We start from the raw sequence: 55,505 nt of genomic DNA on the forward strand, positions 1-55,505 counted from the left end.
CGAGCAACAGCTTCACCCGGACGCCGCGGGCGGCCGCCGCCGCGCAGGCGGTGAAGAACGGGTCGGTCGTCGCGTCCCACGCGACGATGTAGATCTCGATGTGCACGTAGTGCTCGGCCCGTTCGACCGACGCCGTCATGCGCGCGATCGACTCCGCGTAGTCGCTGCTCAGGCCGCGATTCACCGAGGTCACCGCAGGCAGCGCGGTGAGCCGCCGGTTGAGATGGATCAACGACTCGAGCTCCACCGGCACGTCCACCCCCGCGGGCACGTCGGGCAGGTGGTCGGTGCGCGCCGCCATGAGTTGGTTCGCCTCGCGCTGGATCTCATGGCGTCGCCCGTTGATGAACGGGCTGCCGAGCAGGAAGAACAACGGCAGGCCGACCGCGGGGAGGAGCAGGATCAGCAGCAGCCACGCGTTGGACGACGACGGCCGCCGATTCTCCGGGACGACGCCGATCGCCCAGATCTTGATGAGGTACTCGGCCACCAGGAACACGGTCGCGGCGATCGTCGGGCCATCCCACGTCTGCACAGGGTCCATCATGACGGGCGACGGGGCGCCGCGGGGCGGGCCTTCGCGGGGCGAGTGGCGGTCCGCAGCGTCCCCACGCCCCACAGCTCACCCGAAAGGGCGGATTTGGCGGCGCGTCTGCCCGCATCCGCGGGCAGACGGCCACCAAGGGTGCCATGCTCGCGCCACCGGACAACCGTCCGGGAAAGGGCAACAGGAAGGAGCGAACTGATGGTTTCGCTGGGCGTCATCCTGCTCATCATCGGTCTGTTGGTGGACACCGGATTCCCGTTGACCACGATCGGCATCATCCTCATCGTCGTGGGGTTGATCCTCAACCTGGTTCCGATCGGCGGCAACCGCATCCGGGTCTTCTAGCGACCCCGACCCTTTCCCCCAGCAACGAGCGAGGCCCTCCGGCCTCGCTCGTCTGCGTTGCGGGGGGGGTCAGCAGCCCGACAGCGTGGCGACCAGCACGGCCTTGATGGAGTGAAGCCGGTTCTCGGCCTGCTCGAACACCAGGGACGCCTCCGAGTTGAACACCTCGTCGGAGACCTCCAGCTCCCGCATCCCCGTCAGATCGTGCACGATGCGCGCCGTGGAGGTGTTGAGGTCGTGGAAGGCCGGCAGGCAGTGCATGAACTTGGCCTCCGGCTTGCCGGTGGCCTCCATCACCTGGCGGGTCACCCGGTAGGGCGCCAACATGCGGCACCGCTGCGCCCAGACGCCCTTCGGCTCCCCCATCGACACCCACACGTCCGTGTGGACGAAGTCGGCGCCCTCGACGCCGTGCGCCACATCGTCGGTCACGGTGACGCGTCCCCCGGTCATGGACGCGATCTCCCGCGCCCCCGACACCAACCGCGGGTCGGGCTGGAAGGCCGCGGGGGCGACGAGCCGGACGTCCATGCCCATCATCGCGCCCATCACCAGCATCGAGTTGCCCATGTTGAACCGGGCGTCGCCGAGGTAGGCGAAGGCGATGTCGCTCCCGGGGCGTCCGGCCGATTCCACCATCGTGAACGCGTCGCACAGCGACTGGGTGGGGTGCCACTCGTCGGTCAGGCCGTTCCACACCGGCACGGAGCTGAACTCGGCCAGCGTCTCCACCGTGTCCTGGCTGTTTCCCCGGAACTCGATGCCGTCGTACATGCGGCTGAGCACGCAGGCGGTGTCCGCCGCGGACTCCTTGGCGCCGATGTGGGACCCCGCGGGGTCGAGGTACGTCGTGAAGGCCCCCTGGTGCCGGGCCGCGACCTCGAACGCCGCCCGCGTGCGCGTGGAGGCCTTCTCGAAGATCAGCGCCAGGTTCTTGCCCGCCAACCGCTGCCGCTCGGTGCCGGAACGGCGCTCGGCCTTCAGCTGCCGCGTCAACGCGACGAGCTGGTTCCACTCGTCCGGGGTGAAATCCACCTCCTTGAGGAAGTGGCGTCCGGCCAGGTCGATCACGGCGGGGCCTCTCTGTGGTGCCGGGGGGTCATCGGGGGCACCGGGGCCTGCGCCCCGGAGCCGCCATTGTTGCGCACATGGGAGGATGGGGGCCGTGATCATTCGTTTCCTGGTCAGCGCCCTGTCGCTGGGCCTCGCCACCTGGGTGCTGGACGGCATCTGGCTCGACGTCACCGACCGGCCGGCCGACGCCGTGCTCACCATCCTCATCGTGGCTGCCATCTTCGGGCTCGTGAACGCGCTGGTGAAGCCGCTCTTCGTGTTCGTCACCTCCCCCCTGCTGCTGATCACGCTCGGGCTGTTCCTCCTCGTCATCAACGCCGCGCTGCTCATGCTGACGAGTTGGGTGTGCGCCCAGATCGGCGTCGGGTGGGGTGTCACCGGCTTCTGGTCGGCGTTCTGGGGCGCCGTGATCGTGTCGGTGGTGAGCTTCATCCTCAACTCGTTCGTCGGCAACCGCGGGGAGCGGCACACCTGATGGCCCGCGACATCGAGGTCGTCTTCGTCTGCTGGGGCAACATCTGCCGCTCACCCATGGCGGAGCGGATGGCGCAGACGGCGGCCCGCGCCGAGGGTCTCGAGGGCGTCCGCTTCACCTCGGCCGGTGTGAGCTCCGAGGAGCTGGGCAACCCCATCGACCCGCGCGCCCGCGCCGTGCTCACGCGCCACGGTCACGACGCCGAGGGCCACCGCGCCCACCGCATCACCGCCGAGGAGATCGCGGGGGCCGACCTCGTGATCGGCCTGGAGCAGATCCACCTCGACCGCATGCGCCGCATCGCCCCGGACGCCGACCAGCTCGCCCTGCTCACCGACTTCGACCCGGACGCCGAGCCCGGCTCCGGCGTCGACGACCCGTGGTACGGCGGGCCCGAGGGGTTCGACACCACCATGGCCGCCATCGAGGCGGCCCTGCCCGGCGTGCTTGCGAAGGTGCGCGAGCTCCAGCACCGTTAGGATGACGCCCATGCACATCCTCGTGGTGGATGACGACCAAGCCGTGCGGGATTCGCTGAAGCGATCCCTGCAGTACAGCGGCTACGAGGTCGCGTCCGCATCCGACGGGGTCGAGGCGCTGGCCCACCTCTCCACACACCGCGCCGATGCGGTGATCATGGACGTGATGATGCCGCGCCTCGACGGCCTCGAGACCACCCGGATGCTGCGCGGCCAGGGCAACGATGTGCCGATTCTCGTGCTGACGGCGCGCGACGCCGTCGGCGACCGCGTCGACGGCCTGGACGCCGGCGCCGACGACTACATGGCCAAGCCCTTCGCGCTCGACGAGCTGATGGCCCGCCTCCGCGCCCTCACGCGGCGCTCGCGTCCGGAGAACGAGGAGCCGGGCACGGCGCCGGCGTCCAGCCAGGTGCTGACGTTCGAGGACCTGCGGCTCGACCTGGGCAGCCGCGAGGTGACGCGCGGCGAGGCGCGCGTGTCCCTCACCCGCACGGAGTTCGCCCTGCTGCAGACGTTCCTCGAGCACCCTCGCCGCGTGCTCGAGCGCTCGTGGCTCCTCAACGAGGTGTGGGGCTACGACTTCCCGACCACCGCGAACTCGCTCGAGGTCTACATCGGCTACCTGCGGCGCAAGACCGAGGTGAACGGCGGTTCCCGGCTCATCCACACCGTCCGCGGCATCGGCTACGTGCTGCGCGAGACGGCGCCGTGAGCGCGGCCCCACCGTGATCCGGTTGCGCCGGCTCTTCAGCAACGCCCACCGCCCCCTGCAACAGCGCCTCGCCCTCCTCATCGCGTCCGCCGTGGCGGGGGCCGTGGCCACCACCGCCGTCGCCGCCTACTTCCTCACCCTCCTGACCGTCTACGACCAGCTCGACAACGAGCTCGTCGACGTCGCCTCGATCTTCTCCGGGCGTCTGGTGGAGGACCTGGAGAACATGGGCGGCATCGATCCGGCAGCCCTGCAGGCCGCGAACACCACCATCGTGCTCGTCCGTGCCGACAATCACGTCATCACCGGGCCCGGCGGGCAGACCACGCTGGAGCCCGGCGCCGACGAGCTGGCCATCGCCCGGACGGGCATGGGCTGGTCGTCGCGGACCGGGCCCAACACCGCCGGAGCGCCCATGCGGATCGTGGCCGTCCCCCTCGTGGACGCCGGCGTCCAGTACGCCCTCGTGCTCGGCCGCCCGCTCGACCCGACGCTGGCGATCCTGCGCACCACGGGGTTCGCGTTGGTGCTGTTCGGTGGGCTCGGCGCCACCGTGGCCGCACTCTCCGGTTACGGCATCGCCAAGTCCGGCATCCAGCCCATCCGCAAGTTGTCGGACGCCGTGGCCTCCATCGCCGCGACCAACAAGCTCACCCCCATCGAGATCCAGGGCGACGACGAGGTGGCCGATCTCGGCCGCTCGTTCAACCGGATGCTCAAGGCGCTCGACAGCTCGCGCGAGCGCCAGCGACGGCTCATCGCGGACGCCGGCCACGAACTCCGCACGCCCCTGACCTCGATGCGCACCAACGTCGAGCTGCTGGTGGCCGACGAGCGCCAGGGCATGCTCCCCGAGGGCGCCCGGGCTGACATCCTGCGCGACGTCGCCGGGCAGCTCGGGGAGTTCACCACGCTGGTGGGTGACCTCGTGCAGCTCTCTCGCGAGGAGACCGTGCAGGCCGCACCCGAACCCGTCGACCTGCGCGACGTGGTCGAGAACGCCCTCGAACGCGTCCGGCGCCGCGGGCCGGGCATCATGTGGGACGTCGAGCTCGACCCCCTCTACCTGATGGGCGAGCCCGACGCGCTCGAGCGGGCCGTGACCAACCTGCTCGACAACGCGGTGAAGTTCTCCCCGCCCGGAGGCACCATCCACGTTCACCTCGAGGGCGACCGCCTCCGCGTCTCCGACCAGGGCCCGGGCATCGCCGAGGAGGACCTGCCCCACGTGTTCGAGCGCTTCTACCGCTCCCAGCACGCCCGCACCACGCCCGGCTCGGGCCTCGGGTTGTCGATCGTCGCCCAGACCATCCAGGCGCACGGCGGCTGGGTGAAGGCCGGCCGCTCGGCCGAGGGTGGGGCGGAGTTCGTCGCCCGCTTCCCCGGCAGCCCCACACCGCCGGCGGTGGAGCCGGCCGAGGAGGCGGCGTCCGAGTAGTCGGGGTGACCGACGCTCAGCCGAGCAGGCCGTGGTGCCGCGCGGCCGCGACGGCGGCGGTGCGGGAATCGGCGTCGAGCTTGCCGAAGGCGTGGACGAGATGGGTCTTGACCGTGCCCTCGGAGATGAACAGGCGCCGGGCGATCTCCTTGTTCGCCAAGCCGTCGGCCACCAGGCGGAGCACGTCGATCTCCCGGGCACTCAGCTGCGGGACGCCGCGGGCCATCCGGTCGACGACGCGGCCCTCCAGTTCGGGGCTGAGCACGAGGCGTCCGGCGGCGGCGTCCGCGATGCCGCGCACGATGGCCGCGGGCTCGGCGTCCTTCAGCAGGTAGCCGGCAGCGCCGGCCAGCACGGCGCGCGCGATGTCGGAGTCGTTGTCGTAGGTGGTGAGGATCAGCACGGCCGGGCCCGGGCCGGGGCCCTTCCGCAGCGCCGCCGTCACCCCGACGCCGTCGAGTCCCGCGCCGAGGCGCAGGTCGCACAGGACGACATCGGGCGCGTGCGCGGCGACCAGCGCCAGCGCCTCCTCCCCGGACGCCGCCGCCCCCACCACGCTCAGGCCGGGTTCGGACGCGAGCAGCGCCTGCAGCCCGGAGCGCACCACCGGGTGGTCGTCGACCACGAGCACCCGGATCACGGCCGCGTCCCCTGTCCGGAGGGCAGGGCATCCCCCGGCAATGGCAGGTGCGCCGAGACGGCCGTGCCGCCGCCCGGCTCGCTCTCGATCGCCAGGCCACCGCCCAGCTCGACGAGGCGCTCGCGCAGCGCCCGGAGGCCGTAGCCCCCCTCGAGGGTGGCGGCACCCAGCCGGGTCGGGTCGAACCCGACGCCGTCGTCGACGACGTCGAGCCGGACGGTCTCGCCGCTGCGGCTCAGCTCGACGGCGACGCGTCCCGGGCGGGCGTGGGCGCGGACGTTGGCCAGCGCCCCCTGCGCCACGCGCAGGAGGGCGACCTCGGTGGCGGTGCCGAGGCGAGGCAGGTCGGGGTCGATGGTCACCGACGCGGTCGCGCCGACGGCGTCCGCCGCCTCGCCGGCCAGCCGACGCAAGGGGGCCGCCAGGCCACCCGCGCTCGTCTCCTCGGGGGCCAGGGCGTAGACGACGCGGCGGGCGTCGGCGAGGTTCTGCGACGCGGTGGCCTCGATGCGCTCGATCAGAGCGGCGGTGCGGGCGGCGTCCGGCTCCCGCCCGGCCGCGCGGGCCAGCAGGATCACCGAGCTGAACCCCTGGGCCAGGGTGTCGTGGATGTCGTGGGCGAGGCGCGCCCGCTCGGCCTGGACGCCGGCCTCGCGCTGCGCGGCCGCCGTCGCCTCCTGCGCCACGAGCACCTCACCGACGAGCCGGCGGTGCTCGGCGGCCTCGTGTTCGAAGCGCAGGACGCCGCGCGCGATGCCGAGCGCCACGAGGGCGCCGATGACCGGGCCGAGGACGGCGGCGGGCGCGTCGTTGCCGGCCATGGCCAACGCAGTGACGATGGCGGCGAGCGTCACGGCCGTGAGCAGGAGGGCGCCCAGCAGTGGCAGGACGGCCGCCGCCAGCAGCCACAGGGGGAACGCCACCCACAGGTACTCGGGGGCGTGCAGGATCAGCCAGGTAACGCCGGCGAACAGCACGGCCACCCACACGGCGCGGCCGCGGGCGCCAAGGCGCCCGTGCCCGGCGAAGCCGACCGCGAACACGGCCAGCACCGCGCCGGACGCGGCCACCACCGGCCAGCTGGCCCCGCGGCCGGCCGCCAACGCCGTGGCCAGCACGAGCAGGCCGACGAACAGCACGGCCTGGCCGAGCCGCAGCCACCACGCCGCCGACCAGGCCGGGGCGGCCGGGGCGGCGTCGGAGGAGGTGGGCCGGGTCACACGGCCACGGTAGCCGGGGCCTGCGTGCGCGCGCCGCCCTGCCGCGCGCAACCCTCCTTCGGTAGAGGTCCTACCCTTGGGCACCGTGCCCGATCCCGCCGCCCCGCCCCCACCGATGGGCACCCCCCGCGCCCATCGCCGCGAGGTGCTGGCCCTGGCCGTGCCGGCGTTCGCCACGCTGGTCGCCGAGCCGCTGCTGCTGCTGGCCGACACGGCCATCGTCGGCCACCTCGGCACCGCGGAGCTCGCCGGGCTCGGGATCGCCGGCAGCCTCATGGGATTGCTGACCGGGTTGTGCGTGTTCCTCGCCTACGCGACCACGGCGACCGTGGCCCGCCGGCTCGGCGCCGGCGACCACCGCGGGGCGCTGGCAGGCGGCATCGACGGCATGGCGCTCGCCGCGCTGATCGGCGCAGCGCTGACGCTGGCGCTCCAACTGGGCCTGGACGCCGTCGTCGGCCTCTACGGCGCCCCGCCCGCCGTGGCGCTGCAGGCGGTGGCCTACCTGCGCGTCGTGACCTTCGCGTTCCCGTTCCTGCTCATCATGCTGGCCGCCACCGGCGTGCTCCGCGGGCTGCAGGACACGCGGACGCCGCTGGTGGTGGTCGTCGCGCTCAACCTCACCAACGTGGCCCTCACGCTCACGTTCGTCCACGGCTTCGGGTTCGGCATCCGCGGTGCGGCGTGGGGCACCCTGCTCGCGCAGTCGGCGGCGTCGCTGCTGTTGGCGGGCGTGGTCGTTCGCGGCGCCCGGCGGTCGGGCGTCCCGCTGCAGGTGCGTGGGGCGGGCGTCCTGCGGGCGGCCCGGTCGGGAGGCTGGCTGGTGGTGCGGACGCTCGCGCTGCAGGCGTCCGTGACCGTGACGACCGTGATCGCCACCCGCATGGGCACGACCACGCTCGCCGCCCACCAGGTGGTGAATTCTCTGTGGGTGTTTCTCGCGTTTGCCCTCGACGCCATCGCGATTGCGGCCCAAGCCATCATCGGCCGGTGGCTCGGGGCCGGGGACGCCTCGGCCGTCCGCGTTCTCACCGCGATGATGGTGCGCTGGGGCGTCGGGTTCGGGGTGCTGCTGGGGTTGGCGCTGGCCGCGGCGAGCCCGTGGCTGGGGGTGCTTTTCAGCCCCGACCCCACCGTCGTGGCCCTCGTGGCCCGCACCGCGCTCGTGCTCGCGGCGCTGCTGCCGCTGGCGGGGCTGGTCTACGTGCTCGACGGCGTCCTGATCGGCGCCGGGGACACCCGCTACCTCGCGCTGGCCGGCCTGGCCGTCACGGTCGTGTACGTGCCCCTCGCCCTGGCGGTGGACGCCGCGGGCGCCGGCCTGGTGTGGCTGTGGGTGGCCTACGGAGTGTCGATGCTCGGCCGCGGTGTCGCGCTGGGCGTCCGGGCCCGGGGCGTCGCCTGGCAGCGGCTCGGCGTGTGAGGTGGCCGGCGACACGTGTGGCCCCAGGACGGCGGGGTCGAGTTGCCCGCCGAGTCCTGCGTCCGCTGGCCCGGGGTCGAGCGACGCGCTACGCTCCGCCTGAATCGTCACACCTCCGGGAGGCTTGCCATGGTTGAGCGCCGCGTCACCGTGAAGGACGTGGCCAAGCGCGCCGGGGTCTCCCAGGCCACGGTCAGCTACGTCCTCAACGAGACCGCCGGGCAGACCATCACCCCAGCCACGCAGGAGCGCGTCCGCGAAGCCGCCCGCGACCTCGGCTACACCCCGTCGCGCACCGCACGCGCCCTGCGCTCGGGCCGCTCCGATCTCGTCCTGCTTCTGCTGCCGGACGCCCCCGTCGGGGAGAACCTGGCCCGCATGACCGAGCGCTTCACCGACGCCATGGACGCCCACGGCTTCCTGGCTGTCTCGCGGCGCAAGCGCACCGGGCAGGACATGGGGCACCTCGTCGCCGAGATCGGCCCCGCCGCCGTGCTGTGCCTGGGCGAGCTCGGCCCGGAGGACGAGGGGTGGGCGTCGGCGCCGTCCCTGCCGATCGTGCTGCTCGGTGAGGGGCCCGGCGGGGCCCTGGGCGAAACCTCCTACGCGCACGACGCGATGGCGATGCGGCAGGTGGACCACCTGGCCGACGCGGGCCACCGGCGCATCGGCTTCGCCCGGCCCCGCTCGGCCCAGTTCACCGTGTACGCCGAGCCGCGCGCCGAGGGCGTCCGACGGCGCTGTGCCGAACGCGGGCTGGCCGAGCCCGTCGAGGTGGAGCTCGGGCTCACCGGTGAGGACGCCGTCGCGGCCGTCGCGGCGTTGCGCGGGGCGGGCGTCACGGGCGTGGCGGCCTACAACGACGAGTACGCGATCGCGGTGCTGGCGGGGCTGCGGTTGAGCGGGCTCACGGCCCCGACCGATCTCGCGGTGATCGGGATCGACAACATTCCCCTGGCGGCGCTCACCCATCCGCCGTTGACGAGTGTCGCGCTCGACCTCAACTCGGGGATCGACCGGGCCACCGCCGCCATCTTGACGGGGCTCGGCATCCCCACCGATCCGCCGCCGCCCAGCGATCCCTTCCGGGTCGTGGTGCGGGCCTCCGCCTGAGACGACCGGCCCGAAAATGCGGAACGCCGCGGCCCCACGGGCCGCGGCGTTCTTCTGAGGTCAGCTCAGAGGGGCGTGATGTTGCTGGCCTGAAGCCCCTTCGCACCCTGCTCGGTGTCGAACTCCACCTTGTCACCCTCGTTGAGCGAGCGGAAGCCGCGCGAGTTGATGGCGGTGAAGTGCGCGAAGACGTCGGCCGAGCCGTCGTCGGGGGAGATGAAGCCGTAGCCCTTGTCCGGGTTGAACCACTTCACGGTTCCGGTTGCCATGGATCCTGCTTTCGTTGTGTTGCGTGACTCCCCATGGGACAGGGGGTCCAGGATGAGCTCGACGCTGAAGCACACACGTGCGGCCAAACATCAACCTGCCAAGAGTCTACACCGCCGGGCACCCCGCTCCGTGCGATTTCGCGGCTAGCCAACGGCCAGTTCCACCCCTCCGGGCGGACGGGCCCCCGGCCGAACCCCCTCCCAGCCCGCCTCGGGATCCGAGGGCCGCGGAAGATTGAATTGCGTCCCCCTCGGGGGACTGGACTTCTGGGGCCCGGTGAGGGAAGCTTCGAGCAGCAGTTCCGTCCGGGGCCTTCCCCCCCGCCCGGCCTAGCCCAAGGAAGCCATGTCACGCGTTCACGCTCGCTCACGGCGAGAAGTGCCACCCCGGCGCGTCGCTGCTGTTCGCCCTGCTCTCGCCGTCTCCGTCATCGCCGCGTCCAGCCTTCTGCTGGCGCCCCTGGCCGCTGCGGCCACCGGGACCCCCTCGGTGGCGGCGCCGGCGCCGCGTCCGGTGGCTGAGCGTGCCACCCCCGGCACGTCGAGCACGCCGTTGCGGGCCAGCTACGCCGAGGTCGACTCCTACGCCGCACAGCTCCTGGCCTCCCAACGCGCCCTGCCGCTGACGGGTGGTTCGGGCGACCTGAGCATGGCCGACGGCTTCGTGGCCACGGGCGCGAGCGGGCTGCCGCGGCCCGCCGGGATGCTGCTGGGAGGCGTGCCGTCGCTGAGCGTGTTCGACCCGACGACCGGGACGCTGCTCACCGGTGATGCCGCCGCCCGGTACTTCGGTACCGCCAACCCGTTGGCCCTGGCCCGCTACATGTCCCCGGTGCCCGGGCCGATCACCTCGGCCTACGGCATGCGGTTCCACCCCATCCTGAAGTACTCCCGCATGCACAACGGCTCGGACATGACCGCCGCCTGCGGCACCCCCGTCGTCGCCATGGCCGACGGCACGGTGACGCGCTCGGCGTCCGCCGGCGGTTACGGCAACCTCGTCGAGATCGACCACGGCACGGTGGACGAGGACCGTCTCACCACGCGCTATGCCCACCTGTCGGTGCTCGGCGCCGCGGTGGGTGACCGCGTCACGCGCGGGCAGGTGATCGGCCTCTCTGGCACCACCGGGCTGTCCACCGCCTGCCACCTGCACTTCGAGGTGCTCATCAACGGGCACTTCGTCGACCCCGCCGGTGTGCTCGCGGGCGCCCCGCACGCGCAGCTGATGGGCATGGCGCGCCGCTCGGTGCCCACCACCGCCACCCTGACGCAGCTCCCGACCACGCGGGTCACCCCGCCGAGGGCGCCGTCCAGCTCGCTGCCCACGCCGGTCGTGACGCCGCAGCCGGCCGCCCCGGTGCCGGCCCCGGGAGCGGACGTGACGCCCGATCCCGCCACCCCCCCCCCCACGCCCGACCCGGGCGCGCCGGTGACGCCCAGCCCCACGCCGACGCCCACGCCCGATCCGGCGCAGCCGGGCGACCCATTGCCGCCATGCCCCCCGGAACCCACGCCCACCGATCCCGCGCCTCCGACCGATCCCGCCGACCCGGGTGCCCCCGGTGAGAACGTCCCGGCGCCGCAGCCCACCTGCACGCCGGTCCCGGATCCCTCCGGTGAGCCGACCCCGCCCACCGACGGCTCAACGCCGACGCCGGACCCGACTCCCGAGCCCACGCCGGAGCCGACGCCGGAGCCCAGCCCCGACCCGACCCCGACGCCCTCGGCGTCGCCGAGCTCGGACGCCTCCGCTGCTCCGGTGACTCCGACCGCCCTCGCACCGGCCTTGCGGAGTGCCTCCGCGAGCCCCTCTGCCACCGCCACCCCGTCCAACTCGGCGACCCCGACCGCGTCGGCCACGCCGACCGCCTCGGCCACCCCCACGCCGTAGCCGGGTCGACGGGGGCGCCCGGGCTAGGATTCGGGCATGCCCGAGACCCGCAAGCACCACCCGGTGGCGCGCGACGACCTGGATCGCGCGATCCAGGCTGCGCTCGGTGAGAACCCGCGCCCGTTCACGCCCGGTGAGGATCCCACGGCCCCGCCACCCGGCAGCGAGCCGGAGGCGTTCCGCCCGGGTCACCTGCCGCCGACGTCCGCGCTCGGCTCGTTCACGTTTGCCCCGCTCGAGTCGCCCACCGGGGCGGCGGCTGCCAAGGACGACCCGGCGACGTAACGGCCCTGTTGCAGGCCGCGGAACGGGCCGCGGCGGCGTCCGTGCCCTGCCAGACTTGCTCCATCGCACCCCAACGCGAGGAGACCCGGCATCATGGTCGTCGAATGGTGGAGCATCATCCCGTTCGCGCTGCTGCTCGCGGCCATCGCCATCCTGCCGCTGGTGCCGGCCACCGAGCACGTGTGGGAGCGCAACACGACGAAGCTGACGGTGGCGCTCGTGCTCGCCCTCCCCGTCGCCGCCTGGTTCGTGCTGGCCGGTCACGGCACCGAGATCGCCCACGCGCTGGTGGAGTACGTGCAGTTCATCACCCTGCTCCTCGCCCTGTTCGTCGTGTCGGGCGGCATCTTCCTGCTCGGCGACATCCGCGCCACCCCACGGAACAACACGACCTTCCTGGCGGTCGGCGCCGTGCTCGCGTCCTTCATCGGGACGACGGGGGCGGCGATGCTGCTGATCCGGCCGCTGCTGAACACGAACCGCGAGCGGGCCCACCGCATCCACACCGTCGTGTTCACCATTCTCATCGTGGCGAACTGCGGCGGGCTGTTGACGCCGCTCGGTGACCCGCCGCTGTTCCTGGGGTTCCTGCGCGGCGTCCCCTTCACCTGGACCCTCTCCCTGTTCCCCGAGTGGCTCTTCGTCAACGGACTGCTGCTGCTCACCTACTACGCCCTCGACCGCCGGGAGTACGCCCGCGAGACCCCCGAGGCCCTCGCGTGGGACGCCGGCGCGCAGCGTCCGCTGGGCATCGCCGGGGGCCTGAACTTCGCCTTCTTCGCCCTGATCATCGTGGCGGTGGCGTTCGTGCCGTCGGTCGACCTGCACGCCATCGAGGCCGGCCACGCTGCCTGGACGGCGTGGGTGCCGTGGCGCGAGTTGATGTTCCTGACAGCGGCGGCCCTCTCGTTCGCGCTCGGCGACTCCGACGTGCGGTTCCGGCTCAACCAGTTCACCTGGGGGCCCATCGGCGAGGTCGCCGCGTTGTTCGTCGGCATCTTCGTCACGATGGTGCCCGCCCTGATCTACCTCGCGCAGGTCGCGCCGTCGCTGCCGCTGAACCGGGTGACGTTCTTCGTGTTCTCCGGCGGGCTCTCGGCCGTGCTGGACAACGCGCCCACCTATGCCACCTTCTTCGAGATGGCGGCCCAGCTGCCTGGCGAGCCGCGCGTCGCCGACGTGCCCGAGGCCTACCTGGTCGCCATCTCGCTGGGCGCCGTGCTGTGCGGGGCGATCACCTACATCGGCAACGGCCCGAACTTCATGACGAAGTCCGTGGCGGACGCCGCCGGCGTCCGGATGCCGAGCTTCGCCGGCTACGTGCGCTGGACGTTCGTCTTCCTCGTCCCCACCCTGACCGCGCTCGTGTGCCTGTTCATCGCCGAGGGCCTCGTGTGGCGCATCGTCGGCGTGGTGCTGACCTTGGCGCTCGTGGCCCGGGCTGTCTGGGTGGCCCGGAGCCACCAGCCGCCCGAGGCCGTCGCGTCGCCTCAGCCCTGAGTGACGGAGCTGGCCCCGGATGTCTCTCCCGACGCCTCGGCCTCCCCGGGTGCGGTGGCGGCGGCAGCGGCGTCCCGGCGCGTCCGGCGGCGGCGTACGAACCAGACCACCGGCGCCGCGATGAGCAGCGCCACCACCGCGAACGGCAGCAGCGCGCCGACGACGACGAGCAGCAGCCGGGCGGAGGCGCCGAGGGCGTCCCAGCCACCGAGCAGGCCGGCCCACAGCGGGTTGGCCGACGCCGTGGCGGGGGCGGTGAGCGCCACGTCGACGCTGGCCCGCTGCGTGATCGACGCGTAGTACGCCTGCTGGGAGCGCAGCACCTCAAGCTCCGACTGGCGGCTGGCGAGCTCCTTCTCCACCGTCGCGATCTCCGCCACCGTGCCGGCCCGCTCCATCAGCGCCTCCACGCGGGCGATGGAGGCCTCGAGGCTCCGGATGCGGGCATCGACGTCGACGACCATGTCGGTCACGTCGGCGGCCAGGATCGATCGGTTCAGCAGGGTGCCGACCGTGGCGAGGTCGTCGAGGGTGGCGTCCAAGGCGTCGGCGGGCACCGACAGCGTCAGGTGGGCCTCACTCGGCCGCGTGCCGTCCTGCTGCATGCCGAGGTACTCACTGGCGATCCAGCCGGAGCGGTGGGCCGCGATGTCGCGGACGCGCTGCGCCGCGGCCGCCGCGTCCGGCGTCGCCACGGTGACGGACGCCGACCGCGCCACTTGCCGCTGGGCACGCTCGTCCCCGGCCCCGACGGGTGCCCCGCCGCTGCCCTCCTCGGCGCCGGACGCGTCGGCGGCGTCGCCGGGATACACCTCGCCGACACTCGGTAGCGCCGGCCGGGAGGCGGCGGTGTCGGTGCCTGCCGGGCTCGAACAACCGGCAAGCAGCATCAGGGCGGCGGCCAGGGCGCCGAGGGCCCGGGGCAGTGGCAAGGTGTCCATGACTGCCCCACGCGCCACCCGCCCGGTTCGTGGCGGCCGGTGCGGTCACGAATCGGTCACGAGTCGGGCACGGGCGCTGCCACGGGGTGGGTCAGGTGAGGTGGGGCCAGGCGTTCGGGAGGCAGCCGGCGAGGTCCTTCTCCTGCTCAGCCATCACCGGGGCGGGCTCGCCCGGCGTCGTGCAGAAGCCGACCGCCTGGCCCAGGAACAATCCGACCTGGTGATTGACGAGATAGGCGCGGTACTCGTCGAGGTTGTTGAAGGTCGGCACCATGTAGTGCCACCGGTCGCTGTTGAGCACGATGTGCTGGCCGACCGTGCAGCTCCACAGGCCCTCGGTCGCGGCATCCTCGCCGCACAGGGTGTCCGCGGTGGTCGGCGACGCGATCGTGACCACGAAGGCGAGGCCGGACGCCGCCGCGTCGCTCTGGGCGGTGGCGCCGGCCATCGGCGCCGACCCGAACGGCACGAGCCGGAAGTCGTTGCGGCCGAACCCGGCCCAGCCGCGCGGGTCGTCCAGCGCCGCCTGGACGGCGCGGGCCGCGGCGTCCGGGTCGATGTTCGTCCCGGTCTCGACCTGCAGGGCGTAGGCGTTCGTGGACTCCCCCGCCGTCACCGGGTCGATGGTGAGGCTCGCGCCCGCGAACTCACCGGTGGCCGTCACGTCGGAGCGGTACACCGTGGTGCGGGCCTCGTCGGGGATCGCGACGGGGGTGTAGGTCGGTGCCGGCGCCGGGGCGGGTGATACCGCGTCGGACGCCGCGCCACGCACCGCCTGGAGCCCGAACCCGGCCGCCACCAGCACTGCGGCCAACGCCGCCAGGCCCACCACGCGCTCGGTCGGCCCGATGACCGGGCCGCCGGCGTCGTGCGGACCTTCGTCCAGGGCCTCGACGTCGGGTTCGGGGGCGTCGGTCATGGCGTCAGGATAGGCGAACGCCGGCCGGATCCCGGGGATCCGACCGGCGTGCGCGGTGCGTTGCGTTGCTCGACGCCTCAGGCGGCGACGACCTTCACCGGCAGGTGCGCGGTGACGGCCTCGGTCAGCTTGACGCCGACCTTGTGCTCGCCGACCGTCTTGATCGGCTTGGCGATCTGCACGGCGCGCTTGGCGACGGCGGGGCCGCCGGCCTTCTTGATCGCGGCGGCCACGTCGGCGGCCGTGATCGCACCGAACAGCCGACCCTCGCCGGCGGCGCGGGCCGACAGCTCGACCGACAGGTCCTCGAGCTGACCGCGCAGCTCCAGGGCGTGGCTGTTGTCACGCACGGTGCGGGCCTCGCGGGCCCGGCTGATGCCCTCGATCTGCTTCTCGGCGCCGCGCGTCCAGCGGATCGCGTAGCCCCGGGGCAGGAGGTAGTTGCGGCCGTAGCCGTCCTTGACCTCGACGATGTCACCGGCGATGCCGAGGTGGTCGACGGCGGCAGTCAGGATGAGCTTCATGTCCGACGTCCTTTCTCAGCGAGCGGTCGACGCGTAGGGCAGCAGGGCCACCTCGCGCGCGTTCTTGATGGCGATGGCGACCTTGCGCTGCTCCTGCACGGAGAGGCCGGTCACGCGGCGGGCGCGGATCTTCCCGCGCTCGGAGATGAACTTCCGCAGGGTCGCGGTGTCCTTGTAGTCGACGTGTCCGATCTTGATCGACTTCGCCGGGGCGATCTTCTTCTTGTTCACAGGCTTACGCTGTGCAGCCATTGTGGTGCTCCTTCAAGCGAGCCCGGCACGGGGCCGGAATGACGTGGGTGTGGATGAACGGGTGGCCGACCGGACGCCGCGGCGTCCGAACCGCCGATCAGAACGGGGGCTCGTCGCTCTGCGCGCTGGCCCACGGGTCGTTCTGCGGCTGCTGGGGACGGTTGTTGCTGTAACCGCCGCCCCCGGAGCCACCCTGGCCCTGGTTGTTGTTGGACGACGACCAGGAGTCGCCGCCCCCACCGGAGCCGCCCTGGCTGTAGCCACCGCCGCCGCCACCGCTGGTGCGGTTGACCTTGGCCGTCGCGTAGCGCAGGGAGGGGCCGATCTCGTCGACGTCCACCTCGAACACCGTGCGGCGCTCGCCCTCGCGGGTCTCGTAGGAGCGGCTCTTCAGCCGGCCCTGCACGATCACCCGCATGCCCTTGGTGAGCGTCTCGGCCACGTTCTCGGCGGCCTGGCGCCACACAGCGCAGTTGAGGAACATGGCGTCGCCGTCCTTCCACTCGTTCGTCTGGCGATCGAACGTGCGGGGGGTGGACGCCACCGTGAAGTTGGCGACCGGAGCCCCGGACGGGGTGAAGCGCAGCTCAGGATCGGCGGTCAGATTGCCGACGAGCGTGATGGTGGTTTCGCCTGCCATGGATGTCTCCGAAATCGGTCGTGATGAGTGAGTTCTGGGTCAGTCTCGCAGGCCCCGCCGAGGCGGCGGTAGCGTCCGCGACCAACCCTGTGGAGAACTCGCGTCAGTGGTGCAGATCGGGGCGCAGCACCTTCGTGCGCATGATCTGCTCGTTCAGCGTGTACTGGCGATCGAGCTCCTTGACGACGTCCGGCTCGGCGGTCACGTTGATGACCGAGTAGACGCCTTCGGACTTCTTCTGGATGTCGTACGCCAGCCGGCGACGGCCCCAGTGCTCGATGTTGTCCACCGTGCCACCCGCGGCCTTCAGGCCTTCGAGCGGCTTCTCGACGACGCCGGCGACCTGGCGGTCATCGACGTCGGGGTGCACGATCACCATGATCTCGTAGGAACGCATACGTGTATCCCCACCTCCTCTGGTCTGGCGGCCACGGGGACTTCCCGGGGCAGGAGGGCATATGCCGGTGCCTCCCGAAGGACGCACCAACGGCCCATGCTACTCCACGCTCCGGAGGGCGGGCCAATCGGCGCCCCACCACGTGACGCCGCCCCGGGTTCACATGATCGCAACACCCCGCGCACCCCGATCTGGCTAGGGTGCCTTTCCGTGAGTTCCCCCACGACGCCGAGCACCCCGTCCGCCTTCTACTCCGAGCAGACCGCCCGGGAGACCGAGGATCGACGCTGCGCCGCCGGCCGGCTCACGTCCGACTTCGCCGGCGCCCCCGAGGACGCCCACGCCGCACTTGAGCGCGCCGTCGCCGACGTCCACCCGGCCGTGGCCGAGCTGGCCGCCGCCCTGCACGCCGACCCCGAGACCGCGTTCGCCGAGCACCGCAGCGTCGCCCGGATCGCCGACCTGCTCGAGCGCGAGGGCCAGGCGGCCAGCGTGGGCGTCCACGGCCTCGACACCGCACTGCGGGCCGAGTTCACCGCTGGCGAGGGCGGGCGGACCGTGGCGCTGCTCGCCGAGTACGACGCCCTGCCCGAGATCGGCCACGCCTGCGGCCACAACGTCATCGCCGGGGCGGCCGTGGGTGCGTTCCTGGCGCTGCGGCGGCTCGCCGAGGCCCACCCGGACGCCGTCCGTGGCCGCGTCGTGCTGCTCGGCACGCCGGCCGAGGAGGGCCACACCGGCAAGGAGTACCTCGCCCGCGAGGGCGCCTTCGACGGGCTCGACGCCGCGATCATGCTGCATCCCTACGGCTACGACCTGGCCGACCAGGCCTGGCTCGGACGCCGCACCGCCCGGCTCACGTTCACCGGGGTGACGGCCCACGCCTCCGCCGAGCCGTTCATGGGCCGCAACGCGCTGGACGCCGCCACGCTCTTCTACACCGGGCTCGGGTTGCTGCGGCAGCAGATGCTGCCGGTGGACCGCGTCCACGCCGTCATCACCGACGGTGGCACGCGGCCGTCCATCATCCCCGAGACGGCCTCGCTGCAGCTCTACGTTCGCTCCAAGTACACCGAGAGCCTCGTCGATCTGTCCGCCCGCGTCAACGACCTCGCGCACGGCGCAGCGCTCATGGCCGGCGTGGGCGTCCAGCTCGAATGGGACTCCCACCCGCCCTCGCTCCCCGTCCGCAGCAACGGCCCGCTCACCGGGCGGTGGGCCCAAGCCCAGGCGCGGCGCGGACGCCAGGCGCTGCCGTTCGGCGTCGTGCCCGAGACGCTCGCCGCGTCCACCGATTTCGGCAACGTCAGCCTGCGCGTCCCCGGCATCCACCCGCTGCTCAAGATCGCCGACTCCTCTGTCGCCCTCCACACCCGCGCGTTCGCCGACGCCGCCGGCTCGGACGCCGCGCAGGACGCCGTGGCCGACGGCGCCTACGGGCTCGCTGCGACCGCGCTGGACTTCCTCACCGACGACGCCCTGGCCGCCGCCGTGGCCGAGGACTTCGCCGCCGCCGGTGGCGTCGTCGACGTCGAGCACCTCTTCGACGACCTGACCTAGCCCCATCCGTCCCCCCTGATTCCCCACCGACCGAGGAGGCCCCCATGACCCACGGCACCGTCGAGAAGCGCACGCTCAGCGACCGCCTGCTCTCCGGGCTCGAGGCGGCAGGCAACAAGCTGCCGCAGCCCTTCAACCTGTTCCTGTGGCTGTTCGGCATCGTCGGCGTCGTCGGCACGATCGCGGCGTGGGCGGGTGTGAGCGTCCAGGTGCCCGGGGCCGAGGAGGTCACGCCCGTCCGCGGGCTGTTCACCGGCGAGGGGCTGGCGTGGTTCACGGCCAACCTCGGGCCGAACTACCTCGGCTTCCCGCCGCTCGTGACGGTGCTGCCGATCCTGCTCGCCATCGGCATCGCGGAGAAGACCGGCTTCCTCTCCGCGGCGATCCGGGCGGCCATCGGCTCGGCGCCGCGCTGGCTGCTGCCCTACATGGTCGGCTTCCTGGGCGTCGTCGGCTCGATCATGGCCGATTCGGTGTTCGTCATCCTGCCGCCGTTGGCCGCGCTGGCCTTCGCCGCGGTCGGACGCCACCCCGTCGCCGGGCTGCTCGGCGGGTTCGCGGCGGCCGGCGCCGGCTACTCGACGTCGATCTTCCCGACCTCGCTGGATGCCCTGTTCGCCGGCATCACCAACGCGGTGCTGCCGACCGTCCCGACCGTCGAGGCTGCCGCCGCCCCGGTGAACCCCGTGTCGAACTACTACTTCAACATCGTCGCCGCCCTGCTGCTCAGCCTCATCGCCGGGTTCATCATCGACAAGGTGATCGAGCCGCGCCTCGTCCGCACCGGCGTCCCCACCACGCCGCAGGCGTCCGACCCCGGCGCACCCACCACCCACACGATCGACGACGAGGGCAACGAGGTCGTCGTCGACACCGCGGCGGAGGTCAACCACGCCCTCACCGCCGACGAACGCCGCGGGCTGGTGATGGGCGGGCTCGCGGTCCTGGGCGTCGGCGTCGTGATGCTGGCCGCCACGCTGGTCCCGTTCTCCCCGTGGCGCAACGAGGCCGGCGGCTTCCTGCCGCGCTCGCCGCTGCTGAGCTCGATCGTGTTCATCGTGTTCACGCTCTTCGCCGTCGGCGGCTACGTCTACGGCCGCAGCGCGCGCACCATCGAGGGCTTCAACGACGTGCCGCGCCTGATGGGCCTGGCGCTGAAGGACATGATCCCGTTCCTGGTGCTCGCCTTCGTGATGGGCCAGTTCATCGCGCTGTTCAACTGGTCGGGCATCGGCTCGTGGATCGCCGTGGCTGGCGCGGACGGCCTCGAGGCCACCGGGCTCACCGGTTTCGGCGTCATCGTGCTGTTCATCCTGCTGTGCTCGCTGCTGAACCTGTTCATCATCTCCGGGTCGGCGATGTGGACAATCATGGCCGCGGTCTTCGTGCCCATGTTCGGGCTGGTGGGCTTCGAACCGGCGTTCGTGCAGGCCGCGTTCCGCATCGGCGACTCCGCCACCCAGGTCATCACACCCATGAACCCGTACATGATCGTGCTGCTCACCTACCTGCGGAGGTACTCCCCGCAGGCCGGGTTCGGTTCGCTGATGTCGGGCATGGTCCCGTTCGTCGTGCCGTTCTGGTTGGGCTGGCTGGCCCTGCTGTTCGTCTTCTACTCCCTCGGCCTGCCGCTCGGGCCGGGCAATGACATCTTCATCGAGGAGTTGCGTCGTTGACGCGACCGCCGGCGGGGGTGGGAATGGGGCGTCTGCCACCATGGACGCCGTGACGGCATCGTTCTACGACCGGGTCGGCGGCCACGCGACCTTCGTGGCCCTCGTCGACCGCTTCTATGCCGGGGTGGCCGACGACCCGCCGCTGCGCGCGCTCTACCCGGAGGAGGACCTGGGCCCGGCCGCCGCCCGGCTGCGCATGTTCCTCGAGCAGTACTGGGGCGGCCCGAAGACCTATGGCGAGACCCGGGGCCACCCCCGTTTGCGGCTGCGCCACGGCCCGTTCGCCGTGACGCCCACCCAGCGGGACCGCTGGCTGTTCCACATGCTGGCCGCCGTCGACAGCCTCGAACTGCCCGCGGCTGAGGACGCCGAACTCCGCGAATATTTGGTGCGCGCCGCGCACTTCCTGGTGAACACCCCGGACGACCCCGAGGCCTGAGCCACAGGCGTCCGGGGGCTGAGCCGCGGGCGTCCAAGGCTGCGCCGTAGGCGTCCTGGGCACGAGCCGTAGGCGTCCTGGGCACGGGCAGCGGGCGCGAGAGTCGTGAGCCGCCCACGTCCGGCGTACTTCGCTCTTGTTCCCTGGCCGGGCTCCCCGCACGGAGCCGCGCTCCTCGTCGTCCTGGGCCACTTCGCTCCCCGAACGTGGCGGTGCTCTCCGGACATAGCGCTGCTCTCATGCGCCAAGCACTCCGCTCCCCTGCCGTAGCAGGGCTCTTCGTGCACGAAGAGCCCCGCTACGGCCAAGGAGCGAAGTGATGTCCCCAGGGCGTGGGCCCCCGTGGGCGAGACCGGGCGCGGCGGACCAGTCGGGGCCGGGGTCAGGAGGAGGGGCAGCCGGGGGTGTCCATGGCGCGCAGGAGGGTGTCGGCGTCGTTGAAGCGGACGCCCACGGCGCAGCGCGGGTCGAAGCCCGGCACCTCGTGGATGGTCGCCCCGACGGGCAGGAATGTCGCGGTGCCGTCCGGCCAGGGGCCGGGCACCGTGCGCGTGCCGTCCTCGGAGATCTCGATGATCGAACACCGCACCTCACCCAGCACCGCCCCCAACCCGGCCACCGGCTCGTCCGCAGCCCACGCGTAGGTGCGCCCGTCCCAGTCCAGCACGGCAACGAAGTTGACGATGCCCCCCACCGGCGGCCCCGCCGTCGGGCAGGCGACGGGCTCGGAGGCCCCGGTGTCACCCGACGCGGTGACGTCGCCCTGCGATGCGTCCGCGGAATCCACCCCGGTGCCAGCGTTGTCGCTGGCCTCGGCGTCGTCCTGCGTCGGTGCACCCCCGCGGGCGACTGCGGATTCCGACCGTGCGGAGGCCGCCCCGGGCACCGCGCTGAAGCGGTCGCCCCCCTGCAGCAGGAACCCGGCGGGCACCACCAGCACGACGGCGGCGGCCGCGGCGGCGAGCAGGATGCGACGCCGGCGGCGGGCGCCCAGGTCGACCGGACGCACCGCTTGCGCCCGCAGGTCGTCCGGGTCGAGCGGAGCGGCGTCGACGTCGGCGGCCCGGGACGCCAACGCAGCGCGCAACGCCTCCTCGGCGCGGTCGGTCCCCCCGTCGCGGGCGTCGCCGACGAGCCGCAGGTGGTCAGGCATGGTCATCCTCCCCCAGGTGGGCGCGCAACCGGGCGAGCGCCCGGTGCACGTGTGAACGCGCGGTGGCCTCGGGGCAACCGAGGGCCGCGCCGATGTCGGCGAAGGTGGCGTCCGACCAATAGCGCAGCACCACGGCGGTGCGCTGGGCCGGCGGGAGTTCCCCGATGAGATCCCAGGCGACCTCGGCGTCGGTCACGGCCTCCTCCAGCGGACGCCCGTCGGCACGGACGTCCTCCGGCTCGGCGACCGGGACGAGGCGACGCCCCTTGCGCCACCGCGACACCGCGGCATTGGCGATCGAGCGGTGCACGTAGGCGTCCACCGAGCCCGCCGCCGCGACCTGCGCGTACCGCGGGAACAGCCCGACCAGTGCGTCCTGCACGGCGTCGCGGGCGTCCTCGGGGTGCCGCGTCACCAGGTAGGCGAAGCGCTGGAGCGCGACGGAGCGTTCCCGCACGTAGGCGTCGAACGTCTGCGGCTCAACCGCCCGCTCGTCGGGTTCCATGTCCCGGGCCACCTCCAGCGTCACACCCGTCCCACGCGTGCGGGCCACGCGGCGTTGCAGCGTGGTCGGGCGCGATCAGTCCTTCTTGCCCCGCACGTCCTGGACGCGGGCGTACATGTCCTCGATCAGCGCGGCGAAGCGCTCCTCGACCTGGCGGCGCTTCACCTTCAGGGTCGGGGTGAGCAGCCCGTTGTCCATCGTGAACTCGTCCCAGGCGACGCGCAGGTCCTTGATCTGCTCCTGCGAGGGCAGCCGCTCGGTGAGGACGGCGACGCGACGCTTGATCTCGGCGACGATCTCGGGCGCGTGAACGAGCTCGGCGGCGTCCGCGGCGGCGATCTGCAGCTGGGACGCCAGCTCCTCCAGCGCCGGCGGCGAGGGACGCACGAGCAGGGTGACGTAGGGCCGGTTGTTGCCCAGCACCACGGCGTGTTCGAACAACGGGTCGGCGAGGATCAGGCCCTCGATCGGAGCGGGGGCGATGTTCTTGCCGCCCGAGGTGACGATGATGTCCTTCAACCGGTCGGTGATGACGAGGTAACCGTCGGTGTCGACGTAGCCGACGTCGCCGGTGTGCAGCCAGCCCTCGTCGTCGACGGCCGCGGCGCTGGCGTCGGGGTTGTTCCAGTAGCCCCGCATGACGTTGGGGCCGCGGTACAGCACCTCGGACTCCTCACCGATGCGCACCTCCCCGCCGTCGATGATGCGCCCCACCGTGCCGAACTTGAACGCCGCCGGCGCGTTGAACGAGATCAGCGGGGAGGCCTCCGTGAGCCCGTAGCCCTGGCACAGCAGCATGCCGGCGGCACCGAAGAATTCCTCGATCTCCGGCCGCAGGGGGGCGCCGCCACAGGCCATGACCGTCTTGGGGCCGCCGAGGGCGTCGCGGATGGAGGTGAAGACCAGCTTGTCGGCGAGCCGCAGCTGGGCGCGCACCGAAGCCGAGGGGCGGCGTCCCTGCCGGAAGGCGTGCTGGGCGCGGACGCCCACGCCCATCGCCCACGCGAAGATCTTCTTCTTCGCCGGAGAGCCGGCCACCCGCTCGTGGACCGTCAGGAACACCTTCTCGTACAGGCGCGGCACCGAGACGAACATGGTGGGCCGGGCGATGACGAGCTGGTCGGCCACCGTGCGGGCATCCGCCACATAGGTGTTGAGGCACCCCGACATGAGCACCTTGAACGTCCAGGCCCGCTCCAGGGCGTGGGAGAGCGGCAGGAAGGCCAGCGAGCTGTCCTCGGCCGTGATGGTGAAGAACGAGTCGAGCGCATCGAGCTCGTAGGTGAAGCCGGTGTGCGTCAGCGTGGCGCCGCGCGGGTCGCCCGTCGTGCCCGAGGTGTAGATGATCGAGGCGACGTCGTCGCCGGACGCGTCGGCCAGCCGCTGCGCGACCTCACCCTCGGCCGTGTCGGACGCCGGCGCCGCGAGGATGTCGGCCAAGGTCGTGACGCGCTCGTCCTCACTGTCGGCGTCCTCCATCGTCCACACGCCGCGCAGGTCGGGCAGGTCGTCCCACACCTCGGCGAGCCGGCCGAGCAGGCCGTCGTTCTCGACGACGCCGAACACCGCGCCCGAGTCGGCCAGGATGTGGCGCACCTGGTCGGGCGTGCTCGTCGGGTAGAGCGGCACGACGACGGCGCGGACGGTCAGGAGCGCCAGGTCGACGATCGACCACTCCGGCCGGTTGGTGCTGAACAGCGCGACGCGGTCGCCGGGTTGGACGCCGGCGTCCACCAGGTGCCGGGCGAGGCTGCGGACGCGCCGCTCGACGTCGGCATACGTGAGGGTCTGCCAGTCGTCCCCGCGCAGGATGCGCATCGCGGGTCGGCGCCCGTGGCGGGCGTAGACCTCCGCCATGCGGACGGCAAGATGGGCCTGGTCCATGCGTGAACTCCCTTGTCGTGGCGCCGCGATCGCCCCCGCGGCCGCTCTCCCTGCCCGAGGTTACCGTTCCGTAGGTGCCGGGGTCATCCCGCGCGCTTGCGGCCCCGGGGAGGATGGCCCGGTGAGCACGCCGATCCCGGAGTCCTTCCGCGCCACCGTGGCCGGGCGCAAGCCGGACGCCCGCGGCGCCGGCCCCGGGGGCCCGGTGAGCGGGGACGCGTGGCTCGCCCGCCTGCCGTCGCTCCTGGCCGATCGGCTGGCGGCGTGGGAGCTGGCCCCCGACGGCGACGCGTGGCACGGCGAGTGTGCGCTGGTGGTGCCGGTGCGCCGTGCCTCCGGTGAGCGGGCCGCGCTGAAGCTCACCTGGCCGCACGCCGAGGCGGCGCTGGAGCACCTGGCGCTACGGCACTGGGACGGCGACGGTGCGGTGCGGCTGCTCGCCGCCGACCCCGCCTCCTGGGCCCTGCTGCTGGAGCGGCTCGACGGCGACCGCGACCTGCGCGGCGTCAGCGTGCTGGAGGCCTGCGAGGAGATCGGCACGCTGTTCACCCGGCTGGATCGACCGGCGGCGCCGCAATTCACCACCGCGGCCAGCCACACCGAGCGTTGGCGGCGTGACCTGCTGGCCGGGACTCCCCTGGTGCCCCGCCGGATGACGCAGCAGGCGGCGTCCGAGCTGGCCTCGTTGCTCGTTGACCCCCCAACGAACCGGCTCGTCCACACCGACCTGCACGACGCCAACGTGCTGGCCCCGCTGGACGCCGGCCGCGGTGCCTGGGTGGCCATCGATCCCAAGCCCCTGGCCACCGAGTGGGCCTTCGCGGTCGCGCCGATCGTGTGGAACCGCGCGGACGAGGCCGCCCGCGCCCACAGCCTGCGCGCCCACCTGCGGTTGCGCGCCGACATCGTCACCGACGTGGCCGGCCTCGACGAGGACCGCGTGCGCGCCTGGACCCACGTCCGCCTCGTCCTCAACGCCGTGGACGCCGCCGCCCACGCGCCGGCGTCCGACGCGTTCCGGGCCCGCATGATCGCGCTGGCCAAGGCGTTCGCGTCCTGACGGCCTCGCACCGCGGCCGGTCGCGGCTCGTAGACTCACCCCATGGCCGGCCTGACCAACCTCCACGAGATCCTCGGCGCGCTGCGACCGCGCGTCCGCCCGGGGAGCTACGTGTTCACGACCACGCCCACCCCGCCCGACGTGATCGCGCACGCGCGCATCACCGAGGACGAGGGCACGACATTGGTGGTGGACCGGGACGCGGCCGACGAGCTGGGCCTCGCCTACGACGCCGAGTTCGGCTGGATCACGCTGCAGGTGCACTCCTCGCTGGAGTCCGTGGGGCTGACCGCCGCGGTGACGAACGCGCTCGCCCGCGTCGGCATCTCGTGCAACGTGATCGCCGGCTACTACCACGACCACCTGCTCGTGCCGGTCGAGGACGTCGCGGCGGCCGTCGATGTGCTGGGCGGTCTGGAATGACGGGGGTTGGGTTGAACGGCGCTGTCGTGAATCTGGAGTTCGGCGCACACCTGGGCGCGGACGCGATCGCGAGGGCGTCCGCCCAGGGGCTCGACATCGTGCAGACGTTCCTGGGTGACCCGCAGGCGTTCAAGGGGCACGCCGTGCCGCACGCCGACGGCGCGGCCGGGTTCCGCGCGGAGGCGGAGGCCGCGGGCGTCGGGGTGTTCGTGCACGCGCCATACATCGTCAACGTGGCCACCACGAACAACCGCGTGCGCATCCCGAGCCGGCAGATCCTCGCCAAGCAGGTGCGGATGGCCACGGAGATCGGCGCGCGCGGCGTCATCGTGCACGGCGGCCACCTCGGCGCGAAGGACGACCCGGAGGTCGGCTTCGACAACTGGCGCAAGGCCGTCGAGGGGCTCGAGCTGACCGTGCCGATTCTCATCGAGAACACCGCGGGCGGCACCAACGCCATGGCCCGCCACCTGGAGCGCATCGCGCGGCTGTGGGAGGCCGTCCAGGCGGCCGACGGTGCGGAGAACGTCGGGTTCTGCCTCGACACGTGCCACGCGCACGCCGGCGGGCTCGACCTGGCGACGGTCGTCGCGGACGTCCGCGCCATCACCGGCCGCATCGACCTGGTGCACCTCAACGACTCCCGCGACCCGGCCGATTCGGGCGCCGACCGCCACGAGATCCTCGGCCGCGGCCAGATCGACCCGGACGCGCTGGCCGCCATCGCGCGGGACGCCGGCGCCCCGGTGATCCTCGAGACCTCCGACGCCGTCCCCCACCCCGCGCAGATCGCCTGGGTGCGCGAGCGCCTCTGAGCCGGCCCGCACCGGGGCGGGGGCGGACGCGATAGCCTGAAACGGTGACTCGGAGCATCTACGTGGTGGCCCCCGAAGGCCAGACCGGTAAGTCCATCGTCGCCCTGGGCGTCATCGACGCCCTCACCCGGAACCTCGGCTCGGTGGCCGTGTTCCGCCCGCTCGTGACGTCGGAGGGACGCGACGGCGTCGCCGAGGCGCTGCTCGCCCAGCCCGCCGTCGAGCTCTCCTACGCCGAAGCCGTCGGGGTGACCTACGCCGACGTCCGCGCCGACGCCGACGACGCGCTGGCGACGATCGTCCACAAGTACGGCGAGCTGTCGGAACGCCACGACACCGTCGTCATCGTCGGGTCGGACTACACCGACGTCATCGGCTCCACCGAGCTCACCTTCAACGCCCGCATCGCGGCCAACCTCAACGCACCGGTCGCCCTCGCCGTCTCGGGGCAGGAGCGGACGCCGGAGCAGGTCGTCCAGCTCGCGCAGACCTCGGTGGCCGAGTTCCGCCACCAGCACGCCGGCGTCATCGGCGTGTTCGCCACCCGCGTGCCGGTGGGCGAGGAGGACGCCTACGCCGCGGCCCTCGGCGAGGCGCTGCCGGGCCTGGTGGTCGGCGCGCTGCAGGGCCACCCGCTGCTGACGGCCCCGTCGTTCGACGACCAGGTGGCCGCGGTCGACGGTCGCGTGCTGCACGGGCGTCCGGAGAAGATCGAGCTGGAGAGCCAGAGCGTCCTCGTGTGCGGCATGACGCTGCCCAACGTGCTGGCGCGGCTCCAGCCGGATTCGACGGTGGTCGTGCCCAGCGACCGCTCCGAGCTGATCCCGGGCGTGCTGCTGGCGCACACCTCGGGGGCGTTCCCGCAGCTGACGGGCATGATCCTGGTGGGCGGCTACGAGATCCCCGCCACGGTCAGCGCGCTCATCGACACGGTGCACCACGAGCTGCCGATCGCGCTCACCGACCTCGGCACCTACACGACCGCCGAGCGGCTGTTCAACCTCGAGGGCACGATGACGAGTTCGCCCCGCAAGCTCGAGCTCGGGCGTCGGCTGTTCGACGAGAACGTGGACGCCGCCGCGCTCCTGGCCGCGATGGACGTCGCGCCGTCGAACATCCGGACGCCACTGATGTTCGAGTACCAGCTCACCGAGATGGCCCGCAAGGACAAGCGGAAGATCGTGCTGCCCGAGTCGGGCGACGACCGGATTCTGGAGGCGGCGTCCCTCGTGCTGCGCCGCGGCACGGCCGACATCGTGCTGCTCGGCGACGCCACCGAGATCAAGAACCGCGCGAGCGGGCTCGGGTTCTCCCTGGAGGGCGCCGAGATCGTGTCGCTGGGCTCCCCGGAGCTCGTGGAACGGTTCTCGCAGGAGTACGCGACGCTGCGCGCCAAGAAGGGCGTCACGGTGGAGCAGGCGCGGGAGAAGATGACCGACCCGAGCTACTTCGGCACGATGATGGTGCACCTGGGAATGGCCGACGGCATGGTGTCGGGCGCGGTGAACACCACGGCCAACACGATCCGGCCGTCGCTGGAGTTCATCAAGACGCGCCCCTCGGTGTCGGTGGTGAGTTCGTCGTTCCTCATGTGCATGGCCGACCGGGTGGACGTCTACGGCGACTGCGCCGTCAACCCCGACCCGAGCGCGGAGCAGCTCGCCGACATCGCGATCTCCTCGGCCGAGACGGCCGTCGCGTTCGGCATCACGCCGCGCGTGGCGATGCTGTCGTACTCCACCGGTGAGTCCGGCTCGGGCGCCGACGTCGACAAGGTGCGCGCGGCCACGGAGCTGGTGAAGCAGCGGGCGCCGGAGCTGAAGGTCGAGGGGCCGATCCAGTTCGACGCCGCCGTCGACCCGACCGTGGGCTCGAAGAAGATGCCGGGCTCGGAGGTGGCGGGGCAGGCGACGGTGTTCATCTTCCCCGACCTCAACACGGGCAACAACACGTACAAAGCGGTCCAGCGCTCCGCGGGAGCGCTGGCGGTCGGGCCCGTGCTGCAGGGGCTGAATAAGCCGGTCAACGACCTGTCGCGCGGTGCCCTGGTCGACGACATCGTCAACACCATCGCCATCACGGCCATCCAGGCCCAACACAGCTGACCCCCGACCTGCCGACCTGAGGAGAACTCGTGTCCACGCCCATCCTGCTGCTGAACGCCGGCTCCAGCTCCATCAAGTACCAGGTGATCGACGCCGACGACGAGCGCGTCCTGGCCACCGGCCTGATCGAGCGGATAGGCCAGGAGCTGAGCCGCATCAAGCACACCGTCGGTGACGAGACGTTCACCGAGGAGGAGTCGTACCCGAACCACACCGTAGCGCTCGCCGCCATGGTGACGATGTTCGAGGAGCACGGCCCCGCGCTCGACCAGGTGAAGGCCGTCGGCCACCGCACCGTGCACGGCGGGGACAAGCTCACCCACAGCACGGTCATCGACGACCACGTGATCGAGACGCTGGAGGAGTTGTCGCCGCTCGCCCCGCTGCACAACCCGCCCGGCATCGCCGGCATCCGCGGCGCGCGTCGGGCGCTGCCCAACGTGCCCCACGTGGCCGTCTTCGACACCGCCTTCTTCAGCTCGCTGCCGCCGGAGGCCTACACCTACGCGGTGCCGACCGGCATCGCCGAGCAGTACTCCGTGCGGCGGTACGGCTTCCACGGCACGTCGCACAACTACGTGTCGCACACGGTGGCCGAGACGCTGGGCGTCGACTATGAGTCGTTGAAGCAGATCGTCTGCCACCTGGGCAACGGGGCGTCGATCTCGGCGATCGACCACGGCGTGGCCGTCGACACCTCGATGGGCCTCACCCCGCTGCAGGGCCTGGTGATGGGGACGCGCTCCGGCGACGTCGATCCCGGGCTGATCTTCTACCTGCACCGCGAGGCCGGCTTCAGCGTCGATGCGATCGACAACCTGCTGAACAAGAAGGCGGGCATGATCGGGCTCGCCGGGGCCTCGGACTTCCGCGACATCTCGGCGAAGATCGAGGCCGGCGACGAGCGGGCGAAGATCGCGTTGGACGTCTACATCCACCGGCTGCTGCACTACATCGGCGCCTACATGGCCATCCTGGGCGGCGTCGACACGATCACGTTCACCGCCGGCGTCGGGGAGAACGACCCGGTGATCCGGGCCCGCGTCTGCGAACGCCTCGCTGGGCTGGGCGTGAAACTCGACCCGGAGCGCAACGCCGAGCGCAGCTCGCAGCCACGGGTGATCTCCACCGACGACTCGCCGGTGACCGTGCTCGTCGTGCCGACCAACGAGGAGCTCCAGATGGCCCGGGAGGTCTCCGCAGTCATCGCGGGCTGAGGTTTTCGGGGCTGTCCCGGTGAGCCGGTGACAGGGGCGTGTTTGTGACGCCTCCTCCGGGCGCTGGGATGGGTGTTCCAGCGGCCTGGGGTCACCTGGCGTTCCGCCCTTGTCAGAGGGCGCTCTCCCTCAGCGCACCAGATCTCTTGACGCACCACTTGGCGCACCGTGGTTCCACGTGGCGCACTGCGCTGTCTCTTGGCGCAGCTGAGCTCACGTGGCGGCCCGTCCAAGGCCCTCCACGTGAGCCGCGCTGCGCCACGTGAGGGGAAGGTGCGCCACGTGAAGGCTCAGTGCGCCACGTGAGGGCTCAGTGCGCCACGTGAGGTGAGGTGCCACTTGGAGGCCCAGTGCGCCACGTGAGGTGAGGTGCCACGTGAGGTGAAGTGCCACGTGAGGAGCGCGGCACCAAGGTGCACCGACCGCCCTCGGCCGCCCTCTCCGAGACATCGCGACGGTTTCATGACACTCGATTTTGATTGACCCTTCACTTCTCCAGTCCCACTGGGGTTTCTTGCAGCGCTCCGAAATCGAGTGTCACGAAACCGTCGCGGATCCCCGTGCCCGGCACGGGTGCGGCCGGTCCGATGCAGGACGTCGTCGGATCAGGCGGGGGAGGCGGCCGGAAACAGCAGCGGCCGGACCCCGGCCAGAGTGGTGACCGAATAGCGGGCGTCGTCGTCGACGGGCGCCTCGGGGGATTCCAGCATCACCGCATCGATCCCGGCGGCCTGGGCGGCGGTGGCGTCGAGCGGCCGGTCGCCCACGGCCAGGCACTCCCCCGTGTCGAGCCCGTGGCGCTCCACCAGCAGCCGGTACATCGTCGGATCGGGCTTGCGGGGGTGCCCGTCGGAGGTCGAGACCAGGTCGTCGACCTCGAGCCCCAGGCCCTTCAGCAGCGCGGTGGCGGAGGCGCGGTCGCGGTGGGTGACCACGAGGTTCAGCCCGCCGGCAGCGCGGATCTCGGCGAGCAGGTCGGCGGCCCCGGCCATGGCGGGCGGCGGCGTCCGCTCCCACGACTCCTTGAGCTCCGCATTCGCCCGCTCAAACGCCGCCGCGTCGATGCCGAAGCGGGCGGCCAACGCCTCGATCGCCTCGCCCGTCGAGCGCCGCGTCAACCGCGCCACCTCCGCGACCCCGACGTGACCGCCGCGCGCGGCCACCACCCCCGCGAGGGCCGCGTCGAGCGCTGGATAGGTGTCGACCAAGGTGCCGCCGAGATCCCAGAACACGTGCCGGTACATGAGTTTCTCCTATGTCAAGCGGCCATCGGGAGGTGAGTCCCGAGTGCCGCTTCGTGGTCGGTCTTGAGGGCTTGGTAGACGATGCGGGCGAGGCGTCGTTTCAGGCAGCGTAGGGCTTCGGATGTGGACATGCCCTCGGCCTTCTTCTTGTCGTAGTACGTCTTCCCGAGGCTGCCAGCCAACCGGATCTGGGTGACCGCGATCCGATGCAGAGCGGCGTTCAACTGCCGGTTCCCAGACCGAGTCAACCGAACCCGCCCTTCCGTCCTTCCCGACCACACCGGGATCGGCGCGATCCCAGCATGTCGAGCGAACTTGGCCTCGGTGACGAACCGACCGACACCGGCCGCCTCCCCGACCAGCTTGGCCGCGGTCAAAACTCCACACCCGGGCAACGCCACCAAGGACGGCGCCGCCACCACCACGATCGCAGCGATCCGGCGCTCCAACTCATTGACCCGACCCGTGAGCGCGACCACATCGTCGAGCTCGGCCAACGCAAGTTCGGCCACGACCCCCGACAGCCCCACCAACCAGTCCCGCAAAACCCGCTGGGTCACCTGACGATCCAACGATCGAGGCGCCGGCGCCCGTTCAGGGTCGAGCTCATGGATCCGCCACAACAAACTGTTGATGATCCGGGTCCGGGTCGACACCAACGATTCACGGTAGTCAACCAGCAGCTTCAACCGCCGCGACCCCTCATCATGAGACGCCACCGGCAGCTCGGGCTCCCGCAAGAACGCCCGCGCCACCGCCAACGCATCAATCGGATCAGACTTACCCCTCGTCCGCGCGACCCGACGCTGCTCAGCCATCATCTTCGGCGGCACCCGCACCACCCGCTGCCCAACCGTCAACAAATCCCGCTCCAAACGGGCCGACAAGTGCCGGCAATCCTCAATCGCCCACACCAACTCGCCCCCGAACTCCCGCGTCGCCCACGCCCACGCCTTCGCGTGCCCCTCGCTGGTGGCCCTCACCGTGAGTTGCCCCACCTGGCGGCCGACCTCGTCAACCGCGACGAACGTATGGGTCTGCTTGTGTACATCCGCACCAACGACAACCATGGTGGTTGCCTCCTTTCACCTGATCAGTGGAGGGACGGTCGGGACCGGTCGGCGGACACATCTCAGTGGGGGCGATGCCACGCTCCTATCAAGCCACGCCGGCCGGTTCCTTCCCACCAGTCGACGGCAAAACGCATGCACGCCACACCCCACCAACGGAGCTCCCGGCACCCAGCCTAAGAGCCAGCCGACTGATGATCAGGATCCAACCACCGCAACAGCGGTGCCATCACCCTGACACTGACCCCAGCCTAGGGACGGCGCCCGCTGGCCGAGGCGCGTCCCGGCTCATCGGGACGCAGGCTCCCCACGCGTCACCGCGCCCCACACAGCAACGCCGCGGACGCCAGCTGGGCAGCGCCCTCGTCCCCGTGGCCGAGCAGGCGCAGGAACAGCCCGGTCGTGACCCGCTCGACGAACGCCCAGGCCTCGATGCGGTCGGCCTCGACACCACTCTCCTCGGCCAACACGGCGGCGCAGTCGGCCACGAACCGGGCACCACCCACGTGCACCTCGGGCAGGAAGCTGCGCATCGTCACGCCCAGGTCGTAGGCGCGCTCGCCGACGAAGCCGTCCGGGTCCACGAGCGCAAACGAGCCGCCACCCCGCGCCAGCACGTTGCCGGAATGGGCGTCGCCGTGGCACACCACCTCGGCGCACTCGCCCACCGCCAGGTCCTCGGCCAGCCCCCGAGCGCGCTCCAGCACGTGCGGCACCTCCGCACCGAGCCCCGCGTGGGCATCCAGAATGCCCAGCAGCCCAGCAGCCTTCGAGCCGACGCGCTCCCCCACCGCCAGCGGCACCTCCCAGGCCCGCCGGAGCAGCCGCGCCTGGATGCGCAGCTGTTCCAGCGGGTCGGGCACCGCCGCGTGCAGCGGAGCACCCAAGCGTTCCAGCAGCACCGCCGCCTCGTCCACCGCCAGCACCCGCGCGTAGGCCCGGCCACCGTCGGCCACAAGCACCAGCGTCTGGGCCCGCAGATCGTCCGGCGGCGCCACCTTGAGGACGGCCTCGCCCGCCGGCCACGCGACCCGCACCACGGGGTGGCCGATCCCGGAGTCGTAGAGCTCCAGCGGCCGCAACTCCCACGCCCGCGCCAACCGGGTCAGGGTGGTCCGCAGGTCTCCGGCCCAGCCGAGCACGCCCCCGGACGCGGCGTACCGCCGCTCCGCCTGGGCCGCCACGTCGTCCCACGTCACCGACCTCTCCGCGCCCATGGCCGCACCCTACGACACGCCCCGGCCGGGCCCGCCGGGTAGGTTGGGCGGCATGTCCACTGCCCTCGTCACCGGCGCGACCGCCGGGATCGGTGCCGCGTTCGCCCGCCAGCTCGCCGCGCGCGGCGACGACCTCGTCCTCGTCGCCCGGGACGCCGACCGCCTGGCCACGATCGCCACCGAGCTGCAGGCCACCCACGGCGTCGCCGTCGAGACCCTGCAAGCCGATCTCAGCGACGCCGATGACCTCCACCGGGTCGCCGAGCGCGTCGCCAGCGCCGAGAAGCGCGTCGACCTGCTGGTGAACAATGCCGGGTTCGGCCCCACCGCGTCGCTCCTGGATGATCTCGGCGAGCACGACCGCGCCTGGGCCGTGATGGGCGAGGCGGTGGTCGTGCTGTCGAACGCGGCCGCGCGCGCCATGGTGACCCGCGGGCACGGCCGCGTGCTGAACGTGGCCTCCCTGTCGGCCTGGGTGACCCAGGGCGAGTACTCCGCCATCAAGAGCTTCGTGAAGCTCTACACCGAGGCGCTCGCCGGCGAGCTGCGCGGCACGGGCGTGACCGCCACGGCGCTGTGCCCGGGCTGGGTCACCACCGAGTTCCACGAGCGCGCGAGCATTCAGACCTCGGCCATCCCCACCGCGGTCTGGGTGGACGCCGACCGTTGCGTCCGCGAGGCGCTGGCCCACGCGGACGCCGGCCGCGTCGTCTCGCTGCCGACGAAGCGGTGGAAGGCCATGGCGATCGCGCTGCAGCTCGCGCCGCGTCCGCTGGTGCGCGCCCTCTCGGGCGCGATCGGTCGCGACCGTCGCCGGCGCACCCCGTGACGCGGTGCCCGCGCACCCGGCCCGGTGGTGCACAATGGGGCCGGTGACGAGGGGAGGGATCGATGCCTGAGGACGCCGACGACCTCGGCAAGTACTCGGCCACCCCCCAGGCCCTGGCCCGCCGGGTCGCGCAGCAGTTCGTGATGAAGCCGTACGTGTGGTCGGCGCTGAGCGTGAACGTGCACGGCGAGCGTCACCTGGACGACCTGCAGGCGCCGTTCATCATCGTGGCCAACCACTCCAGCCACGTCGACACCACGGTGATCTTCGGCTCGCTGCCGCGCCGCCTCTCGCGCAACCTGGCCGCCGGTGCCGCGGCCGACTACTTCTTCAAGCAGAAGATCAAGTCGCTGCCCACCCGGTTGTTCTTCAACGCCTACCCGATCGACCGCGGCGGCATGCGCGCGCACCAGGGCATGAGCGGCAAGCTGCTGGACGAGGGCGTGCCGCTGCTCATCTACCCCGAGGGCACCCGCAGCCGGACGGGCGCCATGGCGAAGTTCAAGAACGGCGTCGCGGCGCTGAGCATCCAACACGACGTGCCGGTTCTCCCCATCGCCCTCGTCGGGGCGTACGCCGCGATGCCCTATGGGCAGAACCTGCCGGTGCCCGGACGCCCACCCGTCCACATTGTGTTCGGCCACCCGCAGCGGGCGCTGCCCGGTGAGTCCGCCCCGCGCTACACCGAGCGGCTCTACAACAAGGTCGTGGAGCTGCACGACACCACGGCCCGCGCCTACGGCATGCCGACCCAGGCCGACTTCCAGCGCCAGGTCGCCCTGCGCGCGGCCGCGGCACGCAACGTCGAGCTGCCGCCGCTGCCTCCGCAGCCGCCCCTGCCGTTGCAGGATCCGCACCCCGGCGAGCCGGCCGGCGGCACGGACGCCCCGCCGGCCTGAGCCGGCCCCCCGCCGGCCCGCCCCTCAGGCGGCCAGCGCCGCCAGCGGCACGGTGCGCGTCCGGTGGACGGCGACCAGGGATCCGACGAAGGCGACGGCCGCCCAGCCGAGCAGCGTCATCGCCGCGATGACGGGGCTGGTGCCCACCCCGACGGAGCGGACGGCGTCCAGCGCCGGGGTCAGCGGGGAGAGCACGGCGGCGGCGTCCAGCACCCCGGGTGCCGCGGTGGAGGCGACGACGAGCGTCACCAGCGCCAGGGCGAGGCCGATCAACCGGCCGACGTTGCCGAGCAGGGACGCCAGCGCGTGGTTGACCAGCGCGAACGCCGCCCCGGCCACCAGCAACACCCCGACGAGCGCGGCGGACGCCCCCAGCGGCAGGCGGAGCACCACGGCTCCGACGACCCCCAGCAGCAACGCCTGCACCGCGACGACGGCCGCGCCGGGCACCAGGGAACCGGCCAGGAGCCGCACGTCGCTGGCCCGGGACGTGAGGGCCCGCGGCGTCAGGGCCGGCAGCGCCGCGAAGGTCGCCATCGCGCCGAGCCACAGGGCCAGCACGAGCAGCAGGCTCGCGTACGCCAGGCCCGGGCGGGCCAGCCCCGCCAGCGGATCGGCGTCCACCGGGGCGGCCACCACGGACGCCATGGTGGCCGCCTCGTCGTCGGTGTAGCTCGGGATCTGGTCGATGCCTGCGGCGACGCCGGTGGCGAGCTCGTCGGTGCCGTCGGCGAGTTGCTGCCCGCCCTCGGCGAGGGCGTCGAGGCCCCCGGCGAGCTGCTGGCTGCCCTCGTCGAGCCGCCCCAACCCGGACGCGAGTTCACCCGCGCCGGACGCCGCGGCGTCCACCCCGCCGGTGTAGGCGTTGACACCGCCAGCGAGCTGGCCGAGCCCGGAGGCGACCTGCCGCGTACCGCCGGCGAGGCTCCCCGCGCCGTCGGCGAGCTGGGTCGCCCCGCCCGCCAGGTCGCCTGCCCCGCCGGCCAGGGCGGCGCCGCTGCCCGCCAGCGCATCCGCGCCGTCGGCGAGCTCACCGGCCCCGCCGGCGAGCTGCTGCCCACCCGAGGTGAGCTGGTCGCCGGCGCTCACGAGCTGGTCGAGCACGGCCAGGGTGTCGTCCTTCGTCAGTGGCGTGCCGGCCGGAAGGGCGGCCTTGACCTCCGCGTAGGAGGCCTGCAGCTCACCGGCCCAGCCGGTCAGGCCGTCGACGGCCGTCTGCGACTCGTCCAGCGCCGCCAGGATCTGCGGGGCGAGCGCGGCGAGCCCGTCGAGCCCCTCGGCCAGGTCGGCGTCGTCGACCTCGGCCAACCCGTCGCGCACCTGCTCCGCGGCGGCGATCGCGCCCGCGGTGTAGGCGGCGCAGGCGTCGGCGTCCAGCTCGGTCGGGCAGGTCACCCCGCCGTTCGCGAGCCCATCGGCTGCGCCCCGGGCGGCGGTGAGGGCGTCCGCCACGCCGTCACCCTGCTCCGCGAGCCCGGCCACCCGCTGGACGAAGGCCCGCGTCTGGCTGATGAGGTCGGTGAGCGGGCCGGTGAGCGCCGCGGCCTCCTGCGGCGCCCGGGCGACCCAGGCGTCCGCCGCGGTGAGCCAGCCGCCCCACTCGGGCAGGGCCTCCAGGGCCGAGCGGGCGGGAGAGAGCACTTGGTTGATCCCACCGGCATAGGCGGCGACCCCGTCGGCGTAGGTGTCCACGCCGTCCGCGTACGTCGCCAGCCCGTCCGACAAGGACGCCACGCCCCCGGTGTACTGCCCGACGCCGTCGGCGTAGGCCCGCGCGCCGGCGGCCCAGGTCTGCGTGCCGTCGGCGAGCGTGCCCGCCCCGGTGGCCAGCTGCGCCGCGCCCGCGGCCGACTGCCCGGCCCCGTCGCGCAACGCGCCGGAGGCGGCGGACGCCTGCTCCAGCCCCGCGGCCAACTGGGCCGCGCCGTCGGCCGACAACGACATCCCGTCGGCCAACTGGCGCGCGCCGTCGGCGGAGGCGTCCGTGCCGTCGGCGAGCTGGGCGGCGCCGTCGGCGAGCTGCCGGGTGCCGTCGGCAAGCTCGAGCATCTGGGTGCGCTGCTCGCCGAAGCCGAGGTAGACGTTCGTCAGGTACTCGCGGGTGAGGAAGTTGTTGAGCGCGTTCACCGCGGCGTAGGCGACGGCCTGGCCGACGGCGGTTTCGCTCAGCGTCGCCACGGGCGAGGTGTCGACCGTGATCGTCGCCTGGACCGCCTCGTCGACGGGCTTGGCGAACGACGTCGCCGCCGCCGAGAACTCCTGCGGAATCGTGACGACCGCGGCGTATTCCCCGGTGGCCAGGCCCGCGCGGGCGTGCTCGGTGTCGGCGAGCACCCAGGTGACGTTCTGGGCGCGGTCGGAATCGACGATCTCGGCCGCGAGCTGGCGGCCAAGCGGCGTGGGCTGGCCGTCGATCTCGACCATCTCGTCGTTGTTGACGACGGCGGCCTGCACCTGACGGAGCCGGGCGTCGGAGTGCCAGGTGCCCCACAGGACGCCGCCGGCGACGAGGGCGGGCACGAGCAGCAGCACGAGCACGGTGCGCCAGCGTCCGGCGCTGAGGAAGGAACGGATGGTCATGCGGCACCTCCGAGGGTGACGGCGTCTGCGGTGCTGCGGACGCGGGTGGGGAGCAGGGCGCGGACGCCGTCGGCGTCCGCCGCCCCGAGGACGAGGGTGGGGGCGGGATCGCCGTCGTCGCCGGAGCGCGCCAGCAGCGCGGCGAGGGCCTCGCGAGCGGGCGAGGAGAGCCGGTCGGCGTCGTCGATCACGACGAGCTCGCCGACCGGATCGGTGAGCGCGCGGGCGGCGTCGTCGTCCGCGCCGTCCACGAACGTGGCGTCGCGGCGCAGGGCCCCGGCCTGCTGGGGCAGCACGTGGCCGAGCACCTTGAGATCGCCGCTGGTGAGGGTGAGGCGTCCGGCCAGCGCCAGCAGCAGGGCCCGTCGGGCGCGCGGCTCGCCGGTCAGGACGAGACTGTGGCCGGGCTGCACATCGAGGTCGACCCCGTCGAACAGGGTCGCGCGCGGCGTGGCCGCACCCAGGCCCTCCCCGTGGATCACCGCGGTCGACCCTTCCGGCCAGTCGGCCAGGGCCAGGGCGTGGGTGATGCCCTCACCCTCGGCGTCCAGCACGGGCAGCCGCCGGTCGAGCAAGCGCGGCAGCCACCAGGCGTGGTTGCCCAGCAGCTTCATGACGGCGGGGCCGAGGGTCATGCGGACGACGAACGCGTCGATCGCGACGCCGAGGGCCAGGCCGAACGCGATGGGCTTGAGCGTGACGTCACCCTCGGGGATGAAGAACGCGAAGACGCTCACCATGATGAGCGCGGCCGCCACGACGACCTTGGCCGAGTGCACGAAGCCCTGCTCGACGGCGTCGGTGTGGTTGCCGTGCACGTACTCCTCGCGCATGCGCATGGTGAGGAACACCTCGTAGTCCATCGCCAGGCCGAACAGGATGCCCATGAGGATGATGGGGAGGAACGAGATGATCGGCTGCGGCTCGGCCAGGTTGATGAGTTGGCGTCCGACGCCGTCGTTGAACACCAGCGTCGTGATGCCGAACGCCGCGCCCACGCTGAGCAGATAGCCCAGCGCCGCCTTCACCGGCACCCACACCGAGCGGAAGACGAGCGTGAGCAGGATCAGCGAGAGCCCCATGACGAAGACGCCGAACGGCAGCAGCGCGGCCCCCAACTGATCGGACACGTCGATGGCGACGGCGGTGTAACCGGTCACCGCCGTGGCGACGCCGAGATCGGCCTCCCACTGCGGCGCCAGCGCGCGGAGTTGCTGGACGAGTTCGGTGGTGGCCGGGTCGTCCGGGCCGGTGGTGGGGATGACCTGGATCATCATCGTGTCGACGTTCGGGTTGGGCACGGCGGCGGCGACGAGTTCGACACCGGGCAGCGCCTCGATGTCGTCGCGGATCGTGCCGATGACGCCCATCGGGTCGTCGGACTCCACGATCGAGCCGGTGACGACGAGCGGCCCGTTGAAGCCCACGCCGAACCGCTCGGCGATGACGTCGAACGTGACGCGGTCGGCCGCCGCCGGGTCGTTACGCCCGGAGTTCGGCAGCGCCAGGTGCAGGTGCTGCGCCGGCAGGGTCAGCGCCCCGAGCCCGAGCACGACGACGGCGATCGTGAGGGCGGGCACCTTGGTGACCACCCCCACCCACCACGCCGAGGCGTTGAACCGCGGCAGGCGGGCGAGCCAGCCCCGACGCGCGCGGGGTGCGGCCGGACGCAGGCGCTCGCCCGCGAAACCGAGCATGGCCGGCAGCAGCGTGACGGCGAGCGCGACCTCGAGGGCCACGGCCAGGGCGGCGAAGATGCCCATCGTGGTCAGGAAGGGGATGCCGGCGATGCCGAGCCCGATCAACGCGATGATCACGGTGACGCCCGCGAACAGCACCGCCGAGCCCGCGGTGGCCGTGGCCCGGGCGGCCGACTCCCGGGCGTCCATGCCCGTGGCCAGCTGGTCGCGATGGCGCGAGACGATGAGCAGGCTGTAGTCGATGCCCACGGCCAGCGCGAGCATGAGGGCGAGCATCAGCGTGGTCGAGTTGATGGTGAACACGTGCGAGGCCGCCATGATCAGCAGGGTCGACAGCCCGGCGCCCACGAGCGCGCTGGCCAGCGGCATGAGCGCCGCCACGAACGACCCCAGGGTGAGGAACAGCACGAGGATCGCGACGGCCACGCCGATGACCTCGACGACCGACAGGTGCGGCAGGGACGCGGAGAACAAGTCGCCGCCGACGTGGACCTCGCTGCCCGGCACCGCCGCCGCCAGCGCGTCCGCGGCGGCCACGAGCTCCTCCCGGTCGGCGTCGGTGATGGTGGAGCCCGTGATCCCGGGGGTGGCCCGGACGGTGATGAGGCCGGCCGTCCCGTCCTCGCTCAATAGGCCCTCGACGTACTCGCTGTAGGGCAGCTGCACCGTGTCCACCCAGGCGACCTGCTCGATGTCGGACGCCGCCGCCTCGAGCTCGGCACGGACGTCGGGGTCGGTGATTCGCTGGCCCTCCGGCGCGAGCACCACCACCGTGGCCGAGCTCATCGCCGCCTCGGGGAACGTCATGCGGAGCTGGTCGAGGGCCTCCTGCGACGCGGCCCCCGGGATGCGGAACTCGTTGTCGAACCGCGCGCCACTCAAGGCCACCAGGCCGCCGAGGACGACCAGCACGGCCAGCCAGGCCCCGATGACGCGCTTGCGCGCGGCCCAAGACGCCAGGGCCAACCGATGGATGAACGTGGACACCGCGCCTCCGATACAGATGTGTATTCGATGCACGAGTGTATTCGAAGCGTCAGGCACACCCAACCCCACAGGCCAACCGCTCGCCGGTTGCCGTCGGCGGATCCCCCGCGCGGGTGGGGGTCCGGACGGCTAGGGTGGTGGGGCATGATGCGGCCGCGGGCCACAGATGAAGACTTTCCCCCAGGAGGGCCATGAGTACCGAGGCGGTGAGCCCCCGTCGCGCCGTCACGCGCGAGAAGCTGTGCGTCGCCGCGATGGAGGTGATCGCCGAGAAGGGGGTGCTGGGCGCCAGCGTGGAGGCGATCTGCGACGCCGCCGGCTTCACCCGGGGTGCGTTCTACTCCAACTTTTCCTCCCGCGATGAATTGTGCGTGGCGATCATGGAGCGCCAGCTGCAGCGCAACCTCGCGGCGCTGGCCGGCACGGTGGCCCTGGCCGCCGGGGCGACGACCACCGACGAGCTGGTCGACGGGGCGGTGCGCACCTTCCTCGCCACCCAGCCGTCCGATCGCACCTCGGTGTTGGTCAGCCAGGAGCTGCAGCTCTACGCCGCCCGCGAGCCGGAGTTCGCGCCGGCGTACTCCGCGATGCACCGCCGGGGGCTGGACACGGTGGCCCGGGTGCTGACCGACGCGCTCGCCGGGCTCGCACACGAGCTGAGCACCTCCCCCACCCAGGCCATGGGAATCCTGTTCGCGGTGTTCACCCACGGCGAGGTGACGGCCCTGATCGACGGCGACCATCTCGACAACGCCCAGCGCACCGAACGGCTGACCCAGGTCGTGCGCTCGTTGGTGCGTCCGGTGAGCCGCGTCAGCTGCTCCACCGGCCGGTGAGGTAGAGCCACGCCCAGACGATCTGCGCGGCCCAGGCGACCAGCCCGGCGATCCACGCGGCGGCGACGCCGACACGGCCGGGACGCCGCTGGCTGAGGGCGTCGCCCAGCAGCCCCCACAGCGGGAACCACAGCAGCAGCGCCCGGGTGACGCTCATCAGCCAGTACGACAGCGCGAAGGCGAGCACCTGGACGCCCACCCAGGCGGCCTCGGCGACCCGCCGGCGCGCGAGGCAGACCACCGTCACGGCGAGGCCGACCAGCCACGCGACCATCTCGGCGCGGAACACCCACACCCACTCGGGGTGGTCGGGCGTCGGGCGCCACAGCACCTCCCAGTGGTTGGCCAACGCCTCCCACGGCCAGTGGAACCCGCGCTGCCAGCCGGCCTCCTGCGCGGAGAACCACGCCGTCCACGACCCGGTCAGGCCGTAGAGGTAGGTGATGTAGGCGGCGATGACGGCCGCCGGCAGCACGAGCCACGCCAGGCGGACGCCGAGCCCGCCCTCGCGGCGCGCGCGCGCCGAGGTGGCGCGCCGGGCGTCCCAGGCCTGGGCAAGCGCGAGAATCACCAACGCGCCGATGAGGAACAACCCCGAGACGCGCAACGTACAGGCCAGCGCGGCCAGCGCGGCCGCGGCACCCCACCGGCGCTGGGTGGCGCGCTCCCACGCCCAGAACGCCGCCGCGCAGAACAGCGCCTCCGTGTACGGCACGGCGGTGAAGATGGCGGTGGGGGCCAGCAGCCAGGCGATGGCGGCCCACTGACCGTAGAGCCGGCGCAGCGCGAAGGCGGCGACCAGGGAGCAGACCAGCGCCAGGACACACCCCGCCAGCACCGGTGACAGGCCGAGCTCGGCCGCCCCGCGCAGCAGCAGCGGCAGCCCGGGGAAGAACGCCATCTCCTGCGGGTTGGCGTACCCCTCGTTGGCAATGAGGAGGAAGTGCGCGACGTCCCACTGCACCACGACCGACTCGAGCGAGCGCCGCCCCTGCACCGCCAACCACACCGCGAGCAGGGCGAACGTCAGCCGCGTCGCGAGCCACACCTGCACCACGAGCACGGCGTCCCCGCGCCTCGCCCGGGTTCCGCGTGGTGCACGGGTCGCCCCGGCCCGGCTCATGGGCGCACCTGCGGTGTCGCGGGGGCGGGGCGCAGGGCGTCCACCACGACGGACGCGGCGAGCCAGGCCTGGACGCCCAGGCGGAGCAGGACAGCCGCCGCGTAGGGGCGGGCCGAGCCGTCCCCGGAGTAGAGCTGCCCATCGAGGTAGGCCCACACGGCCCACCAGTAGAGCAACTCGGCACCGGTGAAGGCCGCCAGCCGCAACCAGCCGGGCCGGGTGAGCAGCAACAGCGGCAGCAACCACACGACGTACTGCGGGCTGTAGACCACGTTCACCAGGCAGAACAGGGCCACGACCAGAAAGGCGAGGTCGGTGGCCCGCGGGCGTCTCGGCGCGGCGAGCGCGAGCGCCGCCACCCCGGCCAGCCCGAGCAGCAACAGCGTCCGCGAGAGGGTGGCGGCCGGCAGCGTCCACCCCGCCAGCTGCAGCACGTACCACAGCGATCCGAGGTCGGCCCCACGGCCGGCGTGGAACGTCCACTGGTGCCACCAACCGTCCGGGGCCAGCAGGTACACGGGCAAATTGACCGCCAGAAACGCACCCGCCGCCCCGGCGGCAAGGCGGGCCAGGGCCGGCCACGAGCGGTCCCGCAGGCACAGCGCGGCCAGCGGCACGAGCAGCAGCGCCGGGTAGAACTTGGCCGACAGCCCCAGCCCGATGAGGACGCCGGCGAGCCCCGGCCGGTTCCGCGTCCAGGCGAGCAGGGCGGCCGACGTGAGGAGGACGGCGAGGAGATCCCAGTTGATCAGCCCGGCGGCCAGCACCAGCGGGCTGCCGGCCAGCAGGGCCGCGCCGCGGGCGTCCAGCCGCAGGTGCACCGCGACGAGGCCGAGGAAGCAGGCGAACAGCGCCAACGCCGTGAGGCCGAAGAAGTTCGTGGCCAGGCCAGTGGAGGGCAGCCACCCGGCCAGGGCCCGCGTCGCTGCGATGAGGCCGCCGGTGAGGACGGGGTACTCCAGATCGGTCTGCAGGTAGGGCAGCAGGCCCCGGTCAATGCCGCGCGGGCCCCAGAGGGCCGCGATGTCGGAGTAGCACAGCGCCCGGTACTGCGCCGAGCCGTCCTCGACGCAGGGGGTGTGCCGCGCGACCAGCACCGCCCAGGTGAGCGTGGCCAGGGCCAGGACCCACCCGGCCCGGGGCGTCCAGCCGGCGGGCTCCGCATGACGCCCCAACGGGCCGCCGAGCACGGCGGTCAGCCCGGGTCCACGCATGGCGTCAGCCTACGCGGGCGCCGGGCCGGGGCGCCGCCCCGGTGCGCGGTTCAGCCGTTCCCGCCGGTGTCGTCGTCGGTGCCCTCGTCCGTGCCGGCGTCGGGCGCCTCGGTGGGCGGCGTCGTCGGCGCCGCGGTGGGCGGGGCGTCGGCAGGCGGCGCGTCGGTGGGGGCCGTCGTGGGATCGGTGGCCTCCGGTGTCGGCTCGGCGGTGGCAGTGGCGGTGGTCGGAGCCGGGGCGGGCGCGGACGTCGTCCGGGTCGGCTGCGGCACCGGGATCGCCGAGAAGTTCCCGCTCGCGCGCGTGCGGGTGGCGTCGGGGAACGTCAGACGCTCCTGGCCCTCCATCGCGGTGCGCATGTACTCCAGCCAGCCCTGGGCGGCGTACGTCGAGCCGTAGGTGTTGCGGCCCAGGTTCGACTGCCCCTCCGGCCCGGCGGTGAGCACGAAGGCGGTGGAGATCTGCTTGGTGGAACCGATGAACCACGTGGCACGCGTCTCCTGCAGCGCCGAGATGTAGTACGTGCCCGTCTTGCCGGCGACCTCGTAGCCCAGGGCGCGGACCGAACGTGCCGTGCCGTCGTTGACCACCCCGGTCAGCGCGGCGACGGCGTTGCGGGCCACCTCGGTCTCGACGGTCTGCTCCGGCGCGATCGTGGCGCGGTGGATGACGTCTCCGGTGGGATCGCTCACCTCGGCGACGATGTGTGGGGTCGTCCGCTGGCCCTCGTTGACGAGGGTGGCCAGCCCGCGGGCGGCGTCCACGGGGGACACCTCGCCGACGCCCAGCGCGATCGAGGGGTAGGGCTGCCAGCCGGGGTTGCGGATGCCGACGTCCTCGGCCGCCTGGATGACCTTCTGGGGGCCGTCCTCCATCTGCACGACGAGGTCGATGTAGGCGGAGTTGATCGACGACGTCGTCGCCTGCTGCAGTGTCACGGGGCCGTAGTTGCGCCCACCGGCGTTCGAGATGGGCTGCTTCTCACCGGGGAGGGTGAACTCGTTGCCGTTGAGGCGGGTCTGGAGCGTCGCCCCGTCCCGCAGGCCGGCGACGAGGGCCCAAGGCTTGAAGGTCGAGCCCGTGGGGCGGGCGGTGGTGGCCCAGTTGCGGCTGTCGGTGGTGGACGTGTAGTCCGGGCCGGCGTAGAGCGCCACGATGCCGCCGGTGGCGGTGTCGAGGGAGGCGATGGCCGGGTGGTAGTAGTCCTGCTGCTGCCCCTGGGCGGACGCGATGCGTCGCGCCTGGTTCTGCGCGGCCTCGATCGCCGCGGCCTGGGCGGCCGGGTTCACCGTGGTGACGATGCGCAGGCCGCCGCCGCTGATCTGGGAGTCCTCCAGGCCGGCGGCGGTGAGCTCGTCCTGCACCATCTTGAGCAGGAAGCCGTTCGGGCCGCCGAAACGGGAGTCCGAGGGCAGATCGGGGAACTCGGGCAGCGTCGTGTAGATCTCGTCGCGCTCGGCCTCGGTCATGTGACCCTCGACCACCATCTGGTTGATCGTGTACTGGTAGCGCTCGAGCAGGTCGGACGCCGCCTGCTCGCCGCGGTGGGGGTCGAGGTTGTTCGGCGAATTGATGATGGCGGTGAGCGCGATGGCCTGGGGCAGCGAGAGGTCCGCCGCCGAGACGCCGAAGTAGGACTGGGAGGCGGCCTCGATGCCGTAGGCGCCGCGTCCGAAGTACACGGTGTTGAGGTAGCCGGCCAGGATGTCCTCCTTGCTGACCTCCTGGCTCACCTTGAGCGCGATCACGATCTCGTTGAGCTTGCGGGCGATCGTCCGGTCCTGCGTTAGGTAGAGCACCTTGACGTACTGCTGGGTGATCGTCGACCCGCCGACCGTGGCCTCACCGGGCGTCAACGCCGTCTGCACCGCGCGCAGCATGCCGGGGATCGAGATGCCGGAGTCCTCCCAGAACGTCGCGTTCTCCGACGCCACCACGGCGTCCTTGGCGTGCTGGGAGATCTGGTCAAAGGCGACCGTCTCGCGGTTCTGGATCGCGAAGGTGCCCAACTCGGTCGTGCCGTCGGCGTAGTAGACGTGGCTGTTGTTGGTCTGGAAGTCGGCGTTCGGGTTGGGGATCGGCGTCATCGCGTAGAAGATGCCGAACGCGATGGCACCGGCCACGGCGAGGGCGGCGACGATGCCCACGACCCACGCCAGAATGCGGACGCCGAGCGGTCGCTTCGGCTTGCCGTTGCGCCGCAGGGCGCGTCCGGTGGCTGCGGTGGAGCCGCCGCGGCCCGAGGCGGCGGCGCGGCCGGGGGCGCCCGAAGCAGGGGGCACGGAGGTCTCCTCAGTAGTGGGGGCCGCGGGCTCCGGGGCGGGCTCGCGGAAGATGTCGTCGGGGGTGTCGGCGTCCTGCTGGGCGGCGAAATCCGCGTCAGCGGCCGCGTAGGGAGACGCGTCGGCGGCGGGGGGCGCGTCGGCGTCCGGCTGGGTGTGACCGCCCGGAAGGTCGTCGTCGGCGCCGGGGGCGCGGGTGGGCTCGTCAGCCATAGATGTCCTCAACAGTCTTCTGCCGGCGGGGCGGTTTGCGGGTGACGCCGTCTCCGAGCAGGTACGCCGCGATCATGTGGTTCCAGCGGCACGCGGGGCAGACCTCCACCACGCGCACCATGAATTCTCCGAACTCGCTCTGCATCGCGTCCAGCTCGGCGCGCGACTTCACGCGTCCGGCGTACTGGCCAAGCTGGTCGCCGAACACGTAGTGCAGCAGGACCATCTCATCACTGGAGCAGACCGGGCAGGCCTCGGGATGGGGTTCGCCGTGGTGGCGGGCGGTGCGCACGAGCAGCGGGTCCGCGTCACACGCGTCCAACCTCGCGAGCGCGCGCTGGCGTCCCTGCACGGCGCGGAGCACACTCCGGCGCTGCAGGGCGTAGTCGACCTCCTGGCGCTTGGACCACATCGGGATCCATGGTACGGGTGGCTCCTGTGGCACCGAAGCGGGTTGCCGTGGTTTTGGTTGAAGGGTCACCTAACCGGGGTGAGGCGTGGCGCGAGCAGCCCGTCGGGGCCGCTAGACTGGGCCGTTGCCGGGGCCCATGGCGCAATTGGTAGCGCACCTGCTTTGCAAGCAGGGGGTTAGGGGTTCGAGTCCCCTTGGGTCCACCCAACGCACAAGGCTCGAACCCTTGCCAACGGAAACGTTGGTCGAGGTTCGGGCCTTGTTCGCGTCTGCGGCCCAGGTCAGAGCGTTGGCGTTGACCTGCGGATCGAGGAGCATCTCGAAGGGCCGGTTGTGTTCGACTCGTAGCTCGTTGTCCTCGTCGATGAAGACCTTGGTGAAGAACGCCTGGTTGCACAGCCGCCGGTTGGTGTCGTCGCAGCGGGCGTAGATGTCGGCGCAGTTCGCGAGCAGGCCCAAGGCGTCGTCGAGGTGGGCGCGGGCGTCGGCGTAGTCACCGAAGTGGGCGTCGATGCGGCGGGTCACTTGGTCGAGCTCGGCGACGATGCGGTCCTGCTCGCGCTTGAGCACTGAGAGCGGGATCGCGTCGGCGTAATGCGCCTGCATGAGCCGGTCCTGCTCGCCTTCGAGCCGATCGCGGTTGGTGGTGAGACGTTCCAGTTCCTCGGTTTCGGCGGCCATCAGCCGGTCGAACTCGTGGTGCAGCATCCCTGCTAGTGCGTCCTGTTGGGCGGGCGTGATCTGGACACGGGTGTAGTAGTCCTCGACGAGCTTCTCGACGTCCTCGATGAGCATCGCCTGGCGCGTGCAGTCGGTGCGCTTGGAGTGCCGACCGGAGCACACGAAGTAGCAGTACACGTTCCCGTGGCGGTTCTTCGCGTTGGACACGATGAGCCGGGAGCCGCACTGGCCGCAGTGGATTGTGCCTTTGAGGTAGTGGCCGTGGACTTGGGTTGCCTCGACGGCGCACTGGTGCGCGGTGAGCACGGACTGGACCTGATACCAGACCTCGGCAGGCACGAGCGCTGGGTGGTTGCCCTTGTAGCGGGTGCCTCGGTAGATGACATCGCCCTTGTAGTACGGGTTTGTCAGGAGCCGATGGATGGTGGATACCGCCAGCGATTTCGCCGGCCGCTTCGGTGTGGGCAGACTGCGCAGCCCGCGCGAGGTGAGTTCATCGTGCAGTTGGCTGACGCTCCAGTTGCCCGAGGCGTAGGCCTTGAACGCCCACTCGATCATCGGTGCTCGCTCGGGATCGAGCTCGATGGTGCGGACTTCGCGGCCGAGCTCGTCGCGCTTGCGTACATTCAAGTACCCGATGGGCGCGCGCCCGTTCGTGCCACCGCCGATGGCCTTCTAGGTCATGCCCTTGGCGACCTCGGTGGCGAGGTTGCGGGAGTAGAACTCGGCGATCGTGGACATGATGCCGTGCAACAGCATCCCGGAGGGCGTCTCGTCGATGTTCTCCGACGCGGATACGAGCATGACCCCGCATTGTTGGAGTGCGAGGTGGATGCTCACGTCGTCGGCGCGGTTTCTGGCGAGCCGGTCGACCTTGTGGACGATGCAGTATGCGACCTTGTTGGCCTTGACGTACTGGATCATCCGCATCAGCTCGGGCCGGTCGGACGACTTGGCCGAGGCTCCCGCGTCGACGAACTCCTCGACGATGCCGGCGCCGAGCTGTTCGGCCTTGCGTCTGGTCGCTTCGCGCTGTGCGGGGATGGAGAATCCCTCGTCGGTCCCGCCCTTCTCTGCTTGCTCTCGGGTGGAGACCCGAAGGTAGGACACTGCGACGGCAGCAGTTCGGGGTGGGTCGATCAGGCTGGCCGTTGGATCATCGGCGACGGTGGTCATCGGGGGCTCACTCTCACGCGGTTCGACCCTCGCGCTCCCACTGCGGTGGGAGGGGCGTTGATCGTGAGAGCAGCCGGTGAAGGCTGTAGGGCGAGACCCGATGGTCTCGGTGCGTGTTGCCCGCCAGATGACGAGGTTTGGGCCACAACGCCCCGCGTTGCGAGGCTTGCAAGTTTCATTCTACCGGGCGGCCTCTGAGGCGGCTAGGTCATGGGGGGTCGCTCGGTAGGTGTCGGGCACCCGGACCGCTTCGCGGGCGGCTCGGCTCTCACCTGTCTCCTGCAACGTCAGCCGGATGAGGACTTCGGCGATCTTGTGCAGGTCGGCACGGTCGCGATGCACGGCCCGGACGGAGAACGACCGCTCCTCGTAGGGGCGACGGTCGGTCTTCTTGGCATAGCGGCTCATCGGTCTACGGACCCTCGTCGTCGGCGAGGCTGGCGTAGAACTCGTCTTCGGCTTCCTGGCGCTTGCGGACCTGGGCGATCACGAAGTCCACGAACTCTTCGTCCCTGTCGTCGAACTTCACCTCCTGGATCGCGGGGGCGGGCCCTTCGCCGGGCCATGCGGCCTGCCGGGTGGGACGGTCGCGGTCCCCGCGCGTGCTGCAGGCGGTGACCCAGTAGCGGAGGCGTTCTCGCGCGTCGGCGAAGTCGCGATGCCAACCGAGGGGTGCGGACGCGTTCTGTTCGGGGTCGTAGGCAGCCAGCCAGTGCAGGTGCAGTGCCGACAACTCCCAGACCATCTCCGGATGGTGGTGCCAGAACGGAGGGATCACCGAGACCTGAAGTCCGTAGGTGCGGCGCAGCCAGTCCACCCACCGGTTCAGCGCGAGCCATTCCTGCTCCAGCTCGTGAGCGGTGAGCAGGTTCCAGTTCACCGGGTGAGGCGGTTCGGGCATGTCGGCGTTGGTGACGCGGGGCGGTCCGTCGAACACGTCGGGCTCATCCACCTCGGACGGGCCGACGGGGACATCGGGTGCTGTGGGTTCTTGGTTTTGATCGTTCGTCCTCGCCGCGTGGCTCGATCACCGTGCCAAGCGCTGGCCCGAGACGAAGAACCCCTACCTGCTCGTCACCGTCCAGACCGCGCCTAGGCTCTCACCGCCCGGCCGGAACTTTGCCTGGAAGAAAGCCGGTGTCACTGCCCAGGCGCTGCGCACCGACCGGATCCTCTACGAAGTCGAACAGACCGGCGGCGATATCAGGCGCGTCTGCGACCTCTTCGGAATCGGCATCGAGACCGCGCTGCGCTACTCGGCCACGATCCTCGACCCGCCCAGCCCGTGACCCAGCGCACGCCCAGCCGCCACGCCACGATCCGCTCCCACCCACTCGACCCCCGACCCGACCGTGCTCGTCTCGTTGAACAGCAGATGAACATCCGCCCGCGAGACGCCTCCTGACTTGCCATCCTGTATCGATATCACTCAATATAGAAGCATGTCGATGCAAGTGGTGGAGTTGGTGATCGTCGGGTCTGGCCCTGCGGGATACACGGCGGCGATCTATGCCGCCCGTGCGGGGCTTGCCCCGGTCGTGGTGGCGGGGTCGGTGACCGCTGGCGGGGCGTTGATGACGACGACGGAGGTGGAGAACTTTCCCGGTTTCATCGATGGTGTGCAGGGGCCGGAGCTGTTGGAATCGATGCGGGCGCAGGCGGAACGGTTCGGCGCCGAGATCGTCTCCGACGACGCGACCCGTCTCGACCTCGCCGGCGATCTGAAGGTCATCGAGACCGGCGCCGGTGTCACGTATCGGGCGCGAGCGGTGATCCTGACGATGGGCTCCGCGTACCGCAAGCTCGGCCTCCCCGAAGAGGAGCGCCTGTCCGGCCACGGGGTGTCGTGGTGCGCGACCTGCGACGGGTTCTTCTTCCGCAATCAGCACATCGCCGTGGTCGGCGGTGGGGATTCCGCGATGGAGGAGGCCCTGTTCTTGACGCGGTTCGCGGCGAAGGTCACGCTCGTGCACCGTCGCGATGAGTTCCGGGCCTCTCGGATCATGGCCGAGCGGGTGCGGGCCGATCCGAAGATCGAGATCGCCTGGAACAGTGAGGTCGCCCAGATCCTCGGCGACGACCGGGTGGCCGGGCTGCGGCTGCGCGACACCCTCACCGGCGCCTTGCGCACCCTGGACGTGACCGGGGTGTTCGTCGCGATCGGGCATGACCCGCGCTCCGAACTCGTCACCGGGCAGGTCGACACCGACCCGGACGGGTATGTGCGGGTCGCGCATCCATCGACGGCCACGAACGTGCCGGGCGTGTTCGCGGCCGGCGATCTGGTCGATCACACGTACCGGCAGGCGATCACCGCCGCGGGCACCGGCTGCGCCGCAGCCCAGGACGCCCAGCACTATCTCTCCCATCTCGCCCCCGCCGCCCAGCCGGCTCCCGTTCTGGAGGTCTCCGCATGAACACCGTCACCCCCGTCACCGACGCGACCTTCCAGAGCGAGGTGATCGAAGCCGAGCTGCCCGTCGTGGTCGATATCTGGGCGGCCTGGTGCGGGCCGTGCAAGGTGATCGCCCCGATCCTCGACCAACTCAGTGAGGAGTATGCGGGCCGGGTGAAGATCGTGAAGGTCGACGCCGATGCGAATCCGGAGGCCGTGACCGCGGCCGGGGTGACGTCGATCCCGACGCTCGGGTTCTACCGGGCCGGAGAACGGGTGGACGTGCTGATCGGCGCGCACCCGAAGCCCGTGTACGCGGCGAAGATCGAGGAGCTGCTCGCATGACCCAGACGAACACCGCCCCTACCACGGCGACCCCGAAGCGGCTGTCCACGCTGGACAAGTGGTTGCCGCTGTGGATCGGCCTCGCGATGGTCACGGGCCTCCTGCTGGGACGTTTCGTTCCCGCGCTCTCCGACGCGCTGTCCGCGATGGAGGTCGGCGGGATCTCGGTGCCGATCGGGCTGGGCCTGCTGGTGATGATGTACCCGGTGCTCGCGAAAGTGCGGTACGACAAGGTCGCCGCCGTCACCGGCGACAAGCGCCTCCTCGTCTCCTCGCTCGTGCTGAACTGGCTGGTCGGTCCCGCGGTGATGTTTGCCCTCGCCTGGCTGTTCCTCCCCGACCTGCCCGAGTACCGCACGGGGCTGATCATCGTGGGTCTCGCCCGGTGTATCGCGATGGTCGTGATCTGGAACGACCTCGCCTGCGGCGACCGCGAGGCCACCGCGGTGCTTGTCGCGATCAACTCCGTCTTCCAGGTCGTGATGTTCTCGGTGCTCGGCTGGTTCTACCTCGCCGTGCTGCCCGGCTGGCTGGGGTGGGATACGCAGGGGCTGGAGGTGTCGGTGTGGCAGATCGCGCTGAACGTGCTCGTGTTCCTCGGCGTCCCGCTGATCGCCGGGTTCGCCTCCCGGTTCATCGGCGAACGCCGCAAGGGCCGCGAATGGTACGAGGAGACGTTCCTTCCCCGGGTCGGGCCGTGGGCGCTGTACGGGCTGCTGTTCACCATCGTGCTGCTATTCGCGCTGCAGGGAGAGGCGGTCACCCAGAACCCCCTCGACGTCGCCCGGATCGCGCTGCCGCTGCTGGTCTACTTCGGCCTCATGTGGTTCGCCGGGCTCCTGCTCGGCAAAGGCCTCGGTATGACCTACGCCCGGTCCACGACGCTGGCATTCACCGCGGCGGGCAACAACTTCGAGCTCGCGATCGCGGTCGCCATCGGCACCTTCGGCGCCGCCTCCGGGCAGGCCCTCGCCGGCGTGGTCGGCCCGCTCATCGAGGTGCCCGTGCTCGTCGGCCTCGTCTACGTCTCCCTCTGGGCGGCGAAGGCCTGGTTCCACACCGACCCCTACGCGACGGAAGCCGTCACCGAATCGAGGACGTCATGACCGACACGACCGTCCTCCCCGACGCCGAGGCGTGCGCACCGTCCTCGACGCACGCGATCGGACAGGATGCTGCCACGACCGTGGCCGGCGCACTCAAATCGCTCGCCGACCCGCTCCGGTTACGGATGCTGTCCGCGATCGCCACCGACCCGCGCGGCGAGTCGTGCGTGTGCGACCTCGCCGAGCTCGCCGAGGTGTCCCAGCCCACCGTCTCCCACCACTTGAAAGTCCTCAAAGACACCGGGATACTCGCCTCGGAACGGCGCGGCACCTGGGTCTGGTACCGGATCACCCCGGCCCGGCAGCGCGCCGTCGCCGCACTCCTGGACGCGTTCGCCCCAGCCGCGGTCTCAGACGAACCCGAGCAGGCCGAGGCCCGTGCTGAGGCGCTGCGCGACATGGACGCCCGCGTCACCCGCCTCGCCGAGGAACTCGCCGACGAACTCAGTGATCTCAACCGGGATCTCGTGATCGCGATCGTGCGCGAGTCCTACGCGGGCCTGGTGCGGTCGGCGAAAGTGACCCAGCACCTAATCCCGCTGACCGAGCGGTTCGCGAGGCAACGCCTGGCCGATCTCACCCGGAACCGGGAAGCCGGGGTGCCGCAGGTGCTGTTCGTGTGCGTGCAGAACGCCGGCCGCTCCCAGCTCGCCGCCGCCCTCCTCAACCAGCTCTCAGGCGGCACCGTCATCGCACGCTCGGCCGGGTCGACCCCGGCGTCCGACGTGCACCCGCACGTGCGCTCTCTGCTGACCGAGATCGCAGGCGACCAGGACGCGGAGACGGCGTTCCCGAAGCCGCTCACCGACGACGCCGTCCGCGCCGCCGACGTCGTGATCACGATGGGATGCGGGGACGTGTGCCCGATCATCCCGGGCGTCCGCTACGAGGACTGGGCCGCGGGCGACCCTGCCCTCGCCTCCCCGGAAGGGGTCGCGGCGATCCGCGACGACATCGAAACCCGCGTCCGCGCACTCCTCACCAGCCTCACCAACTGAAAGAAGACACGTTCATGACCGTTCACAAGCCCTCCGTGCTGTTCGTCTGCGTCCACAACGCCGGCCGCTCCCAGATGGCCGCCGGCTACCTCCGCCACCTCGCCGCCGGCCGGGTCGAGGTGCGCTCGGCAGGTTCCATGCCCGCCGAGCAGATCAACCCGGTCGCCGTCGAGGCCATGCGCGAGGACGGCATCGACATCACCGCCGAGCAGCCCAAGATCCTCACGACCGAGGCCGTGCAGGACTCCGACGTCGTGATCACGATGGGCTGCGGGGACGCGTGCCCGTTCTTCCCCGGCAAGCGGTACGAGGACTGGAAGCTCGACGACCCCGCCGGGCAAGGCATCGACGCGGTGCGCCCGATCCGCGACGACATCAAGACCCGCATCCAAGCGCTGATCGACAGCCTGCTCACCCCCGCAACGCCGTAACCGGGACGGGTCGGCCGGTGCGGGTGCTGATGATGAGGAGCACGGTGCCCGCCCCCGCCAGCCCGGCGAAGATCAGGAACGCGGCCTGGTAGCTTCCGGCCGCCTCGGCGAAGACGGCACCGGCCCAGGGGGCTGCGGCTGCGGCCAGCAGGACTGGTAGGCCGAGCAGACCCGAGAGGTGCCCGTAGGCGCGCGGCCCCCACCGGTCGGTGATCGCCGTCGCCTGCAAGAGCGTCGCGATGCCACGCCCCACCCCGGCGAACATCGACACGCCGATCAACAACGCCACCGGCCCTTGTACGACGGCCAGAACAGCGGTGCTGATCGTGACGAGTCCGAACACGACCGTCGTACGCAGCACCAACGAGGCGCGGTGCGCGAGGGCGGTGTAGACGAGACGGCCGGCGACCTGACCGAGGCCACCGAGGCCGAGCACCCATGCCGCGGTCTGGGTGGCGACGCCGCGTTCGAGCATCAGCGGCACCATCGCGAGCAGTCCCGCGTACATCGCCAGCGACACGATCGTCAGCCCGGACGTGAGCAGCCAGAACCGGCCACTCTGCACTACAGTCGCCGCATACGCCCGCGCAGCGACCGGCTCCGCGGCACTGGGGTGGTGCCGGGCGGGCCAGGGACGGCGCAGCACAACCCCGTGTGCCGGGATCGTGAGGACGGCGAGTACGACGGCCGCCCACAGATACGTCTCTCGCCACCCCAACGAGTTGCTGGCGGTCGCGGTCAGCGGGGCGAACACGGTACTCGCCAACCCGGCGATCAGCGTCAGCGTCGCCAGGGCTCCGAGGCGGCGCGTGGTGAACCAGCCGGTGATCGCGGCAAACGCCGGCGGGTAGAGCACCCCGGCCATCGCCGCCCCCGCCAGCACCCACCCGGCGACAAACGCGAGCAGGCTCGGCGCGTTCGCGACCACGACCAGAGGGATCACCCCGAGCACGGAGCCGACGGTCATGATCAGGCGTGGCCCGTGCCGGTCGATGATGCGCCCGACCGGCACCCCGGCCAGCGCGGAGACCACCAGCGCGGCCGAGAACGCCGCCGACACCGCGACCGAGGACCAGCCGGTGTCGGCGGTGATGGCCGGGGCGAGCACGGGGAACGTGTAGTAGAGCAGCCCCCAGGAGACGATCTCGGTCACGCACAACGCCGCCAGCACCACGCCCAGGCCCGGACGCACCCGGACGGCGGTTGTCTCAGCCACCGCGGGCCCGCCGCGTCTGGCTGGTGAGGGCGGTGATGAGGTGGGCGGCGTCGCGGTGCACGCCGCGCAGCGTGTTCGACGAGAACGACCGCTGAAACTCCAACCCCAGAAATCCCAGCCCCGGAAGCATGGTCGAGACACCGTTTCGATGCGGCGGTATCCCGGCGTCATCGATCGCACGCAGCGAGGCGAGGTAGGGCAGGTCCGGGCGGTACCCGGTTGCGAAGATCACCGCATCGACCCGTTCCCTCGCGCCATCCGCCCAGACGACCCCGTCCTCGGTGAACGCGGTGAACATGCGCCGTTGCGGGAGCGTCCCGGTCTCCAGTGCGGCGCGGTAGGTGCCGGCGTCGATGACCGGGGTGCCGGTGATGACCCGGTTCAGGATCGCCGGGGGCAGCAGGTCGGCGCGCGTGCGCGTCAGCCACCAGTGCAGATCCCGCCCCGCGATCACCTGGGGTGCGAACCGAACCCGATCCTGCACCACCACGGACACGTCCGCGGTCTCGGTGAGTTCGTAGGCGACCTGGATCGCGGAGTTGCCCGCCCCGACCACCAGCACTCGCTGCCCGGTGAAGGCCTCCGGTGACCGGTAGTCGGCGACATGCAGCACCCGCCCGCCGA

The 55,505-nt window shown here is 71.8% G+C and carries 55 protein-coding genes, 1 tRNA gene and 1 pseudogene (2 of these 57 cut by a window edge); 28 read left to right on the top strand and 29 right to left on the bottom strand.

Going from position 1 to position 55,505, the window contains the following annotated elements:
* A protein-coding gene (gene cls, locus PCC79_RS15530; protein ID WP_232547167.1) for a cardiolipin synthase crosses the window boundary here: on the bottom strand, positions 1-535 show its start. The gene continues 932 nt to the left of window position 1, outside the view; 535 of the gene's 1,467 nt are visible here — the first part of the coding sequence; the start codon lies at positions 533-535; its stop codon lies beyond the left edge, outside the window.
* A 210-nt stretch (positions 536-745) separates the two neighbouring features.
* On the opposite strand from cls, the gene PCC79_RS15535 reads away from it, so the two are divergent.
* Entirely contained in the window at positions 746-892 is a 147-nt protein-coding gene (locus tag PCC79_RS15535; RefSeq protein WP_232547166.1) for a hypothetical protein, read from the top strand.
* Positions 893-961: 69 nt separating this feature from the next.
* On the opposite strand, the gene argF is transcribed toward PCC79_RS15535, so the two are convergent.
* Positions 962-1,963 (bottom strand): ornithine carbamoyltransferase, encoded by a 1,002-nt coding sequence (gene argF, locus PCC79_RS15540; protein ID WP_342372368.1) that lies wholly within the window; start codon positions 1,961-1,963, stop codon positions 962-964.
* A gap of 94 nt (positions 1,964-2,057) precedes the next feature.
* Here argF and PCC79_RS15545 point away from each other — a divergent pair, with 94 nt between their 5' ends.
* The 4 genes from PCC79_RS15545 to PCC79_RS15560 are packed head-to-tail and all read left to right on the top strand — an operon-like array spanning position 2,058 to position 5,073.
* Positions 2,058-2,441, top strand: a complete 384-nt coding sequence (locus tag PCC79_RS15545) for a phage holin family protein (protein ID WP_416046537.1) — start codon at positions 2,058-2,060, stop codon at positions 2,439-2,441.
* Complete coding sequence (locus tag PCC79_RS15550) at positions 2,441-2,920, top strand: low molecular weight protein-tyrosine-phosphatase (protein WP_269778957.1); 480 nt, start codon at positions 2,441-2,443, stop codon at positions 2,918-2,920. Before PCC79_RS15545 ends, PCC79_RS15550 begins: the two co-directional genes overlap by 1 nt.
* A 10-nt stretch (positions 2,921-2,930) precedes the next feature.
* On the top strand, positions 2,931-3,635 hold the full coding sequence (locus PCC79_RS15555; RefSeq protein WP_232547163.1) for a response regulator transcription factor: 705 nt from the start codon (positions 2,931-2,933) through the stop codon (positions 3,633-3,635).
* A 22-nt stretch (positions 3,636-3,657) separates the two neighbouring features.
* On the top strand, positions 3,658-5,073 hold the full coding sequence (locus PCC79_RS15560; RefSeq protein ID WP_342372369.1) for a HAMP domain-containing sensor histidine kinase: 1,416 nt from the start codon (positions 3,658-3,660) through the stop codon (positions 5,071-5,073).
* A gap of 16 nt (positions 5,074-5,089) precedes the next feature.
* Here PCC79_RS15560 and PCC79_RS15565 read toward each other — a convergent pair whose 3' ends face one another.
* Positions 5,090-5,713, bottom strand: a complete 624-nt coding sequence (locus PCC79_RS15565) for a response regulator transcription factor (RefSeq protein WP_342372370.1) — start codon at positions 5,711-5,713, stop codon at positions 5,090-5,092.
* Positions 5,710-6,933 (bottom strand): sensor histidine kinase, encoded by a 1,224-nt coding sequence (locus tag PCC79_RS15570; RefSeq protein ID WP_232547160.1) that lies wholly within the window; start codon positions 6,931-6,933, stop codon positions 5,710-5,712. Before PCC79_RS15570 ends, PCC79_RS15565 begins: the two co-directional genes overlap by 4 nt.
* A gap of 85 nt (positions 6,934-7,018) precedes the next feature.
* Between PCC79_RS15570 and PCC79_RS15575 the strand changes: the two genes are divergently transcribed.
* On the top strand, positions 7,019-8,356 hold the full coding sequence (locus tag PCC79_RS15575; protein WP_232547159.1) for an MATE family efflux transporter: 1,338 nt from the start codon (positions 7,019-7,021) through the stop codon (positions 8,354-8,356).
* Positions 8,357-8,485: 129 nt separating this feature from the next.
* Positions 8,486-9,469, top strand: coding sequence for a LacI family DNA-binding transcriptional regulator (locus PCC79_RS15580; protein WP_232547158.1), 984 nt, complete (start codon positions 8,486-8,488; stop codon positions 9,467-9,469).
* A gap of 65 nt (positions 9,470-9,534) precedes the next feature.
* Here the strand turns inward: PCC79_RS15580 and PCC79_RS15585 are convergent, their stop codons facing one another.
* On the bottom strand, positions 9,535-9,738 hold the full coding sequence (locus PCC79_RS15585) for a cold-shock protein (RefSeq protein WP_232547157.1): 204 nt from the start codon (positions 9,736-9,738) through the stop codon (positions 9,535-9,537).
* A 346-nt stretch (positions 9,739-10,084) separates the two neighbouring features.
* Here PCC79_RS15585 and PCC79_RS15590 point away from each other — a divergent pair, with 346 nt between their 5' ends.
* The 3 genes from PCC79_RS15590 (at position 10,085) to PCC79_RS15600 (ending at position 13,417) form a co-directional block, all read left to right on the top strand.
* Positions 10,085-11,632 (top strand): M23 family metallopeptidase, encoded by a 1,548-nt coding sequence (locus PCC79_RS15590; protein ID WP_342372371.1) that lies wholly within the window; start codon positions 10,085-10,087, stop codon positions 11,630-11,632.
* Between the two features lie 36 nt (positions 11,633-11,668).
* Positions 11,669-11,917, top strand: coding sequence for a hypothetical protein (locus PCC79_RS15595; RefSeq protein ID WP_232547155.1), 249 nt, complete (start codon positions 11,669-11,671; stop codon positions 11,915-11,917).
* A gap of 93 nt (positions 11,918-12,010) precedes the next feature.
* On the top strand, positions 12,011-13,417 hold the full coding sequence (locus PCC79_RS15600) for a sodium:proton antiporter (RefSeq protein WP_342372372.1): 1,407 nt from the start codon (positions 12,011-12,013) through the stop codon (positions 13,415-13,417).
* On the opposite strand, the gene PCC79_RS15605 is transcribed toward PCC79_RS15600, so the two are convergent.
* From PCC79_RS15605 to rpsF, 6 genes are all read right to left on the bottom strand, one after another.
* Positions 13,408-14,358 (bottom strand): DUF4349 domain-containing protein, encoded by a 951-nt coding sequence (locus PCC79_RS15605; RefSeq protein ID WP_342372373.1) that lies wholly within the window; start codon positions 14,356-14,358, stop codon positions 13,408-13,410. The two genes, PCC79_RS15600 and PCC79_RS15605, sit on opposite strands and share 10 nt — an antisense overlap.
* 91 nt (positions 14,359-14,449) lie before the next feature.
* The gene (locus PCC79_RS15610) at positions 14,450-15,277 is read right to left on the bottom strand and encodes a DUF3152 domain-containing protein (protein ID WP_232547152.1); all 828 of its coding nucleotides are present in this window, start codon (positions 15,275-15,277) and stop codon (positions 14,450-14,452) included.
* Between the two features lie 77 nt (positions 15,278-15,354).
* Positions 15,355-15,801, bottom strand: coding sequence for a 50S ribosomal protein L9 (gene rplI, locus PCC79_RS15615; protein WP_342372374.1), 447 nt, complete (start codon positions 15,799-15,801; stop codon positions 15,355-15,357).
* A gap of 15 nt (positions 15,802-15,816) precedes the next feature.
* Complete coding sequence (gene rpsR, locus PCC79_RS15620) at positions 15,817-16,053, bottom strand: 30S ribosomal protein S18 (RefSeq protein WP_232547150.1); 237 nt, start codon at positions 16,051-16,053, stop codon at positions 15,817-15,819.
* A 97-nt stretch (positions 16,054-16,150) separates the two neighbouring features.
* On the bottom strand, positions 16,151-16,693 hold the full coding sequence (locus PCC79_RS15625; protein WP_342372375.1) for a single-stranded DNA-binding protein: 543 nt from the start codon (positions 16,691-16,693) through the stop codon (positions 16,151-16,153).
* Positions 16,694-16,796: 103 nt separating this feature from the next.
* Entirely contained in the window at positions 16,797-17,090 is a 294-nt protein-coding gene (gene rpsF / locus PCC79_RS15630) for a 30S ribosomal protein S6 (protein ID WP_232547148.1), read from the bottom strand.
* 210 nt (positions 17,091-17,300) lie between these two features.
* Between rpsF and PCC79_RS15635 the strand changes: the two genes are divergently transcribed.
* The 3 genes from PCC79_RS15635 to PCC79_RS15645 are packed head-to-tail and all read left to right on the top strand — an operon-like array spanning position 17,301 to position 20,765.
* Positions 17,301-18,650, top strand: coding sequence for a M20 family metallopeptidase (locus PCC79_RS15635; protein WP_232547147.1), 1,350 nt, complete (start codon positions 17,301-17,303; stop codon positions 18,648-18,650).
* Between the two features lie 44 nt (positions 18,651-18,694).
* A complete protein-coding gene (locus tag PCC79_RS15640) occupies positions 18,695-20,326 on the top strand; it encodes an AbgT family transporter (RefSeq protein WP_342372376.1) in 1,632 nt (543 codons plus the stop codon).
* Positions 20,327-20,366: 40 nt separating this feature from the next.
* Positions 20,367-20,765, top strand: a complete 399-nt coding sequence (locus PCC79_RS15645) for a globin (RefSeq protein ID WP_269778955.1) — start codon at positions 20,367-20,369, stop codon at positions 20,763-20,765.
* A 382-nt stretch (positions 20,766-21,147) separates the two neighbouring features.
* Here the strand turns inward: PCC79_RS15645 and PCC79_RS15650 are convergent, their stop codons facing one another.
* The 3 genes from PCC79_RS15650 to PCC79_RS15660 are packed head-to-tail and all read right to left on the bottom strand — an operon-like array spanning position 21,148 to position 24,307.
* On the bottom strand, positions 21,148-21,918 hold the full coding sequence (locus PCC79_RS15650; RefSeq protein ID WP_342372377.1) for a hypothetical protein: 771 nt from the start codon (positions 21,916-21,918) through the stop codon (positions 21,148-21,150).
* Positions 21,911-22,471, bottom strand: a complete 561-nt coding sequence (locus PCC79_RS15655; protein ID WP_342372378.1) for an RNA polymerase sigma factor — start codon at positions 22,469-22,471, stop codon at positions 21,911-21,913. The genes PCC79_RS15650 and PCC79_RS15655 overlap by 8 nt, the downstream gene beginning before the upstream one ends.
* Positions 22,472-22,498: 27 nt before the next feature.
* Entirely contained in the window at positions 22,499-24,307 is a 1,809-nt protein-coding gene (locus tag PCC79_RS15660) for a long-chain fatty acid--CoA ligase (protein ID WP_342372379.1), read from the bottom strand.
* Between the two features lie 121 nt (positions 24,308-24,428).
* Here PCC79_RS15660 and PCC79_RS15665 point away from each other — a divergent pair, with 121 nt between their 5' ends.
* The 5 genes from PCC79_RS15665 to PCC79_RS15685 are packed head-to-tail and all read left to right on the top strand — an operon-like array spanning position 24,429 to position 29,927.
* Positions 24,429-25,367: an aminoglycoside phosphotransferase family protein gene (locus PCC79_RS15665; RefSeq protein ID WP_342372380.1), complete on the top strand. Its 939-nt coding sequence runs from the start codon at positions 24,429-24,431 to the stop codon at positions 25,365-25,367.
* A gap of 42 nt (positions 25,368-25,409) precedes the next feature.
* Positions 25,410-25,790, top strand: coding sequence for an ACT domain-containing protein (locus PCC79_RS15670; protein WP_232547140.1), 381 nt, complete (start codon positions 25,410-25,412; stop codon positions 25,788-25,790).
* Positions 25,787-26,605 carry a deoxyribonuclease IV gene (locus PCC79_RS15675; protein WP_342372381.1) on the top strand — a complete coding sequence of 273 codons (819 nt, stop codon included), beginning with the start codon at positions 25,787-25,789 and terminating at the stop codon, positions 26,603-26,605. The genes PCC79_RS15670 and PCC79_RS15675 overlap by 4 nt, the downstream gene beginning before the upstream one ends.
* 44 nt (positions 26,606-26,649) lie before the next feature.
* Positions 26,650-28,710: a phosphate acetyltransferase gene (pta, locus tag PCC79_RS15680; RefSeq protein ID WP_342372382.1), complete on the top strand. Its 2,061-nt coding sequence runs from the start codon at positions 26,650-26,652 to the stop codon at positions 28,708-28,710.
* Between the two features lie 29 nt (positions 28,711-28,739).
* On the top strand, positions 28,740-29,927 hold the full coding sequence (locus PCC79_RS15685; protein WP_342372383.1) for an acetate kinase: 1,188 nt from the start codon (positions 28,740-28,742) through the stop codon (positions 29,925-29,927).
* A 605-nt stretch (positions 29,928-30,532) separates the two neighbouring features.
* On the opposite strand, the gene PCC79_RS15690 is transcribed toward PCC79_RS15685, so the two are convergent.
* The 3 genes from PCC79_RS15690 to PCC79_RS15700 all read right to left on the bottom strand — a co-directional run bounded on the left by PCC79_RS15690 (position 30,533) and on the right by PCC79_RS15700 (position 33,458).
* A complete protein-coding gene (locus PCC79_RS15690; RefSeq protein WP_342372384.1) occupies positions 30,533-31,171 on the bottom strand; it encodes an HAD-IA family hydrolase in 639 nt (212 codons plus the stop codon).
* Positions 31,172-31,185: 14 nt separating this feature from the next.
* Positions 31,186-32,241, bottom strand: a complete 1,056-nt coding sequence (locus PCC79_RS15695; RefSeq protein WP_342372385.1) for an IS110 family transposase — start codon at positions 32,239-32,241, stop codon at positions 31,186-31,188.
* Positions 32,242-32,555: 314 nt separating this feature from the next.
* Entirely contained in the window at positions 32,556-33,458 is a 903-nt protein-coding gene (locus PCC79_RS15700; RefSeq protein ID WP_232547135.1) for an aminoglycoside phosphotransferase family protein, read from the bottom strand.
* Between the two features lie 52 nt (positions 33,459-33,510).
* Between PCC79_RS15700 and PCC79_RS15705 the strand changes: the two genes are divergently transcribed.
* The gene (locus PCC79_RS15705; RefSeq protein ID WP_342372386.1) at positions 33,511-34,287 is read left to right on the top strand and encodes an SDR family NAD(P)-dependent oxidoreductase; all 777 of its coding nucleotides are present in this window, start codon (positions 33,511-33,513) and stop codon (positions 34,285-34,287) included.
* Positions 34,288-34,349: 62 nt separating this feature from the next.
* Positions 34,350-35,186, top strand: a complete 837-nt coding sequence (locus PCC79_RS15710; protein ID WP_342372387.1) for a lysophospholipid acyltransferase family protein — start codon at positions 34,350-34,352, stop codon at positions 35,184-35,186.
* Between the two features lie 24 nt (positions 35,187-35,210).
* Here the strand turns inward: PCC79_RS15710 and PCC79_RS15715 are convergent, their stop codons facing one another.
* Positions 35,211-37,766, bottom strand: a complete 2,556-nt coding sequence (locus tag PCC79_RS15715) for a YhgE/Pip family protein (RefSeq protein WP_342372388.1) — start codon at positions 37,764-37,766, stop codon at positions 35,211-35,213.
* On the bottom strand, positions 37,763-40,453 hold the full coding sequence (locus tag PCC79_RS15720; RefSeq protein WP_342372389.1) for an MMPL family transporter: 2,691 nt from the start codon (positions 40,451-40,453) through the stop codon (positions 37,763-37,765). Before PCC79_RS15720 ends, PCC79_RS15715 begins: the two co-directional genes overlap by 4 nt.
* A gap of 191 nt (positions 40,454-40,644) precedes the next feature.
* On the opposite strand from PCC79_RS15720, the gene PCC79_RS15725 reads away from it, so the two are divergent.
* Positions 40,645-41,289 (top strand): TetR/AcrR family transcriptional regulator, encoded by a 645-nt coding sequence (locus tag PCC79_RS15725; protein WP_232547130.1) that lies wholly within the window; start codon positions 40,645-40,647, stop codon positions 41,287-41,289.
* Here PCC79_RS15725 and PCC79_RS15730 read toward each other — a convergent pair.
* The 4 genes from PCC79_RS15730 to PCC79_RS15745 are packed head-to-tail and all read right to left on the bottom strand — an operon-like array spanning position 41,267 to position 46,533.
* Positions 41,267-42,352, bottom strand: a complete 1,086-nt coding sequence (locus tag PCC79_RS15730) for a mannosyltransferase family protein (protein ID WP_342372390.1) — start codon at positions 42,350-42,352, stop codon at positions 41,267-41,269. The two genes, PCC79_RS15725 and PCC79_RS15730, sit on opposite strands and share 23 nt — an antisense overlap.
* A 56-nt stretch (positions 42,353-42,408) precedes the next feature.
* A complete protein-coding gene (locus PCC79_RS15735) occupies positions 42,409-43,626 on the bottom strand; it encodes a glycosyltransferase 87 family protein (RefSeq protein ID WP_342372391.1) in 1,218 nt (405 codons plus the stop codon).
* Between the two features lie 50 nt (positions 43,627-43,676).
* A complete protein-coding gene (locus PCC79_RS15740) occupies positions 43,677-46,121 on the bottom strand; it encodes a transglycosylase domain-containing protein (RefSeq protein ID WP_342372392.1) in 2,445 nt (814 codons plus the stop codon).
* Positions 46,114-46,533, bottom strand: coding sequence for a DUF5318 family protein (locus tag PCC79_RS15745; protein ID WP_232547126.1), 420 nt, complete (start codon positions 46,531-46,533; stop codon positions 46,114-46,116). Before PCC79_RS15745 ends, PCC79_RS15740 begins: the two co-directional genes overlap by 8 nt.
* Before the next feature lie 130 nt (positions 46,534-46,663).
* Here PCC79_RS15745 and PCC79_RS15750 point away from each other — a divergent pair.
* Positions 46,664-46,736: transfer RNA gene (locus PCC79_RS15750), tRNA-Ala, on the top strand.
* 391 nt (positions 46,737-47,127) lie between these two features.
* Entirely contained in the window at positions 47,128-47,250 is a 123-nt protein-coding gene (locus tag PCC79_RS15755) for a hypothetical protein (RefSeq protein ID WP_269778952.1), read from the top strand.
* A 51-nt stretch (positions 47,251-47,301) separates the two neighbouring features.
* Here the strand turns inward: PCC79_RS15755 and PCC79_RS15760 are convergent.
* The 4 genes and pseudogenes from PCC79_RS15760 to PCC79_RS15775 all read right to left on the bottom strand — a co-directional run.
* Positions 47,302-47,844, bottom strand: a pseudogene (locus tag PCC79_RS15760) (recombinase family protein); the annotation flags it as partial.
* Positions 47,845-47,889: 45 nt separating this feature from the next.
* The gene (locus PCC79_RS15765; protein WP_342372393.1) at positions 47,890-48,390 is read right to left on the bottom strand and encodes a recombinase family protein; all 501 of its coding nucleotides are present in this window, start codon (positions 48,388-48,390) and stop codon (positions 47,890-47,892) included.
* Positions 48,391-48,570: 180 nt separating this feature from the next.
* A complete protein-coding gene (locus tag PCC79_RS15770; protein ID WP_342372394.1) occupies positions 48,571-48,798 on the bottom strand; it encodes a hypothetical protein in 228 nt (75 codons plus the stop codon).
* Between the two features lie 4 nt (positions 48,799-48,802).
* Positions 48,803-49,327: a hypothetical protein gene (locus PCC79_RS15775; protein WP_425325644.1), complete on the bottom strand. Its 525-nt coding sequence runs from the start codon at positions 49,325-49,327 to the stop codon at positions 48,803-48,805.
* Between the two features lie 505 nt (positions 49,328-49,832).
* Between PCC79_RS15775 and trxB the strand changes: the two genes are divergently transcribed.
* Genes trxB through PCC79_RS15800 form a run of 5 tightly spaced genes read left to right on the top strand, consistent with a single transcriptional unit; the run spans position 49,833 to position 53,665 of the window.
* On the top strand, positions 49,833-50,807 hold the full coding sequence (trxB, locus tag PCC79_RS15780) for a thioredoxin-disulfide reductase (protein WP_342373637.1): 975 nt from the start codon (positions 49,833-49,835) through the stop codon (positions 50,805-50,807).
* The gene (trxA, locus tag PCC79_RS15785; protein WP_342372395.1) at positions 50,804-51,130 is read left to right on the top strand and encodes a thioredoxin; all 327 of its coding nucleotides are present in this window, start codon (positions 50,804-50,806) and stop codon (positions 51,128-51,130) included. The genes trxB and trxA overlap by 4 nt, the downstream gene beginning before the upstream one ends.
* On the top strand, positions 51,127-52,236 hold the full coding sequence (gene arsB, locus PCC79_RS15790) for an ACR3 family arsenite efflux transporter (RefSeq protein ID WP_342372396.1): 1,110 nt from the start codon (positions 51,127-51,129) through the stop codon (positions 52,234-52,236). Before trxA ends, arsB begins: the two co-directional genes overlap by 4 nt.
* Complete coding sequence (locus PCC79_RS15795; RefSeq protein ID WP_342372397.1) at positions 52,233-53,234, top strand: metalloregulator ArsR/SmtB family transcription factor; 1,002 nt, start codon at positions 52,233-52,235, stop codon at positions 53,232-53,234. Before arsB ends, PCC79_RS15795 begins: the two co-directional genes overlap by 4 nt.
* Positions 53,235-53,248: 14 nt before the next feature.
* Positions 53,249-53,665 carry an arsenate reductase ArsC gene (locus tag PCC79_RS15800; RefSeq protein ID WP_342372398.1) on the top strand — a complete coding sequence of 139 codons (417 nt, stop codon included), beginning with the start codon at positions 53,249-53,251 and terminating at the stop codon, positions 53,663-53,665.
* On the opposite strand, the gene PCC79_RS15805 is transcribed toward PCC79_RS15800, so the two are convergent.
* The gene (locus PCC79_RS15805) at positions 53,646-54,881 is read right to left on the bottom strand and encodes an MFS transporter (protein ID WP_342372399.1); all 1,236 of its coding nucleotides are present in this window, start codon (positions 54,879-54,881) and stop codon (positions 53,646-53,648) included. The genes PCC79_RS15800 and PCC79_RS15805 overlap by 20 nt on opposite strands.
* On the bottom strand, positions 54,874-55,505 hold the 3' portion of the coding sequence (locus PCC79_RS15810; protein ID WP_342372400.1) for an NAD(P)/FAD-dependent oxidoreductase. 433 nt of this gene lie beyond the right edge of the window; the window shows 632 of its 1,065 coding nt (coding positions 434-1,065); its start codon lies beyond the right edge, outside the window; the stop codon is at positions 54,874-54,876. The genes PCC79_RS15805 and PCC79_RS15810 overlap by 8 nt, the downstream gene beginning before the upstream one ends.

It is taken from the genome of Propioniciclava soli (assembly GCF_038502305.1).
Taxonomy (GTDB): domain Bacteria; phylum Actinomycetota; class Actinomycetes; order Propionibacteriales; family Propionibacteriaceae; genus Propioniciclava; species Propioniciclava soli.

What these genes read in the sequence shown, in the direction of transcription:
- PCC79_RS15770 (WP_342372394.1), bottom strand. Translation starts at nt 48,798, where the DNA reads ATGAGCCGCTATGCCAAGAAGACCGACCGTCGCCCCTACGAGGAGCGG.
- PCC79_RS15535 (WP_232547166.1), top strand. Translation starts at nt 746, where the DNA reads ATGGTTTCGCTGGGCGTCATCCTGCTCATCATCGGTCTGTTGGTGGAC.
- PCC79_RS15755 (WP_269778952.1), top strand. Translation starts at nt 47,128, where the DNA reads ATGCGCCTGCATGAGCCGGTCCTGCTCGCCTTCGAGCCGATCGCGGTT.
- PCC79_RS15740 (WP_342372392.1), bottom strand. Translation starts at nt 46,121, where the DNA reads ATGGCTGACGAGCCCACCCGCGCCCCCGGCGCCGACGACGACCTTCCG.
- PCC79_RS15600 (WP_342372372.1), top strand. Translation starts at nt 12,011, where the DNA reads ATGGTCGTCGAATGGTGGAGCATCATCCCGTTCGCGCTGCTGCTCGCG.
- rplI (WP_342372374.1), bottom strand. Translation starts at nt 15,801, where the DNA reads ATGAAGCTCATCCTGACTGCCGCCGTCGACCACCTCGGCATCGCCGGT.
- PCC79_RS15645 (WP_269778955.1), top strand. Translation starts at nt 20,367, where the DNA reads ATGGACGCCGTGACGGCATCGTTCTACGACCGGGTCGGCGGCCACGCG.
- rpsR (WP_232547150.1), bottom strand. Translation starts at nt 16,053, where the DNA reads ATGGCTGCACAGCGTAAGCCTGTGAACAAGAAGAAGATCGCCCCGGCG.
- PCC79_RS15605 (WP_342372373.1), bottom strand. Translation starts at nt 14,358, where the DNA reads ATGGACACCTTGCCACTGCCCCGGGCCCTCGGCGCCCTGGCCGCCGCC.
- PCC79_RS15745 (WP_232547126.1), bottom strand. Translation starts at nt 46,533, where the DNA reads ATGTGGTCCAAGCGCCAGGAGGTCGACTACGCCCTGCAGCGCCGGAGT.
- PCC79_RS15725 (WP_232547130.1), top strand. Translation starts at nt 40,645, where the DNA reads ATGAGTACCGAGGCGGTGAGCCCCCGTCGCGCCGTCACGCGCGAGAAG.
- PCC79_RS15650 (WP_342372377.1), bottom strand. Translation starts at nt 21,918, where the DNA reads ATGCCTGACCACCTGCGGCTCGTCGGCGACGCCCGCGACGGGGGGACC.
- PCC79_RS15670 (WP_232547140.1), top strand. Translation starts at nt 25,410, where the DNA reads ATGGCCGGCCTGACCAACCTCCACGAGATCCTCGGCGCGCTGCGACCG.
- PCC79_RS15800 (WP_342372398.1), top strand. Translation starts at nt 53,249, where the DNA reads ATGACCGTTCACAAGCCCTCCGTGCTGTTCGTCTGCGTCCACAACGCC.
- PCC79_RS15660 (WP_342372379.1), bottom strand. Translation starts at nt 24,307, where the DNA reads ATGGACCAGGCCCATCTTGCCGTCCGCATGGCGGAGGTCTACGCCCGC.
- arsB (WP_342372396.1), top strand. Translation starts at nt 51,127, where the DNA reads ATGACCCAGACGAACACCGCCCCTACCACGGCGACCCCGAAGCGGCTG.
- PCC79_RS15595 (WP_232547155.1), top strand. Translation starts at nt 11,669, where the DNA reads ATGCCCGAGACCCGCAAGCACCACCCGGTGGCGCGCGACGACCTGGAT.
- PCC79_RS15675 (WP_342372381.1), top strand. Translation starts at nt 25,787, where the DNA reads ATGACGGGGGTTGGGTTGAACGGCGCTGTCGTGAATCTGGAGTTCGGC.
- PCC79_RS15690 (WP_342372384.1), bottom strand. Translation starts at nt 31,171, where the DNA reads ATGTACCGGCACGTGTTCTGGGATCTCGGCGGCACCTTGGTCGACACC.
- PCC79_RS15715 (WP_342372388.1), bottom strand. Translation starts at nt 37,766, where the DNA reads ATGACCATCCGTTCCTTCCTCAGCGCCGGACGCTGGCGCACCGTGCTC.
- PCC79_RS15590 (WP_342372371.1), top strand. Translation starts at nt 10,085, where the DNA reads ATGTCACGCGTTCACGCTCGCTCACGGCGAGAAGTGCCACCCCGGCGC.
- PCC79_RS15735 (WP_342372391.1), bottom strand. Translation starts at nt 43,626, where the DNA reads ATGCGTGGACCCGGGCTGACCGCCGTGCTCGGCGGCCCGTTGGGGCGT.
- PCC79_RS15695 (WP_342372385.1), bottom strand. Translation starts at nt 32,241, where the DNA reads ATGGTTGTCGTTGGTGCGGATGTACACAAGCAGACCCATACGTTCGTC.
- PCC79_RS15705 (WP_342372386.1), top strand. Translation starts at nt 33,511, where the DNA reads ATGTCCACTGCCCTCGTCACCGGCGCGACCGCCGGGATCGGTGCCGCG.
- PCC79_RS15710 (WP_342372387.1), top strand. Translation starts at nt 34,350, where the DNA reads ATGCCTGAGGACGCCGACGACCTCGGCAAGTACTCGGCCACCCCCCAG.
- PCC79_RS15640 (WP_342372376.1), top strand. Translation starts at nt 18,695, where the DNA reads ATGACCCACGGCACCGTCGAGAAGCGCACGCTCAGCGACCGCCTGCTC.
- PCC79_RS15700 (WP_232547135.1), bottom strand. Translation starts at nt 33,458, where the DNA reads ATGGGCGCGGAGAGGTCGGTGACGTGGGACGACGTGGCGGCCCAGGCG.
- PCC79_RS15550 (WP_269778957.1), top strand. Translation starts at nt 2,441, where the DNA reads ATGGCCCGCGACATCGAGGTCGTCTTCGTCTGCTGGGGCAACATCTGC.
- PCC79_RS15795 (WP_342372397.1), top strand. Translation starts at nt 52,233, where the DNA reads ATGACCGACACGACCGTCCTCCCCGACGCCGAGGCGTGCGCACCGTCC.
- PCC79_RS15765 (WP_342372393.1), bottom strand. Translation starts at nt 48,390, where the DNA reads ATGACCACCGTCGCCGATGATCCAACGGCCAGCCTGATCGACCCACCC.
- PCC79_RS15585 (WP_232547157.1), bottom strand. Translation starts at nt 9,738, where the DNA reads ATGGCAACCGGAACCGTGAAGTGGTTCAACCCGGACAAGGGCTACGGC.
- PCC79_RS15610 (WP_232547152.1), bottom strand. Translation starts at nt 15,277, where the DNA reads ATGACCGACGCCCCCGAACCCGACGTCGAGGCCCTGGACGAAGGTCCG.
- trxA (WP_342372395.1), top strand. Translation starts at nt 50,804, where the DNA reads ATGAACACCGTCACCCCCGTCACCGACGCGACCTTCCAGAGCGAGGTG.
- PCC79_RS15580 (WP_232547158.1), top strand. Translation starts at nt 8,486, where the DNA reads ATGGTTGAGCGCCGCGTCACCGTGAAGGACGTGGCCAAGCGCGCCGGG.
- rpsF (WP_232547148.1), bottom strand. Translation starts at nt 17,090, where the DNA reads ATGCGTTCCTACGAGATCATGGTGATCGTGCACCCCGACGTCGATGAC.
- PCC79_RS15555 (WP_232547163.1), top strand. Translation starts at nt 2,931, where the DNA reads ATGCACATCCTCGTGGTGGATGACGACCAAGCCGTGCGGGATTCGCTG.
- PCC79_RS15625 (WP_342372375.1), bottom strand. Translation starts at nt 16,693, where the DNA reads ATGGCAGGCGAAACCACCATCACGCTCGTCGGCAATCTGACCGCCGAT.
- trxB (WP_342373637.1), top strand. Translation starts at nt 49,833, where the DNA reads ATGTCGATGCAAGTGGTGGAGTTGGTGATCGTCGGGTCTGGCCCTGCG.